55 protein-coding genes (2 of these 55 only partly in view) are annotated in these 55,147 nt (G+C 63.1%); 15 read left to right on the top strand and 40 right to left on the bottom strand.

Annotation, left to right across the window (positions count from 1 at the left end):
• From fliP to fliF, 11 genes are all read right to left on the bottom strand, one after another.
• On the bottom strand, positions 1–600 hold the 5' portion of the coding sequence (gene fliP / locus ACP7B7_RS00545; protein WP_308924914.1) for a flagellar type III secretion system pore protein FliP. Its footprint begins 177 nt before the window's first position; only the first 600 of its 777 coding nucleotides appear in the window; it begins with the start codon at positions 598–600; its stop codon lies off the left edge, out of view.
• The gene (fliO, locus tag ACP7B7_RS00550; protein ID WP_426075422.1) at positions 590–1,201 is read right to left on the bottom strand and encodes a flagellar biosynthetic protein FliO; all 612 of its coding nucleotides are present in this window, start codon (positions 1,199–1,201) and stop codon (positions 590–592) included. The genes fliP and fliO overlap by 11 nt, the downstream gene beginning before the upstream one ends.
• Positions 1,198–1,632, bottom strand: a complete 435-nt coding sequence (gene fliN / locus ACP7B7_RS00555) for a flagellar motor switch protein FliN (protein WP_308924916.1) — start codon at positions 1,630–1,632, stop codon at positions 1,198–1,200. The genes fliO and fliN overlap by 4 nt, the downstream gene beginning before the upstream one ends.
• 62 nt (positions 1,633–1,694) lie before the next feature.
• On the bottom strand, positions 1,695–2,681 hold the full coding sequence (fliM, locus tag ACP7B7_RS00560) for a flagellar motor switch protein FliM (protein ID WP_065306849.1): 987 nt from the start codon (positions 2,679–2,681) through the stop codon (positions 1,695–1,697).
• Positions 2,682–2,687: 6 nt separating this feature from the next.
• Entirely contained in the window at positions 2,688–3,203 is a 516-nt protein-coding gene (fliL, locus tag ACP7B7_RS00565; protein ID WP_426075423.1) for a flagellar basal body-associated protein FliL, read from the bottom strand.
• Between the two features lie 142 nt (positions 3,204–3,345).
• The gene (locus ACP7B7_RS00570; RefSeq protein WP_426075424.1) at positions 3,346–4,554 is read right to left on the bottom strand and encodes a flagellar hook-length control protein FliK; all 1,209 of its coding nucleotides are present in this window, start codon (positions 4,552–4,554) and stop codon (positions 3,346–3,348) included.
• A 42-nt stretch (positions 4,555–4,596) separates the two neighbouring features.
• Complete coding sequence (gene fliJ, locus ACP7B7_RS00575) at positions 4,597–5,037, bottom strand: flagellar export protein FliJ (protein WP_308924919.1); 441 nt, start codon at positions 5,035–5,037, stop codon at positions 4,597–4,599.
• Positions 5,038–5,070: 33 nt separating this feature from the next.
• Positions 5,071–6,387 (bottom strand): flagellar protein export ATPase FliI, encoded by a 1,317-nt coding sequence (fliI, locus tag ACP7B7_RS00580; RefSeq protein ID WP_308925705.1) that lies wholly within the window; start codon positions 6,385–6,387, stop codon positions 5,071–5,073.
• Between the two features lie 92 nt (positions 6,388–6,479).
• The gene (locus ACP7B7_RS00585; protein WP_308925706.1) at positions 6,480–7,181 is read right to left on the bottom strand and encodes a flagellar assembly protein FliH; all 702 of its coding nucleotides are present in this window, start codon (positions 7,179–7,181) and stop codon (positions 6,480–6,482) included.
• 43 nt (positions 7,182–7,224) lie between these two features.
• Positions 7,225–8,223: a flagellar motor switch protein FliG gene (fliG, locus tag ACP7B7_RS00590; protein ID WP_308924920.1), complete on the bottom strand. Its 999-nt coding sequence runs from the start codon at positions 8,221–8,223 to the stop codon at positions 7,225–7,227.
• Entirely contained in the window at positions 8,216–9,934 is a 1,719-nt protein-coding gene (fliF, locus tag ACP7B7_RS00595; protein ID WP_426075425.1) for a flagellar basal-body MS-ring/collar protein FliF, read from the bottom strand. Before fliF ends, fliG begins: the two co-directional genes overlap by 8 nt.
• Positions 9,935–10,216: 282 nt before the next feature.
• Here fliF and fliE point away from each other — a divergent pair, with 282 nt between their 5' ends.
• The 3 genes from fliE to ACP7B7_RS00610 all read left to right on the top strand — a co-directional run bounded on the left by fliE (position 10,217) and on the right by ACP7B7_RS00610 (position 12,383).
• Complete coding sequence (fliE, locus tag ACP7B7_RS00600; protein WP_308924922.1) at positions 10,217–10,552, top strand: flagellar hook-basal body complex protein FliE; 336 nt, start codon at positions 10,217–10,219, stop codon at positions 10,550–10,552.
• 19 nt (positions 10,553–10,571) lie between these two features.
• Positions 10,572–11,477 (top strand): LysR family transcriptional regulator, encoded by a 906-nt coding sequence (locus ACP7B7_RS00605; RefSeq protein WP_308924923.1) that lies wholly within the window; start codon positions 10,572–10,574, stop codon positions 11,475–11,477.
• A gap of 141 nt (positions 11,478–11,618) precedes the next feature.
• Complete coding sequence (locus ACP7B7_RS00610) at positions 11,619–12,383, top strand: SDR family NAD(P)-dependent oxidoreductase (protein WP_374694261.1); 765 nt, start codon at positions 11,619–11,621, stop codon at positions 12,381–12,383.
• A gap of 10 nt (positions 12,384–12,393) precedes the next feature.
• Here ACP7B7_RS00610 and ACP7B7_RS00615 read toward each other — a convergent pair whose 3' ends face one another.
• From ACP7B7_RS00615 to ACP7B7_RS00675, 13 genes are all read right to left on the bottom strand, one after another.
• On the bottom strand, positions 12,394–13,140 hold the full coding sequence (locus tag ACP7B7_RS00615; protein ID WP_308924924.1) for a flagellar brake protein: 747 nt from the start codon (positions 13,138–13,140) through the stop codon (positions 12,394–12,396).
• A gap of 30 nt (positions 13,141–13,170) precedes the next feature.
• Complete coding sequence (locus tag ACP7B7_RS00620) at positions 13,171–13,500, bottom strand: EscU/YscU/HrcU family type III secretion system export apparatus switch protein (protein WP_308924925.1); 330 nt, start codon at positions 13,498–13,500, stop codon at positions 13,171–13,173.
• Positions 13,490–14,638: a flagellar hook-length control protein FliK gene (locus ACP7B7_RS00625; RefSeq protein WP_308924926.1), complete on the bottom strand. Its 1,149-nt coding sequence runs from the start codon at positions 14,636–14,638 to the stop codon at positions 13,490–13,492. The genes ACP7B7_RS00620 and ACP7B7_RS00625 overlap by 11 nt, the downstream gene beginning before the upstream one ends.
• A 17-nt stretch (positions 14,639–14,655) precedes the next feature.
• Complete coding sequence (locus ACP7B7_RS00630) at positions 14,656–14,982, bottom strand: flagellar protein FliT (protein WP_308924927.1); 327 nt, start codon at positions 14,980–14,982, stop codon at positions 14,656–14,658.
• Position 14,983: 1 nt separating this feature from the next.
• Complete coding sequence (gene fliS / locus ACP7B7_RS00635; RefSeq protein ID WP_308924928.1) at positions 14,984–15,439, bottom strand: flagellar export chaperone FliS; 456 nt, start codon at positions 15,437–15,439, stop codon at positions 14,984–14,986.
• A gap of 24 nt (positions 15,440–15,463) precedes the next feature.
• Positions 15,464–17,467 carry a flagellar filament capping protein FliD gene (gene fliD / locus ACP7B7_RS00640; protein ID WP_308924929.1) on the bottom strand — a complete coding sequence of 668 codons (2,004 nt, stop codon included), beginning with the start codon at positions 17,465–17,467 and terminating at the stop codon, positions 15,464–15,466.
• Positions 17,468–17,587: 120 nt separating this feature from the next.
• Entirely contained in the window at positions 17,588–17,956 is a 369-nt protein-coding gene (locus ACP7B7_RS00645; protein WP_426075426.1) for a flagellar protein FlaG, read from the bottom strand.
• Positions 17,957–18,049: 93 nt separating this feature from the next.
• Positions 18,050–19,486, bottom strand: a complete 1,437-nt coding sequence (locus ACP7B7_RS00650; protein ID WP_426075427.1) for a flagellin — start codon at positions 19,484–19,486, stop codon at positions 18,050–18,052.
• Between the two features lie 339 nt (positions 19,487–19,825).
• Positions 19,826–21,283 (bottom strand): flagellin, encoded by a 1,458-nt coding sequence (locus tag ACP7B7_RS00655; RefSeq protein ID WP_308924932.1) that lies wholly within the window; start codon positions 21,281–21,283, stop codon positions 19,826–19,828.
• 319 nt (positions 21,284–21,602) lie between these two features.
• Complete coding sequence (locus ACP7B7_RS00660; RefSeq protein ID WP_426075428.1) at positions 21,603–23,255, bottom strand: GGDEF domain-containing protein; 1,653 nt, start codon at positions 23,253–23,255, stop codon at positions 21,603–21,605.
• 119 nt (positions 23,256–23,374) lie between these two features.
• A complete protein-coding gene (locus ACP7B7_RS00665) occupies positions 23,375–24,022 on the bottom strand; it encodes a response regulator transcription factor (RefSeq protein ID WP_308924934.1) in 648 nt (215 codons plus the stop codon).
• A gap of 28 nt (positions 24,023–24,050) precedes the next feature.
• On the bottom strand, positions 24,051–25,574 hold the full coding sequence (locus ACP7B7_RS00670; protein ID WP_426075429.1) for a histidine kinase: 1,524 nt from the start codon (positions 25,572–25,574) through the stop codon (positions 24,051–24,053).
• Between the two features lie 4 nt (positions 25,575–25,578).
• Positions 25,579–26,172 (bottom strand): hypothetical protein, encoded by a 594-nt coding sequence (locus ACP7B7_RS00675; RefSeq protein WP_426075430.1) that lies wholly within the window; start codon positions 26,170–26,172, stop codon positions 25,579–25,581.
• 87 nt (positions 26,173–26,259) lie between these two features.
• On the opposite strand from ACP7B7_RS00675, the gene greB reads away from it, so the two are divergent.
• On the top strand, positions 26,260–26,826 hold the full coding sequence (gene greB / locus ACP7B7_RS00680; protein ID WP_426075431.1) for a transcription elongation factor GreB: 567 nt from the start codon (positions 26,260–26,262) through the stop codon (positions 26,824–26,826).
• 267 nt (positions 26,827–27,093) lie between these two features.
• Here the strand turns inward: greB and ACP7B7_RS00685 are convergent, their stop codons facing one another.
• The 3 genes from ACP7B7_RS00685 to gmk all read right to left on the bottom strand — a co-directional run bounded on the left by ACP7B7_RS00685 (position 27,094) and on the right by gmk (position 30,363).
• Positions 27,094–29,352, bottom strand: a complete 2,259-nt coding sequence (locus ACP7B7_RS00685) for a RelA/SpoT family protein (protein ID WP_426075432.1) — start codon at positions 29,350–29,352, stop codon at positions 27,094–27,096.
• An 81-nt stretch (positions 29,353–29,433) separates the two neighbouring features.
• Complete coding sequence (rpoZ, locus tag ACP7B7_RS00690; protein WP_010400723.1) at positions 29,434–29,637, bottom strand: DNA-directed RNA polymerase subunit omega; 204 nt, start codon at positions 29,635–29,637, stop codon at positions 29,434–29,436.
• Positions 29,638–29,724: 87 nt separating this feature from the next.
• Positions 29,725–30,363: a guanylate kinase gene (gene gmk, locus ACP7B7_RS00695; RefSeq protein ID WP_312438342.1), complete on the bottom strand. Its 639-nt coding sequence runs from the start codon at positions 30,361–30,363 to the stop codon at positions 29,725–29,727.
• On the opposite strand from gmk, the gene ACP7B7_RS00700 reads away from it, so the two are divergent.
• Entirely contained in the window at positions 30,362–30,604 is a 243-nt protein-coding gene (locus ACP7B7_RS00700; protein ID WP_426075433.1) for a hypothetical protein, read from the top strand. The two genes, gmk and ACP7B7_RS00700, sit on opposite strands and share 2 nt — an antisense overlap.
• A 172-nt stretch (positions 30,605–30,776) precedes the next feature.
• Positions 30,777–31,460, top strand: coding sequence for a tetratricopeptide repeat protein (locus ACP7B7_RS00705; RefSeq protein ID WP_426075434.1), 684 nt, complete (start codon positions 30,777–30,779; stop codon positions 31,458–31,460).
• 129 nt (positions 31,461–31,589) lie between these two features.
• On the opposite strand, the gene ACP7B7_RS00710 is transcribed toward ACP7B7_RS00705, so the two are convergent.
• Positions 31,590–32,480 (bottom strand): YicC/YloC family endoribonuclease, encoded by an 891-nt coding sequence (locus ACP7B7_RS00710; protein ID WP_065306874.1) that lies wholly within the window; start codon positions 32,478–32,480, stop codon positions 31,590–31,592.
• A 326-nt stretch (positions 32,481–32,806) separates the two neighbouring features.
• On the opposite strand from ACP7B7_RS00710, the gene rph reads away from it, so the two are divergent.
• The 3 genes from rph (at position 32,807) to hemW (ending at position 35,481) form a co-directional block, all read left to right on the top strand.
• A complete protein-coding gene (rph, locus tag ACP7B7_RS00715) occupies positions 32,807–33,535 on the top strand; it encodes a ribonuclease PH (RefSeq protein WP_308924941.1) in 729 nt (242 codons plus the stop codon).
• 84 nt (positions 33,536–33,619) lie between these two features.
• Positions 33,620–34,204, top strand: a complete 585-nt coding sequence (gene rdgB / locus ACP7B7_RS00720) for an RdgB/HAM1 family non-canonical purine NTP pyrophosphatase (RefSeq protein ID WP_308924942.1) — start codon at positions 33,620–33,622, stop codon at positions 34,202–34,204.
• Positions 34,201–35,481: a radical SAM family heme chaperone HemW gene (gene hemW, locus ACP7B7_RS00725; RefSeq protein ID WP_426075435.1), complete on the top strand. Its 1,281-nt coding sequence runs from the start codon at positions 34,201–34,203 to the stop codon at positions 35,479–35,481. Before rdgB ends, hemW begins: the two co-directional genes overlap by 4 nt.
• A 1-nt stretch (position 35,482) precedes the next feature.
• Here hemW and ACP7B7_RS00730 read toward each other — a convergent pair whose 3' ends face one another.
• The 3 genes from ACP7B7_RS00730 to ACP7B7_RS00740 form a co-directional block, all read right to left on the bottom strand.
• Positions 35,483–36,637, bottom strand: coding sequence for a tetratricopeptide repeat protein (locus ACP7B7_RS00730; RefSeq protein ID WP_426075436.1), 1,155 nt, complete (start codon positions 36,635–36,637; stop codon positions 35,483–35,485).
• Positions 36,638–36,734: 97 nt separating this feature from the next.
• A complete protein-coding gene (locus ACP7B7_RS00735) occupies positions 36,735–38,444 on the bottom strand; it encodes a methyl-accepting chemotaxis protein (protein WP_426075437.1) in 1,710 nt (569 codons plus the stop codon).
• A 307-nt stretch (positions 38,445–38,751) separates the two neighbouring features.
• Positions 38,752–39,840, bottom strand: coding sequence for a patatin-like phospholipase family protein (locus tag ACP7B7_RS00740; protein WP_426075438.1), 1,089 nt, complete (start codon positions 39,838–39,840; stop codon positions 38,752–38,754).
• A gap of 169 nt (positions 39,841–40,009) precedes the next feature.
• On the opposite strand from ACP7B7_RS00740, the gene ACP7B7_RS00745 reads away from it, so the two are divergent.
• Entirely contained in the window at positions 40,010–40,822 is an 813-nt protein-coding gene (locus ACP7B7_RS00745; protein ID WP_426075439.1) for a hypothetical protein, read from the top strand.
• 70 nt (positions 40,823–40,892) lie between these two features.
• On the opposite strand, the gene tal is transcribed toward ACP7B7_RS00745, so the two are convergent.
• Genes tal through zwf form a run of 3 tightly spaced genes read right to left on the bottom strand, consistent with a single transcriptional unit; the run spans position 40,893 to position 44,254 of the window.
• Positions 40,893–41,828 carry a transaldolase gene (tal, locus tag ACP7B7_RS00750; protein WP_308924948.1) on the bottom strand — a complete coding sequence of 312 codons (936 nt, stop codon included), beginning with the start codon at positions 41,826–41,828 and terminating at the stop codon, positions 40,893–40,895.
• A gap of 46 nt (positions 41,829–41,874) precedes the next feature.
• Positions 41,875–42,729: an SIS domain-containing protein gene (locus ACP7B7_RS00755; RefSeq protein WP_308924949.1), complete on the bottom strand. Its 855-nt coding sequence runs from the start codon at positions 42,727–42,729 to the stop codon at positions 41,875–41,877.
• Positions 42,730–42,781: 52 nt separating this feature from the next.
• Complete coding sequence (gene zwf / locus ACP7B7_RS00760; RefSeq protein ID WP_308924950.1) at positions 42,782–44,254, bottom strand: glucose-6-phosphate dehydrogenase; 1,473 nt, start codon at positions 44,252–44,254, stop codon at positions 42,782–42,784.
• Between the two features lie 548 nt (positions 44,255–44,802).
• Here zwf and ACP7B7_RS00765 point away from each other — a divergent pair.
• Positions 44,803–45,753, top strand: coding sequence for a chemotaxis protein (locus tag ACP7B7_RS00765; RefSeq protein ID WP_308924951.1), 951 nt, complete (start codon positions 44,803–44,805; stop codon positions 45,751–45,753).
• Between the two features lie 65 nt (positions 45,754–45,818).
• Here the strand turns inward: ACP7B7_RS00765 and ACP7B7_RS00770 are convergent, their stop codons facing one another.
• Both ACP7B7_RS00770 and pgi read right to left on the bottom strand, forming a co-directional pair.
• Positions 45,819–46,715 carry an SMP-30/gluconolactonase/LRE family protein gene (locus ACP7B7_RS00770; protein WP_308924952.1) on the bottom strand — a complete coding sequence of 299 codons (897 nt, stop codon included), beginning with the start codon at positions 46,713–46,715 and terminating at the stop codon, positions 45,819–45,821.
• Positions 46,716–46,718: 3 nt separating this feature from the next.
• Positions 46,719–48,371, bottom strand: coding sequence for a glucose-6-phosphate isomerase (gene pgi, locus ACP7B7_RS00775; protein ID WP_308924953.1), 1,653 nt, complete (start codon positions 48,369–48,371; stop codon positions 46,719–46,721).
• Between the two features lie 326 nt (positions 48,372–48,697).
• Here pgi and edd point away from each other — a divergent pair, with 326 nt between their 5' ends.
• The 3 genes from edd (at position 48,698) to ACP7B7_RS00790 (ending at position 51,852) form a co-directional block, all read left to right on the top strand.
• Positions 48,698–50,611 carry a phosphogluconate dehydratase gene (gene edd, locus ACP7B7_RS00780; protein ID WP_308924954.1) on the top strand — a complete coding sequence of 638 codons (1,914 nt, stop codon included), beginning with the start codon at positions 48,698–48,700 and terminating at the stop codon, positions 50,609–50,611.
• 1 nt (position 50,612) lies between these two features.
• Positions 50,613–51,242 carry a bifunctional 4-hydroxy-2-oxoglutarate aldolase/2-dehydro-3-deoxy-phosphogluconate aldolase gene (gene eda / locus ACP7B7_RS00785; protein ID WP_308924955.1) on the top strand — a complete coding sequence of 210 codons (630 nt, stop codon included), beginning with the start codon at positions 50,613–50,615 and terminating at the stop codon, positions 51,240–51,242.
• 70 nt (positions 51,243–51,312) lie between these two features.
• Entirely contained in the window at positions 51,313–51,852 is a 540-nt protein-coding gene (locus ACP7B7_RS00790; RefSeq protein WP_426075440.1) for a Rhs element Vgr protein, read from the top strand.
• Here ACP7B7_RS00790 and ACP7B7_RS00795 read toward each other — a convergent pair.
• The 4 genes from ACP7B7_RS00795 to ACP7B7_RS00810 all read right to left on the bottom strand — a co-directional run bounded on the left by ACP7B7_RS00795 (position 51,842) and on the right by ACP7B7_RS00810 (position 54,379).
• Positions 51,842–52,276, bottom strand: coding sequence for a pyridoxamine 5'-phosphate oxidase family protein (locus ACP7B7_RS00795; RefSeq protein ID WP_308924957.1), 435 nt, complete (start codon positions 52,274–52,276; stop codon positions 51,842–51,844). The two genes, ACP7B7_RS00790 and ACP7B7_RS00795, sit on opposite strands and share 11 nt — an antisense overlap.
• Before the next feature lie 122 nt (positions 52,277–52,398).
• Positions 52,399–53,379 (bottom strand): diguanylate cyclase, encoded by a 981-nt coding sequence (locus ACP7B7_RS00800; protein WP_426075606.1) that lies wholly within the window; start codon positions 53,377–53,379, stop codon positions 52,399–52,401.
• Between the two features lie 5 nt (positions 53,380–53,384).
• The gene (locus ACP7B7_RS00805) at positions 53,385–54,008 is read right to left on the bottom strand and encodes a chemotaxis protein CheC (protein ID WP_308924958.1); all 624 of its coding nucleotides are present in this window, start codon (positions 54,006–54,008) and stop codon (positions 53,385–53,387) included.
• Positions 54,009–54,010: 2 nt separating this feature from the next.
• Positions 54,011–54,379: a response regulator gene (locus ACP7B7_RS00810; RefSeq protein ID WP_426075441.1), complete on the bottom strand. Its 369-nt coding sequence runs from the start codon at positions 54,377–54,379 to the stop codon at positions 54,011–54,013.
• Positions 54,380–54,583: 204 nt separating this feature from the next.
• Between ACP7B7_RS00810 and rpiA the strand changes: the two genes are divergently transcribed.
• On the top strand, positions 54,584–55,147 hold the 5' portion of the coding sequence (gene rpiA / locus ACP7B7_RS00815) for a ribose-5-phosphate isomerase RpiA (RefSeq protein WP_426075442.1). It continues 114 nt past the right edge of the window; the window shows 564 of its 678 coding nt (coding positions 1–564); the start codon lies at positions 54,584–54,586; the stop codon falls past the right edge of the window.

The raw sequence follows: 55,147 nt of genomic DNA on the forward strand, positions 1-55,147 counted from the left end.
GCCGATCTGGAACGCCGTTTTCAGTTCACTGGTGACAAAGGCCGGCACCAGGATGCGCAGCGGCACGTCTTCCGGTCCCTGCAGGGCCGGCGAGCGCGACATCTTGGCGAACAGGGCCAGGTCGGCCTGGCGCGTTTGCTTGAGCATGAAGGTTTTCAGGGGATCGACGCCCTTGTCGAGCGCCTGCTGCATGGTCAGCTTGTTTTCCTGGTAAGGCAAATATGCGTCGGTATAGATCTTGTCGAACACGGGGCCCATCACGAACAGGGTCAGGAACAGCGCCAGGCCCACCATCACCTGGTTCGGCGGCGCCGACTGCGTGCCGATCGCCTGGCGCAGCAGGGACAGCACGATGATAATGCGGGTAAAGCAGGTCATCATCAGCAAGGCCGCCGGCAGGAACGTCAGCGACGTCATCAGGATCAGAGTCTGCAGCGGCAGCGAATAGCTTTGTCCGCCACCGGGCGCCGGCGCGCTGTTGAAGGCGGGAATGCCGGGCTGGGCCAGCGCCCACAGCGGCAAGGCCAGCGCGATGCCGGCCAGCAGCCATTTCAAGATTGTCTTCGGATTGTTCAACGCCATCGCCTGCTTATTTCCCATTGCGTTTTTCGATGGTCTGTTTCAGCCACTCGGAAAAATTGGCGGCGGCCGGGCCGTTCTGCGCGCTGGACAAGGTCGGCAGGTCGCCTTCCTGGCGGGGCAGGGTGGCCAGCGCATTGATGCGGCCGGGCGAGGCGCCCACCACGATCCACTGGTCGGCCACCTCGATCAGCACGATGCGTTCGCGCCCGCCCAGGTTGAGCGAGCTGACCACGCGCATCTTGCTGTTGCCGCCCAGCGCTTTCGGGCCATAGCGTTTCATGGCCCAGGCCAGCGCGATCAGCAGGGCCAGCACGAACATCAGGGCGAAAATGGTTTGCAGCAGGCTGCCGCTCGACGCCGTCGGGGCCATGGTCATCGGCGCGCCGGGCGGCATGGCGGGCAGGGGGGCGGCGGCCGCCGGCACAGTATCAGCTGCGGCTGCGGCTGCGGCTTGCGGCGCAGCCACGGTTGCAGCCGGCGCGGCGGTGTCAACCGCTGGTGCTGCTGCCGGCACGCTGGCCGTGGTCGCCGATGCAGCCGGCATATCGGCCGCCTGCGCAATGCAGCATGCCGCCGCCAGCGGCAGCAGCAGGGTGGAAATCAACAGGCCAGGCTTCATTTATTGAGTTTTCGGATACGCTCGGACGGCGTGATGATATCGGTCAGGCGGATGCCGAACTTGTCGTTCACCACCACCACTTCGCCTTGCGCGATCAGGCAGCCGTTGACCAGCACGTCCATCGGCTCGCCGGCCAGGCCGTCCAGTTCCACCACGGAACCCTGCGCCAGTTGCAGCAGGTTCTTGATGGCGATCTTGGTGCGGCCCAGTTCGACCGTCAGTTGCACCGGGATATCGAGAATGAAATCGATATCGTTATGGGTTTCCGACTTCGACGCCTGTTTCGAAAAATCCTTGAACACGGCGGCGCTGGCCGCGCTGGCGGTATTGGCGGCCTGGTTTTGCAGTGCTTCGGCCTCGGCCTTGGCCTGCTCGGCGATCGCCGCGCCCCAGTCGTCTTCCGCGCTTTGGTCGTCCAGATTGTCAGCCATGTCACTCTCCTGTGGTTCGGTAAAGGCCGCATGGCGGCCTGTATTACTGAATGATGATTTACTTAATGATTGTTGATGTTATCGGCATTGGCGAGCAGTTTCTCGACCTTCAATGCATATTGTCCGTTCAATACGCCGTAAGTGCAATCCATCACGGGCACGCCATCGACGGTGGCGGCGATCAGTTCGGGTATATTCAGTGGAATGATGTCGCCCACCTTCATGTTCAGGATTTCATCGAACGACACGCGCGCTGTGCCCAGCGAGGCCACCAGCTCCACTTCGGCGATCTGGATCTGCTGCGTCATCAGGCGGATCCAGCGCTTGTCCACTTCCAGCGCCTCGCCCTGCAGGCTGGAGGTCAGCGAATCGCGGATCGGCTCGATCATCGAATACGGCATGCAGAAATGGATCTGGCCCGACACGGAGCCGAGCTCCACCGTAAACGTCGAGGCCACCACCACCTCGTTCGGCGTGGCGATATTGGCGAACTGGGTGTTCATTTCCGAGCGGATATATTCAAACTCGACCGGGAACACCGGTTCCCACGATTTCGTATACGCCTCGAAGACGATATCGAGGATGCGCAAAATGATGCGCTGCTCGGTCTGGGTGAAGTCGCGGCCTTCGACGCGCGTATGGAAACGCCCGTCGCCGCCGAATAGATTGTCGACCAGCAAGAACACCAGGCCCGGATCGAACACCATCAGGGCCGTGCCGCGCAGCGGCTTCATGTGCACCAGGTTCAGATTGGTCGGCACCACCAGGTTGCGGATGAATTCGCTGTACTTCGATACCCGCACCGAGCCGACCGACACTTCGGCGCTGCGGCGCAGGAAGTTGAACAGGCCCACGCGCAGCAGGCGCGCGAAGCGCTCGTTGATAATCTCCAGCGTCGGCATGCGGCCGCGCACGATGCGTTCCTGGGTCGCCAGGTTGTAGGTGCGAACGCCCGTGACGTCTTCCGGCGCCTGCGCGTCGTCCTGGTCTCCGTTGACGCCCTTCAGAAGGGCATCGACTTCTTCCTGGGAAAGGAAATTATCGGCCATGGCTGCTTATTGAATGATAAATGCGGTAAATAATACGTCCGTCACGTCTTGTTCCGGCCCTTTTTCGTCGAACGGCTGGTTCACTTGAGCAACGATTTCCGCCGCCAGCTGCTGCTTGCCTTCCACGGTATTGAGCTCCGACGCCTTTTTGCCGGACAGCAGCAGCAACAGACGGCTGCGCACTTTCGGCATATTGAGCTTGATGCTGTCCATTTCCTCGGCGTTCGCCACCTGCAAGGTAAACGCGATCTGCAGGTATTGCTCGCCGTTTTCGGGCTGCAGGTTGACGGTGAAGGAATCGATCGGCACGAACACGGGCGGGCCGGCTTTCGCTGCGGAATGTTTCTTTTTCTTCGACGGCGACGATTCTTCCTGGTCGCCCTTGCCATGCAAGAAATACCAGGCCGCGCCGCCGCCCACGCCGCCGGCCACCAGCACCGAGGCCAGGACGATGATGATCAGCTTCTTTTTGGAAGCTCCCGCAGGTGCCAGGGCCGCGTCGGCTTTCGGATCTGCTTTCATTTTTGGATTTGCTTTCAATGGTACTCGACTGCATGGAAGTGGATCACGACGCCATTATGTCATTATCGGCAAAGGATGCGCAGAACCAACTGTGGAAAAGAGGCCGGAAGCGCGCTCAACTTGCTTTTGGCGGCAGAAACCTTCAGGCAAAGGTATCGACTTCGCCCAGTGTCGGCCTGCCGCGGCTGCCGTTCTGGGCGATGGCGATCTCGCCGCCCTTGACCGTGCCGCTGCCGCCGCGTCCGCCGCCGGAAGCGTCGCGCTGGCCGCTCTGCTGCTGCGCCGCGCCGTCCGACACGGTGGCGTTGCCAAACGCAATGCCGGCCTCGGCCATCATGTCGCGCAGGCGCGGCAGGGCCGCTTCCAGCGCTTGCCGTACTTCCGGCTGGGCCGACATGAAGGCGGCGTCGGCCTGGTCATTGGTGACCGTCAGCACCACCTGCAGCGGGCCGAGGTCCGGCGGGTTCAGGGTCAGGGTGGCGCTCTGGTCGCCGCCGGCCGCCATCCACACCACTTTTTGTCCCAGTTGCTGGTCCCAGGCCGGCGTGCCCACGCGGCCCATCAATTTGTCGGCCGGCACGGCGGCCGCCGCCGCGGCCTGCTGCAGGGCGCCGGGCGCCAGGGGCGCGACCAGGCGGGTCAGGTCGGGTGTCGCTTCCTTGGGCAAGGGTTCCGCCAGCGCGGCGCCGGCTTTGGCGGTGGCCGCCAGTTGCGCGTCGAGCGCCAGCTTGCCCGCGTCAAGCTTGCCGGCCTGCACGCTGGCGCCGGCCTGCGCCTTGCCCAGGCTGGCGGCAAAACCGCCGGCCTTGGCGTCGTCGAGCACAGTTTCGGTCCCGGTATCGGTCCCGGCTGCCTTCTGTCCGGCCAGCAACTGCGCCGCACTGATGCTTTTGCCATCGATCTTGCCGTCAAGCCTGGCCAGCGGGCGTGCGCCCGCGTCGGCTGGCTGTTGCATCGCCAGCTTGATGCTGCCCACCAGGGCCAGCATATCGGCGATCGGGTCGGCTGGCGGCTTCGCTTCCGCCGTCACCGTCTCTTCCGATTCGCTGCTCTCGCTGTCCTTCTCGGCCGGCGCCGCTTCCTTGGCCGTGCTCGCATGGGCCTGCTCGGTGGCCGCCTGTTCGGCCGCCTTGCCGGAGGCCGGCGCGGGTGTGGGCGCAGGCGCAGCAGGCTTGGCCGCCGCCTGGGCCGGCGTTTGCGCCTGGGCGCGGCCATTGGCCTGGCGCTGTTCCAGCTGGCGGTTCAGGGTACGCTGGAAATCACCGTCGGGCGCGCTGCCGGACGGCATCTCGCGTTTGACCGGCGCCGGCGTGGCATTCGGGGAGGAAATCTGGGAAATCGGGGTCTGCATGATGGGCCCTGTGGCGCTGCTGCCAGCGTAAGTCAGCGTAAATTAACGTTTGTAATAAGCTTGCCGTGCCGCGTGTTCGTCCATGGCTTTCTGGTCGCGCTTGTTTTCCAGCTTCAAGGCCTGTTCCTGCGCCCGGTTATTGAGTGTGGTGTACGACATGCGTTTTCGCTCCGCCGTTTGCCAGCTGGCCTTTTCATGCTCGCTGCGCGCCTGCGCGTGATTGACGACCTGCTGCTGGCCCGTGATGGCGCTGTCGAGCTTGAGCATGAACGCCTGGAAGTTGCGGTAAGCCATGGGCGTAATGCCGCTGGCCATGCTCGCTTCGAAGCGTTGCGCATAGTCATCGCGGTAGCCGGCCAGCATCTGCAGCTTTTGCTGGCAATCGTCGAGCGCCTTCAGGGCCGCGCCCAGGCGCTTGGCGCAGTCATCGGTCTCGCGCTGGGCCAGATCGATCAGGGTTGCAAGTTGGGAAGGAGATGCCATGGTTTAATTATATGCCCGGCAGGCAGGCTTCAATCACTCGAACAGAGCGGCAAGTTGCCCCAAGCTCTCGTCCATGCTGACACGCTCGGTAATTTGCTGTTGCAAAAACGCTTCAATCCGTTCATGCAGGGCGATCGCCTGGTCCAGCACCGGGTCGGTGCCGGCGGCGTAGGCGCCCACGCTGATCAGGTCGCGGCTGCGTTCATAGCGCGAATACAATTGTTTCAGCTTGCGGGCTTTTTGCTGGTGTTCATGGCTGGTGATCGAATGGGCGGCGCGCGAAATCGACTGTTCGATATCGATCGCCGGGTAATGGCCCGCTTCGGCCAGGCGGCGGTTGAGCACGATGTGGCCGTCGAGAATCGCGCGCGCCGAGTCGGCGATCGGGTCCTGCTGGTCATCGCCCTCGGTCAGCACGGTATAGAACGCGGTGATCGAGCCGCCGCCTTCCTCGCCATTGCCGGCCCGTTCCACCAGCACCGGCAGCTTGGCGAACACTGACGGCGGATAGCCCTTGGTGGCGGGCGGCTCGCCGATCGCCAGCGCGATCTCGCGCTGCGCCATGGCGTAGCGGGTCAGCGAATCCATGATCAAGAGCACGTTTTGCCCCTGGTCGCGGAAGTGCTCGGCAATCGCCGTCGCATACGCCGCGCCCTGCAAGCGCATCAGCGGCGGCGTGTCTGCCGGCGCCGCCACCACCACCGAGCGCGCCAGGCCTTCCGGCCCCAGTATCTGTTCGATGAATTCCTTGACTTCGCGGCCCCGTTCGCCGATCAGGCCGACCACGATCACGTCCGCCTCGGTATAGCGGGCCATCATGCCCAGCAGCACGCTCTTGCCGACGCCGGAGCCGGCGAACAGGCCCATGCGCTGGCCACGGCCGACCGTCAGCATGGCGTTGATCGAGCGCACGCCAACGTCCAGGGTCGACACGATGGGCGCGCGGCCCAGCGGATTGGCGGGGCGCACATTGATCGGCGCGCTGTCGGTGGTGTGCAGCGGGCCCAGTTGATCGAGCGGCCTGCCTGCGCCGTCGAGCACGCGGCCCAGCAATTGCGGGCCGACCGGCAAATGGCGCGCCCGGTCGCTCGGGCGGCGGCGCGGGTGCGCCACGCTGCCCGGGCGCGGTATCGCCGGTTCGACCGAAAACACGCGGGTGCCCGGCACGATGCCTTCGACATCGCTTTGCGGCATCAGGAACAGCCGGTCGCCTTCGAAGCCGACCACTTCGGCCTCGACCCGGCCGCCATTGGGTAGCGGCACGGTGCAGGCGGCGCCGACGGCCAGGCGCAGGCCGACCGCTTCCATCACCAGGCCGGCCACGCGCGTGACCCGGCCCGAGACCTGCATCGGCTCGACAAAACCGACCACGGCGGAACAGTCGTTCAGGTAGGCGCGCCAGCGCGCCGCATGGGGGTTGACGGCCGGGTCAATCTTGTCGCTCACGGCGCCAGCCAGTCCAGGTCTTTACCCAAGGCATGCGTGAGGCGCTGCCAGCGGGTCGACGCCTGGGCATCGATCTGGTTGCTGGCGGTGTCGATCTTGCAGCCGCCACGCTCCACCGACGGGTCTTCGATCACGCGCCAGCCGCCCTTGTCGAGTTCTTCGCCGATGCCGTCGCGCACCACCTGCGCGTCTTCCGGATTGAGCATCAGCAAGGCCGGCTGTTGCAGCACGGGCAGGTATTCGATGGCTTCGCGCACCATCGGCAACATCAGTTCGGGGCGCACCGGCAGGGCGGCTTTCAGCATGCCCTTGGCCAGCTGCAAGGCCAGTTCCATCACTTCATTGGCGATCAGCTCGTCGGCATGCTGCAGCGCGGTGCCGAAGCCGACGGCGATGGTTTGCAAATGCGCCAGTTCCACGCTGGAGGCCTGCTGGCCTTCGGCATACGATTGCGCGTGGCCGTCGGCGTGGCCGGCCGCATGGCCTTCGGCATAGCCGGCGTTGCGGCCTTCCTCGAAGGCGGTGGCGTGCGCCGCCTCGCGGATGGCATCGACTTCTTCCTGGGTCGGATATTCCAGCGGCGGCGCCAGTTCCTCTTCGATCAGCTCGGCAAAGGGATCGGGTTCCGGTTCCGGCTCGGGTTCGAGCAGCTTGCGCGCCGCCACCACGCTCGGGCGGTCGTCGCCGAACGAGGTCATTTCCCAGCGTTGATACGCGGTTTGTTTCTCTTTGGGAATAAAATTAGACAAACGAATCCTCGCCTTTTCCACCCAGGACTATCTGCCCCTCGTCCGCCAGGCGGCGCACGATCTGCAGGATCTGCTTCTGCTGCGATTCCACTTCCGACAGGCGCACCGGGCCTTTCGAATCGAGGTCTTCGCGCATCATCTCGCCGGCGCGCTGCGACATGTTTCTGAAGATCTTCTCGCGCAGCTCCTGCGAGGCGCCTTTCAGGGCGATGATCAGCATTTCCGACTGCACTTCGCGCAGCAGCAGCTGGATGCCGCGATCCTCGATATCGATCAGGTTGTCGAACACGAACATTTCGTCCATGATCTTCTGCGCCATGTCGTTGTCGTAGTTCTTGATATTGTCCATCACGGAGCCTTCCTGCTCGCCGCTCATGAAGTTCAAAATCTCGGCGGCGGCGCGTACGCCGCCCAGCGACGATTTCTTGATGTTTTCATTGCCCGACAGCAGTTTCGTCAGCACGTCGTTCAGCTCGCGCAGCGCGGCCGGCTGCACCCCGTCCAGGGTGGCGATGCGCAGCACCACGTCGTTGCGCAGGCGGTCGGTGAAGTGGCCGAGGATTTCGCAGGCCTGGTCGCGCTCCAGGTGGACCAGGATGGTGGCGATGATCTGCGGGTGTTCGTTGCGGATCAGCTCGGATACCGACTGCGAATCCATCCATTTCAGCGATTCGATGCCGGACGCGTCCTTGCCGCCCAATATGCGCGACAGCAATACCGAGGCCTTGTCGTCGCCCAGCGCCTTGGTCAGCACCTGACGGATATACTCGTCCGAATCGAGGCCGACGGTGGAGTTGAGCTCGGTCTGCTCGCGGAAGTCGTCGAGCACGTCGACCACCTGTTCGTGGGCGATGCCCTTCATGGTGGCCATCGCCGCGCCCAGTTTCAGCACTTCGCGCGGGCCGAGAAATTTCATCACTTCGGCCGCCTCGCTCTCGCCCAGGGCCAGCATCAGGATGGCCGCTTTTTGCAGTCCGGTCGATTCAGTCATTATTGCCTATCCATGCCTTGATGATGTTGGCGACCACGCGCGGGTCGTCCTGCGCCAGCTTCCTGGCCATCGCCAGGTTCTCGCGGTAGCCGCGCGCGGTGTCTTCTTCCAGTTCTTCCAGCTCGGCTTCGCTGAGCAGGACCTCGTTTTCCGCGTCGGTCTTCGGCAGCTCCGGCTCGATCACGGGCGGTGGCGCGCCGAAATCGTCGATTTTGCGCATCACCGGGCGCAGCATCGGGCGCACGATCTTGATGAAGATATACAGCAGGATCAGGGCCGTGATCAGGAACTTCGCCAGTTCTTTGGCCAGCGGCAGGTTGGCCGGGTCGCGCCACCATTCCAGCTTGCCTTCCGGCGCGCGGTCGATGCCGTCGAACGGCGAATTGGCCACGCTGAAGCTGTCGCCGCGGTCCTTGTTGTAGCCCATCGCCTCCTTGACGAGGTTATTGATCTGCACCATTTCAGCCGGCGAAATCGGCGTCACCGTCACCTTGCCGTCGGCGGCGATATTGCGGCGATAGTTGACCACCACCGCCACCGACAGGCGGCGCAGGCCGCCCATCGACTTCTGTTCGTAGCGCACGGTCTTGTCGACTTCATAATTGGTGGTCGATTCCTTTTGCGACGGCTGGGTCGGCGCCCCCGCGCCAGGCGCGCCCGGCGCCTCGGCCGTCAGCGGCGCGGTGGCCACGCCCGGCGGCTGGTTCGACAGCGCGCCCGGCACGCCGGACGGATTGGCATTGCCGGCGCCGGTCGACTCGCTCGTTTGCTGGCTGCGGATGGTCGACGCTTCCGGCGGCGAGTTCGGCTTGTAGGTTTCGGCCGCCTGTTCGCTTTGCGAGAAATCGACGTCGGCGGTCGCCTCGGCGCGCACATTGCCTTCGCCGACGATCGGCAGCAGGATCGATTCGACCTGCTTGATCACGCTTTGCTGCAACTGCTGCACGTATTTCAGCTGGTTCGGATCGAGGCTCTTGATGCCGTTGGCGCGGTCCTTGTCGCGTTCCTGGTTGGACAGCAAAGAGCCCGCCTGGTCGACCACGGTCACATTGATAGGCAGCAATTCCGGCACGCTGGACGCCACCAGGTGCACGATGGCGCTGACCTGCAGCTGGTCCAGGCCGCGGCCCGGATGCAGGTTCAGCAGCACCGAGGCGGTCGGTTTCTGCTGGTCGCGCACGAACACTTGCGGTTTCGGCAGGGCCAGGTGGACGCGCGCCGTGTCGACCGCCGACACCGATTCGATCGACTTGGCCAGCTCGCCTTCGAGGGCGCGCTGGAAATTGACCTGTTCGAGGAACTGCGACACGCCCAGTTTCTGGTTCTCCATCAACTCGAAACCCACGTTGCCGCCTTTCGGCAAGCCTTGCGCGGCCAGTTTCAGCCGTGCATCGTGGACTTGTTCGGTCGGTACCAGGATCGCGCCGCCGCCTTCGGAAAACTTGTGCTTGATGCCCAGCTGGTCCAGCGAGGCGGTGATGGCGCCGCCGTCGCGGTCCGTGAAATTGGAAAACAGGACTTTGTATTCCGGTGGCTGGTTCCACATGTACAGCGCCACGCCGATGGCGATCAGCGCCGCCACGCCCAGGCCACGCAGGAAATTCTTGCCCATCGGGGTCTTGGCAAACGCCTGCACGGATTCAACCGGCGTGCGCGCGGGGGCGGGCGCCGGTGGGGGTTGGTTCAGTTCAATCTCTTCCGCTACAGCCATGATTGCCTTCCGTGGCGCTGGTATGGTGGGGTTGGTGGGGGCCGCCGCCTGCGAAACGAGGAGCGATAAGAGCAATTATCCGCTCCTGTCATGCGCTTTGATCGTCCAAATAGAAGGTGGTTTTGCCGCCTGCTCGGCCGAGCGGCTGGCTTTCCTGCTGGTATTGTGGAACACTGGCAACGTACGGTAGCACTAATTGTACCCGGCGCTGCCTTGCCTGCCAGGGTTTTGTGCCTTGGAGGCAACAGACAGGAATCGGGAGGCACAGTGAAAACAGGCGGCATGGGTGGTATAGACAGCAGCAGGATCGAGGCGATGATCTCGCAATTGAAGGCCGCGGCCACGCGGCCGGAGGCGAAAGTGCCGGCGATCCAGACCGAGGCGCCGGCCGCCAAGGTCAATTTTGCCGACGCGCTCAAGGGCGCGCTCGACTCGGTCGCCAGCGCGCAGAAGACGTCGGCAGACCTGGGCAAGCGCTTTACCATGGGCGACGATAGCGTCAGCCTGTCGGACGTGATGGTGGCCTCGCAAAAAGCCGGCATCCAGTTCCAGGCGACGGTGCAGGTGCGCAATAAACTGGTGTCGTCCTACCATGAGATCATGAACATGCAGGTGTGACGCTGATGCTGGCGCGCGCATGAACAAGCTGGAGCTGATGAAGACCTTCGTGCGGGTTACCGAGCTGAGCAGCTTTACGCAGGCGGCTGCCAGCCTGGGCCTGCCCAAGGCCAGCGTGTCCGAGCATGTGCGCGACCTGGAGCTGCTGCTGGGCGCGCGCTTGCTCAACCGTACCACGCGCAAGGTCAGCGTCACCCAGGACGGCCTGGCGCTGTACCAGCGCTGCAAGGACATGCTGGCCGACATGGACGACATGGAAAACATGTTCCGTCTTGACGGCACGGTGCTGGCCGGCCGCTTGCGCATCGACATGCCCACCGTGGCGGCCCGCCAGCTGGTGATGCCCTGGCTGGGCGAATTCCTGGCCACCTATCCGAATATCCAGATCGAAGTCAGCAGCACCGACCGGCGCGTCGACCTGGTGCGCGAGGGTTTCGATTGCGTATTGCGCGCCGGCGACGTGCAAGACCCGTCGCTGATCGCCCGTTACCTGGGCACGGTGCCGATGGTCAACTGCGCCAGTCCGGCCTACCTGCGCGCGCATGGCACGCCGCAGAGCGTGGACGAGCTGGCGCGGCACCGCCTGGTGCATTACGTCACCACGCTGGGCGCGCGCTCGTCCGGCTTCGAATACGTGCTGGACGGCCAGTTGCATCAGCTGCCGATGGCCGGCAATGTCACCGTCAACAATACGGAAGCATTCCAGGGCGCTTGCCTGGGCGGCCTCGGGATTGCCCAGATGCCCCTGAGTGGCGCGCGCGCCTATCTTGCCGCCGGCACGCTGGTGGCGGTCTTGCCGCAGCACCTGGCGCCGCCGATGCCGATCGCCCTGATGTATACGCATCGGCGCGACTTGCCGAAGAGAACCCGGGTCTTCATGGATTGGCTGAGCGCGCTGATCGAACGTGAGTGGATGGCAGGATAGACTGGCAAGGATTGTGCGGATAATCCGATCAGTCTTATCGGATACGCGCGGTTTATCAATCGGGGTGGCGACAATATACTGGTTTCATCGATGAGCGATCCGCTACATCGCCTGCCACCCCATCCTTGAAGGAACGCCATCATGAGCAACAACACGCCAATCGCACTGATCACCGGCGCCAACCGCGGCCTGGGCAAGAACGCCGCACTGAAACTGGCCGGGACCGGCGTCGACCTGATCATTACCTACCGCAATAACGCCGACGAAGCGAACGCCGTCGCCGCCGAGATCCGGGCGCTGGGCCGCCATGCGGTGGCGCTGCAGCTGGATGTGGCCGACACGCGCGGCTTTGCCGACTTTGCCAACGCCGTCAGCGCCGTGCTGGCCAGCGACTGGCAGCGCACGCAGTTCGATTATCTGGTCAACAACGCCGGCAGCGGCGTGCATGCATCGATCGCCGAGACCACCGAAGCGCAATTCGACGCGATGGTGAACGTGCACCTGAAGGGGGTATTTTTCCTGACCCAGAAACTGCTGCCGCTGCTGGCCGATGGCGGGCGCATCGTCAACCTGTCGAGCGGGCTGGCGCGTTTCAGCAACCCTGGCTATGCCGCTTACGCGGCGATGAAGGGGGGCGTCGAGGTGCTCAGCCGTTACATGGCGCAAGAGCTGGGCGCACGCGGCATCGCCGTCAATGTGGTGGCACCGGGCGCGATCGAGACCGATTTCGGCGGCGGCGTGGTGCGCGACAATCCTGCCGTCAACGCCCACATTGCCTCGGTCACCGCGCTGGGAAGGGTGGGGCTGCCGGACGATATCGGCGGCGCCATCGCCTCGCTGCTGCAGCCCGGCAACCGCTGGATCACCGGCCAGCGCATCGAAGTGTCGGGCGGCATGAACCTGTAAAGGGAGCTTGTCAGCTCAGGCCGGCAATGCGCGCGTTGCGCTCGCGTTCGAGTCGCGTGATGTAACGCTGCACCTGCGCCAGGGTACCGCGCGACAGGTCGACGAACTGGCAGCCCAGGCGGCGGTTCAGCTTGTTGTTCAGCAGGGTCATGTCCAGCGAATTGCGAATTTGCAACGTCACCGTGATGATGCCGATCTCGGGCAGGTCGATGCGGCAGCCCGGGTAGTTCTTGCCGATGGTGTCGCCCAGCACCAGTTTGTTGTCCATGATGGCGATGCCGCCGCAGCTGATGTCGGCCAGCGGGAACGGCACGTTGGCCGTGCCTTCGTCGGTGACCATGGGAATTGTCGCGCGCACCGGATTGCTGACGGGTGTATTCATGCGGTAATACTCGCGCCGCTGCAAGCGGATCAGGGTCTCGGGCACGGTCATTTTCAAGGCCGGCGTGGTGCCATGCATGCATTCTTCCACCGAATTGCTGGAAAACAGGATACGGATCTTGTCGAGCGAGGTTTCAAACGTGATGCCGCTGGCGGCCACCATGCGCCGGCTCTGGCCGGTATCGACGGGGCGGTCGAGGATGACCATGTCGCGCTCGGCGTCGATATCGAGGATGGAGGTGACGCAAACGTCGGATTCGCCATGCACCTGCATGCGGATCAATTGATTCTTTTCGCCGATGCTGCGCAGCAGCGCGACGATTTCCCGCCGTGATTCCACTTCAAAGTCATGCCAGTTTTCGAGGCCGGAATCCATAATATGTGCTTGCATTGATGCCTGTCGGTTCTATTTGTCGGTGGGAAGTGCCGCGAGCGTATCGGGCGGCGGCGGGAGCGGCCCGCCTTTCGCAGATTCAATATGATATAACCAGGCCAGCAGTTCCGCAATCGCCCGATACAGGCCGGGCGGAATCTGGCTGTCCAGGTCGATATCCATCAACAGCGCCACCAATTCCTTCGATTCATGCACGAACACGCCATGCTCGCGCGCCGTGCTGATGATCTTGTCTGCGATCAGGCCGCTACCCTTGGCCACCACCTTTGGCGCCGCCTCGCCGCTCTGGTAGGCCAGTGCGACCGCCGTCTGCGGCATCTTGCGCTTGCCGTCATCCAGCATTGTCGTCTCCAGCGGGCTTGCCGGCGATCGTCAGCGACGACAGCGGCCAGCCCGACGCGGCCATCGACGCTTCCAGCCGCGCCGCATGCTGACGCAAGGTGTCGGCGCTCGCTTCGCTGCCGGCCTGCATCTGGATCTGGACGTTGCCTCCTTGCAACACTACCTGCGCCGACAGATCGCCCAGCAGCGGAAACTGGAAGCGCACGCTGCTGCGCCAGGCGGTGGCGTCTTCGTCCTGTCCCGGGTGTTGCCCGCCGTCCGGCCCATCCTTGGTGATATCCCACTGCATCTTTTGCCCGGGCCACGCTTCGCCCTGCCATTGCACACGCGCCTGTTCATGCGTGTGCAGCTGCAGGTTGATCAGCTGCGCCGCGGCCAGGTCGGTGCCGTTTTTCATGACCTCGCCCTGCAGGGTTTTCTGCATTTGCGGCTCCAGCAGCAAGGACGCCAGCGGCCGCTTGCCATCGGCCCATTCGGCCACATGTGATTCATAGAACAGGCCGCTGCTGCCGACCGCGTCGCGCAGGTTTTGCGCCACTTGCGACGGGTCGGTGCCCGGCGTGGCCATCAGGCTGGTCTTGCCGATCAGCGACAGCGGTGCGCCGGGCACGCTTTCCGCCTGGCTCAGCACGGTGCTGATGGCGCGCGCGGTACTGCTCAGCTCAGGGGCGGGCGTGTCGGCATTCAGCGAGGGCAGCAAGTTGGCGGGCGTCAAGGGCGCGCGGCCCAGCAGCGCGGCTGCCGCGCCACCGGTCCGCATGCCGGCCTGCGCACCTTGCGCGGCGGCCGCCTCGGGCTCGGCTTGTGCATCGGCATAGGTCAGCATCGCGCCGGCGCGCGGATCGGCGCCGGCGCCGATCTGGAACGAGGGACGGGGATTGATGCCGACCAGCAACAAAGGAATTTCGGCGCCCAGCTGTGCGCCGGCCGGCAGCTGCATGCGCGCCGGCGTGCCGGCCACGCGCACCAGGTAGCTGCCGTCGGTCATGCGGCCCATCACCTGGCCGGTCATCGATTTGCCGACCATGCCTTGCAAGGAGCGCTGGAATTCGGCCTGGCGCGGCTCGGCGACCGTATCGGCCGGGCGCGTGCCCTTGACCGGCGCGACCGGCGCCATGCCGATGGTGTTGGGCAGCATGGCGCCGGGTCCTGCGTTTAGACGCTATAGGCGTTGGCCAGGCGCCGTTCGGTGCCGGTGCTGTTGATCAGCTTGGACAACTGCGCCATCCACGGTATGGTCAGGTCGCGGATCTTGCGGTCGTCTTCCAGCATCTGCTTGATCAGCGCCACCTTGCGCAGGCGGCCGGCGCTTTCCAGCACAACCTTTGCTTCGTTGTCCTTCAGGCGCTGCGCATGCCTGCCGATCTGCTGTTCCAGGGTCGCCAGCTCATCCCATTCGGCATTGCCGGCGGCCACCAGCATGCGCGCCGTCAACGCCTGCATCGCTTCGTAGGTGTCGAGTACTTGCTGATTCGTCATCATGTCAGGCGCTCGCGTAGTTGGCCATGCGTGCAATCGGCGCATCGCCGGCGGCCATGTTGATGCCGCCTGGGGTGCCGATGGCGTTCCAGGTATCGCGCAGATCGGTCAGCAGGCGCTGCACCTCTTCCAGGATGGCCAGGTCGTTTTTCAGGTTGGCCGTCAGCAGGCGCGCGCCCATGTATTCATACAGGGCATCGAGGTTTTCGGCGATTTCGCCGCCCGCATTCTTGTCCAGGCTGGCGCGCAGGCCATGGTCGATCAGCTGCATGGCGCGTGAAATCGACTTGCCCTTTTCCGGGATATTGCCGGCTTTCATGTGCATCTGCGCGCTCAGCACGGCCACCAGCGCGCCGTCATACAGCATGGCGATCAGCTTGTGCGGAGAAGCCGCACCGATGCCTGTTTCCAGGCCGACCTTGGCGTACGATTGCGCGCCCTTGTTTGATGATCCAAACATTCGTATTCCTCTGATAGATGTTCGTTAGTTCGCGGCCAGCGCCGCGAGCTGCTGAGTCAAATAATTGCTGGTGCTGTTCATCGAGCTGAGTGTCACGTCGAGCGAACTGTATTGCTTGCGCAAGCGCGCTTCGGTCAGGGTCAGCCGGGTATTGAGCGCATCGCGCTGCTTGGCGATATCGGCAATACTCTTGTTCAAACCATCATTCTTGTTCTGGATCAGGCCCGAGGTTCCCAGGTAGCTATCTGTAATAGTAGCAAACAAGGCGCTGATACCCTTGGAAATATTCACTGAGCCGCGGTCGCCCAGCTGGCCGCCTTTGATCAGTACGGCAATCCCGGCGCTGCCGGAACCGGCCGAACCGGTCAGGGTCTGGCCGCTACCGACCGCCACCGCACCGTCGATGGTGCCGGCCACGTCCACGCCGGTGGTCATGGTGGGGGTGCCGAACAGGTCGTCGGCGCCATTGCCGGTGATTTCCAGCTTCGACGACGAGCCATATTTGTTCGACACGATGCTGAACACACCATTTTCCTGCGTCACCTTGACACTGGCGGTGGCGTCGGTCACGCCCGAGGCGCCGTTGATCAGCGATTGCAAGTGGCTGACCAGGCTGTCGGCCGTGTAGGTGCCGGGCACCAGGGTGGCCTTGGTGGCAACGCCATTGATGGTCATCGACAGATTATCGTTGACGCCGGCGATGATGTTCAGGTTGGCTGCCGTGCTGCCCACCAGGGTGCCTTGCGTGGCCAGCTTGGAAATCGAGATGCCCTTGGTGCCGACGGACGAATTGCTGGTCGAACTGACAAAGCTGACCAGGCTGTCGGTGGTCGAACCCGAGGTCGCCAGCAGCTTGATGACGTCTTCCGAATTCTTGTCGATCGCCGTCTGCAGCTTGCCCGTATCGAGTTTCAGGGTGCCGTCCTTCTGGAACGCCACACCCAGTTGGCTCAGGCTGGTCACGGTACTGTCGAGGCCGGGCACGCTGGTGCCGAACAGCTTGCGCAAGCCCGTTTTCAGGCTGTTGGTGGTCGAGTCGCCCACCAGTGGACCGCCGGTGCGTGCCGCGCCTTGTTTCAAATCGGGCGTGACGGCCGTCAGGGTATTGATGGATGCATTGAGCTCGTTATAAGCCTTGACGAAATTGGTCAGCGCCGTCTTGATGCCGGACGTATCCATGCTGACGCCGACACTGCTGGTGCCAATTTTCAGCACCGACATCGTTACGCCAGGCACGGCGTTCTCGACATTATTGGTCTGGCTGTCAATGGCCACGCCGTTGACGGTCAGCTTGGCATTTTGACCAGCATTGCTTTGCGTCATGTTCTGCGTGCCATTCGGCGCATACGACAGCAAATCGCTGATGTCCTGGTCGCCGGCCACGGACACGCGCATGCTCGACGTTTCGCCGCTCTTGTCGGAGGTCAGCACCAGGCGGTTGGGCTTGTCGCTACCGTCGGAAATAATGCTGGCGGTCACGCCGATGCCGGCCTTGTTGATGGCGTCGCGGATGCCTTGCAGCGAGTTGTTGCTGCCGTCGATGGTGACGGTGCGTGCCACGCGCGTTGCATCGAGGTCGAAGGTGGAGCCCGTGTATTTTCCGTCGGCAAGAGTGCCACCCTTGACGCTGCCGAAGTCGAACGTCAGCACGGTGCTGGCGCCCGAACCGATCAGGGCGGTGGTGGTTTCCTGGCCGGCGGCGGTGATCGTCTGCGCCTGTGCCAGCTGGGTCACGTTGACGCTGTAATTGCCCTTGACGGTGTCCTTGCCGGCGGTGGCGGTCAGGACCTTGTCGTCCGAGGTGGTGGCATTGGCCACCTTGTATTTGGAGGCGTCGGCCAGCGCGGTGACGGTGGTCTGGAACGCGCCGACGGCGCCGCTCAGGGTGCCATAGGCGGAGATTTGCGAGGTAATCGCCTTTTCCTTGTCCTGCATGGCGACAAAGGGGCGGCTTTCCACGGCCATCAGCTGGCTGACCAGGCCGTTTACGTCGAGAACGCCACCAGTACTGACGGATGAGACAGCCACAATAACCTCCTATGGGAATGCATGAATATACTTGGTTAACGGCATAATCCATCCAGACTTTAGAGGGGTATTCGGCCAGCTGTTCGCCCTATGCCACAAACGACGTGGCACAGGGCAGGTTCACGCCGTTTGCTTGATCAGCAAGCCTTGTGCTTTTTCCAGTGCCTTGCCGATTTCCAGCGCCTCTTTGGTGGGCATCTGGCGGATGACCTCGCGGGTTTGCTGGTCGATCACCTTGACGATGGTGCGCTCGCTGTCGGTATCGACCGAAAACTCCAGCTCGCGCGACATGAATTGCATCGCCTTGTTGATCTCGCTGACGGCCTGCTTGACGTCTTTCAGCTCGGACTGCGCGTCGTCCTTGCTTTTGGCGTTGCCGTCGATCGCCGCCGGCGCCACCGGCCTGGCGGCCGTGGCGTTGCCTGGAGTGACCGCAGTGCGCTGCTGCGGCTGCGGGGCCGGGAGGCCGTTTGTTGCCTGGATATCCATGATGGTGTCCTTTAACGGAAATTCCCCGGCGGATCAAGATGCAATATCTGGACCGGCCGGGGAGGGCTAAGCTACGGTACTACGGGGCGGAAATTAACCGCGCAGCAGCGACAGCACGCCGTTAGGCAGCGAGTTGGCCTGGGCCAGCATGGCGGTACCAGCCTGTTGCAGGATCTGGCCGCGCGTCAGCTTGGCTGTTTCCGATGCGAAGTCGGTGTCCTGGATGCGGCTACGCGATGCCGACAGGTTTTCCGAAGTCGATTCCAGGTTGCTCACCGCCGTTTCAAAGCGCGACTGCAAGGCACCGAAGGTTGCGCGCTGGCTGTTGACACTGGCCAGGGCGGAATCGAGAATCTTCAGCGCATCGTTCGCACCCTTGACGGTCGACACGTCGATGCTGGACACCGAATTGAGCGTTGCCGCGCCAGATTTTACGCCCATGCCGGCTGCCACCGTACCAATCGAAAAACCCTTGTCGGAGTTCATCGAGACAGTGCCCATTGTGATGGAGGTGCCGTTACTGGCCACAGTTTGCGGAGTGCCCACGCCGCCAGCGGAATCGATGGAGGCGGCGGTAAAGGTATCGGCCGCGCTTTTATTCACCAGTTTGATGTTGTTGCCGGAAACATTTGTCAGTATCAGGCCATCTTTGGCGTCATTCAGCTTGGCAGTCACGCCGGTGGTCGATGACAGGTCATTGAAGGCACTGACTGCCGAGGCCAGGCCCGATGCGTTATTTGCGCCCACCGTGAAGGTAACGTTGGCTGCCGTGCTGTTATCGGAGGTGACTTGCATGGAGTACACGCCACCGGCAGAAAATCCGACCGCTTCTTCGGTTTTGGCCGTGGCCGTCACGCCCGTATCGGCGGTTTTGCCATTGATGGTGGCCGCCAGCGTTTGCGCCGTGTCAGTGGTTGATACCGCAACCGGAGCTGTTTTCAGACCCTGGATATCGAAGGTACCCGATGTATAAGCGGCAGTTGTCGAGGTGGCTGGTGCCGAAGCGCTGGACTGGTTGTTGCCGTAGTTATTGGTACGGAAGTTGGCGGTCGTGGCCTGGATGGTCTGGCCAGCGTTGGCGCCCACCTGGAACGATGCCGAGCCGAACGAGCCGTCGAGCAGTTTCAGGCCGTTGAATTCCGAGGTTTGCGAGATGCGGTCGGCTTCCGACAGCAGCTGGCCAACCTCGGCCTGGATCGCCTTGCGGTCGCCGGCCGAGTTGGTGGCGTTCGCCGACTGGACTGACAGTTCACGTACACGTTGCAGAATGTCGCCCGTCGATTGCAGCGAACCCTCGGCCGTTTGCAGCAGCGAGACGCCGTCGTTGGCATTGCGCTTGGCTTGATCGAGGCCGCGGATTTGCGACGTGAAGCGCTCGGAAATCGCCAGGCCCGCAGCATCGTCTTTTGCGCTATTGATGCGCAAACCCGAGGACAGGCGTTGCAATGAGGTGGACAGGGCGGACTGCGACGTGCTCAGGTTGCGTTGTGCATTCAGTGACGCGGTATTGGTATTGATTACTGAGGCCATTTTGAAGCTCCTTGCTATATGTTTTGGCTAGATGCCTGGTACCTTGGTCTGCCCCTCCATTCCGGGACACTCACACCGCAGTTATATTCATTAACGGAATGCCCTATGGAAAGTTTAGGAAAGGAAAGCGACTATATTTTTGTTTCTCACTCTCAAGTTGCCATGGCTGAGGGCGTTTAAGCGGCTTGATTTCCATAAACTTTAGGGTCGAAAAAAAATTAAATAGAAGAAATATTCTTTATTATTTTTTTATTAAAAAAAATCCCCGGCGCGGAAATATTCCGGCCGGGGATGGGTGTTGTTGGCAAACGCGCCATGGCGGCGCGCGCGTCAGGTGGCTTAACGTCCTTGCAGCAGCGACAGCACGCCGTTTGGCAGCGAGTTGGCCTGGGCCAGCATGGCCGTGCCTGCCTGTTGCAGGATCTGGCCGCGCGTCAGCTTGGCCGTTTCCGCCGCAAAGTCGGTGTCCTGGATGCGCGAGCGTGAAGCCGACAGGTTTTCCGACGTCGATTGCAAGCTGGTGACAGCCGTTTCAAAACGCGACTGCAAGGCGCCGAACGTGGCGCGCTGGCTGTTGACGCTGGCCAGGGCCGAATCGAGCACCTTGAGCGCATCGGAGGCGCCTTTGACGCTCGATACGTCGATGCCGGATACCGAGTTCAGCTTGGAGTCGGCGCCAGCGAGTGGCACGGCATTGGTGCCCGTGACGCCGCCGATCGAGAAGCCCTTGTCGGAGTTGAGCGAAATATGGCCCATGGTGGTACCCGTGCCGCCGCTGCCCGCAATAGCGAACGGTGTGCCTACGTTGCCGGCGCCATCGATGGCTGCCGCCGACACGGTATGCGCCACATCGGTGCTGCCGTTGACCAGCGTGATATTGTTGCCGGCTGCATTGGTCAGTATCAGGCCATTGTTGGTACTGTTGAGCTTGGCGGTGACGCCGGTCGAGGCTGAAACATCGTTGAACGCGCTGACCGATGCGGCCAAGGTCGTTGCATTGAGCGGATTGCCCACGGTGAAGGCGACGTTGGCAGCGGTGGAGTTATCGGAGGTGACGGCCAGCGAGTACACGCCGCCGGCAATGAAAGTGGCCGATTCTTCGGTTTTCGCTGTGGCGGTCACGCCGGTTTTTTCGCTGGCGCCATTGATATTGGTGGCCAGTATTTGTGCGGTATCGCCGCTGCTAACGGCGACGGTGGCCGATTGCAAGCCCTGGATACTGAACGATCCAGGGGTGTATTGCAGGCCCGCGGCGGTGGTGGGCACGCTGGTACCCACTTCATTGTTGCCGTAGTTATTGGTGCGGAAATTGGCGGTCGTGGCCTGGATGGTCTGGCCGGCGTTGGCGCCCACCTGGAAGGTGGCCGAGCCGAAAGAGCCATCGAGCAATTTCAAGCCATTGAATTCCGAGGTTTGCGAAATACGGTCCGCTTCCGACAGCAGTTGGCCCACTTCCTGTTGAATTGCCTTGCGGTCGCCGGCCGAGTTGGTGGCATTGGCCGATTGCACCGACAACTCACGGATGCGTTGCAGGATATCGCCGGTCGATTGCAGCGAGCCTTCTGCTGTTTGCAGCAGCGAGATGCCATCGTTGGCATTGCGGCGAGCCTGATCGAGACCGCGGATCTGCGAGGTGAAACGCTCGGAAATCGCCAGCCCTGCGGCGTCGTCTTTCGCGCTGTTGATGCGCAGACCGGACGACAGGCGTTGCAGGGAGGTGGACAGTGCGGCTTGGGATGCGCCCAGATTACGTTGCGAATTGAGCGATGCGATATTGGTGTTGATAACTGCGGCCATTTTGATGCTCCCGATGTGCGGGTTTTGGCTCTGTGCCTGCTCACCTTGGTCTGCCCCCGCGCTCTGGGGCACTCAAACCGTAGTTGTAAAGATTAACGGACGCTGCTCAAAAAAGTTTAGGGTCGGAAATGCGCTTTTTCCGACTTTCCCCCTATGAGGCGCTGCCGTCGCCGCTTCTATACGGCAGCGTTTTTTGATACTTTATGGCAAAAATAAAAAAAATAAATGCCAAATCGCGGCCTGAAAACAGCGCTTTTCCGGGCTGGCAGGCAAAAAAAAGCCCGCCGGAAGGCGGGCATGGCGTGTGACGGGGCGCCGCTCAATCGGCCACCACCACGCGGTTCTTGCCGGTCTGCTTGGCCTGGTACATGGCGCGGTCGGCGCGCTTCACCAGTTCGGCCTGGTCTTCATTGGGCAGGCGCAGGGCGACGCCGGCGGAAAAGGTGATCAAGACCTTTTCATTGTCGTGCAGGAAGAAGTGGCGGGTCAGTTCACGCTGCAGCCGCGTCATGGTCGAGGACGCCGCTTCGACCGTGGTTTCCGGCAGCAGGATCAGGAATTCCTCGCCGCCGAAGCGGGCGATCACGTCCATCGAGCGCAAGGTGTCCTTGACGATTTTTACGAGATGTTTCAGCGCGGCATCGCCAGCCAGGTGGCCATAGGTGTCGTTCAGGCGCTTGAAGTCGTCCAGGTCGAGCATGGCGATGCACAGCGGCGTGCCGCGCCGGTCCGAACGCGCCGTTTCACGTTCGAACACATCGTCCAGGCCGCGCCGGTTCAGGCTGCCCGTCAGCTGGTCTTCTCGCACCAGTTCGCTCATATGCTGGAGCTTGGCTTCCAGGGTATGGATGCGCTGTTCCGCATCCTGCACTTCCTGGCGCGCCAGCACCATCTTGTCACGCGCGCGCAGCGCCTCGCTCTGCACCAGCCGGGTTTCGTGCAGCACGTCGTCGAGTACCTGGTTCAGGTCGGTAATATTTTCCGCCTGGCTGATCTTGTCGGAATAGCCGCCGATCTTTTCATGGAAGTCGCCGGTGCTGGCCGCCACCTGGCCCAGGCGGTCGATAAAGGTCATCATCATGTTCTTGACGGTCAGCTTGACGTCCGACAGGCTGTGCTTGAGCTGGCTTTGCTTGTAGATGACTTCCTTCAGGCTGCGCGTGGCGTCTTCCAGCGCGCGCTGGTCGAGCGGGCCGGCGATCAGGTTCTGCACCGCCTCGACCTGGCCGCGCAGCCAGCTGTCGTCGTCCAGCAACTGGCTGACATTGTCCAGCAGCAGCTTGAACAGGCGCAGCAGCAACTCCTGCTGTTCGGCCGTATCGCCGCTTTTCAGCTCGATCTGGTAGCACAGCTGTTTCAGGCGCACGGCCGCTTCGTTGAGTGCGTCTTCCGTGTGCGCCTGTTTGATGGCCGCGCCCAGCGATTCGGCTTCCTCCACCAGTGCCGGCGTGCCGGTCAGCAAGGTCGCCACGGCAAAACCCAGGGTGCGGCTCAGCAGTTCTCGCAGCGTGCGCGTCTGTTCGCCGTCCGGCAGCGGCGGTAATTCGATGCCGCCGCCTTTCCTGGCCTGCTTTTCCGACAGCTGCGCCAGGGTGCGCACATAGCTGTCCCAGTCGCGCGCTTTCAGGGCGCGCTGGAAGCGGCGGCCAAAGTTGCCCAGCTCGCCGCCGGACTCGCTCATTTTCGCGGCAAACTGGCTCAGCACGTTTTCGGCGCCATTGTCGGCGCTTTTTTCACTGCTGGTGCTGGCGGCCAGCACGGCGGCGGGGGCGGCGATGTCAGCCGGCTCGCTGATGCCGGCGATTTCATTGTAGATGTCGCGGTAGGCGTTCGGCGTGGGCGCGATGCGGCGCGTCGCCAGGCGGCGAAACGCTTCGCGCGCAATCTCGGCGGGATTGGTGGCCGGATTCACGGCCGGGTTCACGGCGGCCGCAGGCGCGCTGGCCGGCGGGGAGGGCAATTTACTGGACATTGAGGCACGGCCTTTTTAGATATTTGCTAATTATCCCCATGATATGCGAGTTGGCAAAGCACTTATTGTGCGAGAAGCAAGGCGAAGGGCCGCCAATTCGCGCGATACGCCGCTTGCCGCTACTCCACCAGCTGGTTGCGGATCGCATAATGGGTCAGCTCGGCACTGTTTTTCAGCTTCATTTTCAGCAGCAGCCGCGCGCGGTATTCGCTGACGGTCTTGGCCGACAGCTTCAGTTCTTCGGCGATCGCGCCCACCGTCTTGCCCGAGGCGATCAGCACCAGGGTCTGGTATTCGCGGTCCGACAAGGTTTCGTGCAGCGCCGTTTCATGGTCTTCGCCGACCGTGTTGGCCAGTTCCTGCGCCAGCGCGGCGCTGATGTATTTCAAGCCTTCGGCCACCTGGCGGATGGCCGTGACCAGTTCGCGCGGCGCGCTCTGCTTGGTCAGATACCCGGCCGCGCCTGCTTTGAGCGAGCGGATCGCATACTGGTCTTCGCGGTGCATCGACAGCATCAGCACCGCCAGTTCCGGCTTTTCCTTCTTGATCTGCTTGAGCACGTCGATGCCGCTGCGGTCGGGCAGCGAGATGTCGAGCAGCATCACCTGGCACTTGGAGGCGCGGAAGCGCTTGATCGCATCGTGGCCGTTTTCGGCCTCGCCGGCGACGATGATGTCCTTGGTGTCGGCCAGGATCTGTTTCAGGCCCTCGCGCACGATCGCATGGTCGTCGGCGATGAATACCCGGATAATGGCTTTTTCTTTCATGACTGCGTTCGTTTCTGCATGTGTTGCTTTATGGTTCCCTGACGTCTGGCTGCCGCAGGCCATGTTGCGTGGGCGTATTGGCAGCAGCCGCTATTATCGCCTCTCGGGGCGTGGCGAGCCTGATTTTTATGGTCAGCACCGTACCGCCGCCCGCCGCGTCGGCCAGCTGCAAGGTGCCGCCAAGCGCACTGGCGCGTTCGCTCATGCCGCGGATGCCGAACGACTGCGGCTTGGCGCGATCCAGCGGGCGCATGCCGACGCCGTTGTCGCTGATGCACAGGCGTATATGCTGGCGCTGCTTGTCCAGCCGCACCGCTACCTTGCTGGCGCGCGCATGCTTGGCGATATTGGTCAGCGCCTCCTGGGCGATGCGAAACAGGGTGGTGGCCTGGTCCAGGCTCAGTTCGATGTCCTTGCGGTTCGAGGCAAACGCGCAGTCGATGCCGGCCTGGCGGGCGAATTCCCTGACTTGCCAGTCGAGCGCGGCGACTAGCCCCAGGTCCAGCATCGACGGGCGCAGGTCGAGCGAAATGCGGTGCACGGCGTCGATGCTGCGGTCGACCAGGTCGTCGACATAACCGGCCTTTTCCTGCAGCAGCGCGTCGCCTGCGGGCAGGCGGCGCGTCAGCATGGCCAGCGCCATCTTGATCGCCGTCAGGTTGCCGCCCAGGTCGTCGTGCAGTTCGCGCGCCAGGCGCGTGCGTTCCTGCTCCTTGACCTTGTCGATATGCGCCGTCAGTTCGGCCAGGCGCGCGCGCGACTGGCGCACCTCGATCTGTTCCAGCCGGCTTTCGGTGATATTCGTCATGATGCCTTCCCACTGCACCGTGCCGTGTTCCAGTGCGCGCGGGGTCGAACGCAGGTTGATCCATTTGACGTCTTTCCACGCATCGACCCAGATGCGGCCTTCCCAGTTCCAGCTCCACAGCGCCTGCTTCGACGCCTGCATCGAGTCGCGGTACGAGGCGCGGTCCTCCGGCAGGATCAGCTGGTAGAACAGTTCCGGCTGCGCATGCAGCTGCGTTGGTGCCAGGCCCAGCAAGGCCTGGCAGCCATCGCTCAGGTAGGGAAAGCCGGCGCGCCCGTCGGCGGTCACGCTGAACTGGTACACCAGGCCCGGTGTATTGGAGACGATGGCGTTGAAGCGCGACTGCACCTGCGCCAGGGCGGCGGCGGTCTCCTGCGGCGTGCGCAGGTCCTCGCCCAGCGCCAGGATCAGCGTGCGTCCCTGGTGTTCGGTGCGCGTCAGGCGCAGGCGCACGGCGTGCATGCCGGTATCGCGGCGTTGCAGCCGGGCCTGTACGATGGCGTGCGCGCCGATGCCCTCGTCGAGCGCCGGCTGGCCGGCTGGCCATTGCGGCGCCAGCTGGGGCAAGGTCATCGCTTGCAGCTCGTGCAGGCTGTAGTGCAGATGGCCGCAGGCGGCGCGATTGGCGTCGAGCACTTGCCAGCTGGCCGCGTCGAACAGATAGGCGTCGCTGGCGGCGGCGTGCAGGGCTGGCGCCAGGTGGGGCATGTGGGGGGTGTCAAGCATGGTGATGGATTTTTTCATGGTGTCAGCGGCGGGCGCGCCAGAAAGCGGCGAAACGGCGCAGCACGCGGGCCGGGCGTGAATTGTGGCGGCCGCGCTTGCCGGCGCCCATGCGCAGCCGGCGCCACCAGGCGCGGCGCGCGCGGCCCAGCGAGTTCGACAGTCGGCTGACGCGGCGCCAGGCGCGCGTCGCTTGCAGGCGGGCGATCCAGCGGTCCTTGATCGCCATGAAGCGGCCATGCCAGCGGGCAAACCACGGCAGGCTCAACAGGGTGGGGCGCGTCAGGGTGTACAGACGCGCCACCGCCGCCGCGCCGCCCAGCTTGGCCGCGACGATCACGCCGATACCGGAAAAGGCATGGCCGCGCGCGATCGCCAGCAGGGCCAGCAGCTTGACGGGAAACAGCAGCACGGCGGGCAGCACGAATACCGCCAGCGCCCAGTACGGCGGCAGGCGCTGTATCCGCGCTTCGAGCGCATGCAGCGGCGGAAACCGCGCCACCACCTGTATCGCGCGCGCACCGGTGGCCCACAGCCATTCCTCGATCAGCAGGAAAATGGCGGCCAGGTAGACCAGCGGCGCGAACAGCCAGCGCCTGAAACGGTAGTGTTTTCTCATCCGGCTCCAAACATAGTCTCCCGATGATACGTCAAAAAAGCCCGCGCACACGGGGTGCGGGCCTGCTGGCGGGGCTACAATAGGCAGATGAATAAAGCATTTGTAAAAGAGTCTGACAACGACGACGATGAAGAAGCCGCCGCGCTGGCGCTGGCGATTCCCGCCGGCGCCAAGAATTACATCACGCCGGCCGGCTACCAGCGCATCCGCAGCGAGCTGCTGCAGCTGATCGACGTCGACCGCCCGGAAGTGGTGCGCATCGTGCACTGGGCGGCCTCGAACGGCGACCGCTCGGAAAACGGCGATTATATCTACGGCAAGCGCCGCCTGCGCGAAATCGACCGCCGCATCCGCTTTCTCACCAAACGCATGGACCTGGCCGCCATCGTCGACCCCAGCGTGCACCATGGCAACGACCAGGTCTTCTTCGGCGCAACCGTCACCTATCTGACCAGCGACGGCGAAAGCCACACCATCACCATCGTCGGCATCGACGAATTCGACCCGCTGAACGGCAAGATCAGCTGGGTCTCGCCGATGGCGCGCGCGATCACCAAGGCGCGCGAAGGCGACGTGATCGTGCTGAACACGCCGCTGGGGGCGCAGGAGCTGGAGTTGCTGGAGGTGACGTATCCGGCGCCGGGGGAAGGGTAGTATTGAAAGGCACAAGGCCTAAAACCCTAAAAATGGCGTGCCGGAGACGCGCGCCTGAGAAAATGCCGATGGCGGCGTTGCAGCTCCTCGCCGTACATGCGTACTGTCTTCGTCGCTGCGCCTTGCCCTCGACATTTTTCAGGCCCGCTTGGCCCGGGGTGTCTGTGCGGGCGACTGGGGTTTAATCCTTTTTGGCGGTGTGCATGTTGCGCAGGGGCGCCAACTTAACCGTTCATGAACGGCTGCCCCCAGTCCTTGCCCTTGGGGTCAATTCCGTTCGCGCAGAATCCGGTTGACCCCGGCCACCCTGCGCACATTGCGCAGCAGCGCCGCCAGGTGCACGCGGTCCTTGACCTGTACCGTGAAGCGCAGCTGGTCGAGGACGTTGTCCTTGTCTTCGTCCATGCCGACATAGATGATGTTGGCGTCCGATTCGCCGATCTCGGCGGCCACGCGCGCCAGGATGCCGCGCTCGCTGTTGATCAGGACCTTGATGCGGCAGTCGAAACGGCGGTTCAGCTCGGTTCCCCAGCGCACGGCGATCCAGCGGTCCGGTTCCTTGACGCGCTGGCGCTTGGCCTGGGTGCAGTCGCTGGTGTGCACCAGCAGCCCCTGGTCGCGGCGCAGCTGGCCGATGATCTGGTCGCCCGGAATCGGCAGACAGCACGGCGCCAGTTGTACCGACACGCCTTCGCTGCCGCAGATGGTGACAGGGTCGAGCTCGCTGCCGCTGTTGTGCTCGACCGGCATGCTGGCCGCTTCGCCGCCGATCAGACCGAAGATATGGCGCGCCACCAGGGTGGCCATGCGCTTGCCGATGCCGATGTCGGCATACAGTTCGTCGAGCGAATTGGCGCTCGATTCGTTGAGCAGGCGTTCGACCAGCGGCGCCGGCAGGTCGGCGTCGATGTTCAAGGTTTGCAGTGCCTGCGACATCAGTTGCTGGCCCAGCGAAATCGACTCGGGCAGGTTGATGGTGCGCAGGTGGTGGCGGATCGCCGACCGGGCCTTGCCGGTACGCACGAACGACAGCCAGGTGGGGCTGGGGCGCGAGGCGGAATCGGTGATGATCTCGATGATGTCGCCATTGTGCAGCTCGGTGCGCAGCGGTGCCGTTTCGTTGTTGATCTTCACGGCCACGGTCTGGTCGCCGATGCCGGTGTGGATCGAATAGGCAAAGTCGATGGCGGTGGCGCCGCGCGGCAGGGCGATGATCTTCGATTTCGGCGTAAACACATACACCGAATCGGGGAACAGGTCGACCTTGACGTGTTCCAGGAACTCGGCCGAGTCGCCCGTCTGCTGCTGGATGTCGAGCAAGGACTGCAGCCACGCATGGGTGCGCTGCTGCAGGTCGGACGGGTTCGATTCGCCGCTCTTGTACAGCCAGTGCGCCGCCACGCCGGATTCGGCCGTGCGGTGCATTTCCTGGGTGCGGATCTGGAATTCCACCGGCGTGCCGTAGGGGCCGATGACGGTGGTGTGCAGCGACTGGTAGCCGTTCAGCTTGCGGATCGCGATATAGTCCTTGAACTTGCCCGGCATCGGCTTGTACAGGCTGTGCAGGGTGCCCAAGGTGACATAGCAGTCGGCAAAGCTGTTGACCACCACGCGGAAGCCATACACATCGAGCACCTGCGAGAACGACAGATGCTTGCTGCGCATCTTTTTATAGATGTCGTGCAGCGACTTTTCGCGGCCCGTCACTTCGGAGTCGATCTCGGCCATGGAGAGCGTGCTTTTCACCGCTTCCATGATCTTGTTGACCACTTCGCGCCGGTTGCCGCGCGCCGCCTTGACGGCCTTGGCCAGGGTGCGGTAGCGCATCGGGTGCAGGTGCGAGAACGACAGGTCCTGCAGTTCGCGGAAGATATTGTTCAGGCCGAGGCGGTGCGCGATCGGCACATACACTTCCATGGTCTCGCTGGCGATCCGGGCTTTTTTCGCCGCCGTCATGAAATCCAGGGTGCGCATATTGTGCAGGCGGTCGGCCAGCTTGATCAAAATCACGCGCACGTCGGACGCCATCGCCAGCAGCATCTTGCGGAAGTTTTCCGCCTGCGCTTCGATCTGGCTCTGGAATTCGATTTTTTCCAGCTTCGACAGGCCGTCGACCAGGTGCGCGACGGGGGCGCCGAAGCGCTCGATCAGTTCGTCTTTCTTGACGTCCTGGTCTTCCATCACGTCATGCAGCAGGGCGGCCATGATGGCTTGCGCGTCGAGCTTCCAGTCGGCGCAGATTTCGGCCACGGCAATCGGGTGCGAGATATACGGCTCGCCCGAGCGGCGCATCTGGCCCAAGTGCATTTCGTCGGAGAAGCGGTAGGCTTCCTTGACTTTTTTCAGGTCGGAGGGGGAAAGATATTCGGCCAGCTTGTCGGCCAGGTGGCTGACCGAGGCCACGCCGGGTACCGGTGCGGGAGGCGTGACAGTGCCTGGCGCATGCGCGCCCTGCGCTTTTGCCGCCTGGCGCGGGGCCAGGGTCGGCGGTGCTGCTGAAGTCGTGTCGGCTGGGGTCAGACTCATAAAACGTCGCGTTACTTCGCAGTGTGAATAAAGGGTAAAGTAGAACCAGGGATCAGCACTGTTCCGGCACGCGGGCTCCTGTTACATCGGAACCTTTTTCAGCATCTCGATGCCGACTTTGCCGGCAGCGATTTCGCGCAGTGCGACCACGGTAGGCTTGTCCTTGGCTTCGACTTTAGGCGTGTGGCCTTGCAGCAACTGACGTGCGCGGTAGGTTGCTGCCAGGGTAAGCTGGAAACGGTTAGGGATCTGCTTCAAGCAATCTTCAATGGTGATACGGGCCATGGTAACTCCTAATATATAGTATTGGTGCGATTAACGATGCTTTGGTGCGCTGGTGCGTGGCACTGTGCGAGCTGTCGTGCAGGGCTGTTATTCCGCGTGCAGACCCAGTTGGGCGAAAAGCGAGGCGTTGCGGGCCGCTTGTTGCGCAAACCGGCAACGGGCCGCTCTCACGATCGCGCTCAGTTCGGACAAAGCGACCGTAAACTCTTCATTGATAATAACATATTCGAACTCTGGCGCGTGGGCGATTTCGCCGCCGGCCGCCAGCAGGCGCCGCGTGATCACGTGCGGCTCGTCCTGGCCGCGCTTGTTCAAGCGCTCTTCCAGTGCATCGATCGACGGCGGCAGGATGAAAATGCCGGCCGCGCGCGGAAACTGTTTACGCACCTGGCGCGCGCCCTGCCAGTCGATTTCCAGCAAGATATCGGTGCCGGCCGCCATCTGCTGCTCGACCATGATGCGCGAGGTGCCGTAGTAATTGCCGTGCACTTCGGCCCATTCCAGGAACTCGCCCTTGTCGGCGCGCGCGATAAAGTCTTCCGCGCTGGTGAAATAGTATTCACGGCCGTGCTCTTCGCCCGGGCGCGGCGCGCGCGTGGTGGTCGAGATCGACAGCTTGATGGCCGGTTCCTGCGCCAGCAGCGCGTTGACCAGGGTCGATTTGCCGGCGCCCGATGGCGCGGCGACCACGAACAGGCTGCCGGAGAAGGCGGTAGGGTGACTCATGCGTATTTTTCCATATTCTGTGGCGGGCGGCCGCGCTGTTGCAGGCAAAGGCAGCGCCCAAAGGCGTATTTTACCAAGGCGGCGCTTTCCGGTCATCAATTTAAACTGCGACTTCTGTCTTCCTGAATGGCAGTCATTGATCCTGCGCCATCTGGCCCCCCTCGTGGCTGCCGGACACCACCTCCCACAGCATCATGCCTTTGCTTCCCAGCAGGTAAAAACAATCCTGTTTTTCGCCTGATACTTGCGCCAAAGCAGCTCGGCTGTCTTTGCATAGCAGTAAATTTCACAAGCCTTGTAGCGTTGCTTCAGACTATTTCTACTGCGCTTGGCGTGCTTGCTGCCTGGGCATGCCAATGTTTGCGCGTCGAATAAGCGTTCTTGTTCTTGACGGTCACAACAAAGGAAATCCAATGAAAATGCACAAAAGTATGTTGATTGTGTTGTCACAACTGGCTTTGCTATCGGCGTGCAGTAGTACCGCGAGCCGTTCTGGAGCAGCCGATAAGGTAGTGGCTGCGAGTCAGGTCACTGCAGTCGTGCTTCCGCAAGACTGCAATGCTGAATCTCACATGTTGGTCAAAAGGCGTGCAGATGGTGGCGATATGCATGCGCAGCATCTGATGGGCATCAAGGCGCTTTATGGGGTTTGTGACGATCCCAACTTGGACGTGGCGATTTTTTATTTGTCCAAATCGGCAAAGCAATTTTTTCCACCTTCCATGTTTCATCTCGCTACCGCTTTGCAGTTAGGCGGCATTACAAGTGATGGCGAGTTGCTCGATTTATTCCGTGGAGCTGCCGAACGCGGCTTTTCCAAGGCAGAATACAACGTAGTTGCCTATTATTTGGATATACATTCCCCGGTTTACGATATTGCGCAAGGCTATGCTTGGCATGCGTTTTGCGCGCCCCATGACTTTTTTTGCGGTATGGATGAATTTGGCACGCGCTTGTCGCGCATGAGCAAACGCGAGCTTGCAAGAGGGGAAGTACTGAAAGCCAGGCTTTTTGAAAAAATGAAAACTGTTGAAAAAATGAGTGACGTCTTTTGTTGCCGTGGCACGTCTTTTGGTGCGGGGATGGGCAGGCATTAAATGAGGAAATGTATCACTGCGGCAACCATGTGACCTTAATGAAAGCGATAGCTGTCGTGCGTGGCATTCGAGGCCTGCACTTGCCGGGCGGCGCGTCACTACCGCCCGATGTTGCGACGATAGCGGCACTTACTCCAGGTTCTGCACCTGTTCGCGCATCTGCTCGATCAGCAGTTTCAAGTCCATCGAGGCGTCGGCCAGTTCCTTGACGGAGGCCTTGGCGCCCAGGGTGTTCGCTTCGCGGTTCAGTTCCTGCATCATGAAGTCCAGGCGCTTGCCGACCTGGCCGCCCTTGGTCAGGATATGGCGCGTTTCGCCCAAGTGGGCCGACAGGCGCGCCAGCTCTTCCGAGACGTCGATGCGGATGCCGTACAAAATCACTTCCTGGCGGATACGTTCCATCGCATCCTGGCGCGACAGGGCCGAATTCGAGCCCTGGCTGGCCAGGCCCAGCGCGTCCTGCATGCGCTCGATGGCTTTTTGCTGGAAGGCGGCGACCACTTGCGGGATCAGGGGCGTGATGCGCTTGACGATGGCTTCCATCGCCTCGATGCGCGCGATCAGCACCGCCTCCAGCGCCGCGCCTTCGCGCTTGCGGCTGTCGACAAAGGCGGCAATCGTGCGTTTGGTCAGGGCGCCGACGTCGGCCTGCAGGGATTCCTGGCCCACTTGCGCTTCTTCGATGACGCCAGGCCAGCGCAGCAGTTCAGCCACCGACATGACGGGCGCCGACACGAAATGCTGGCCCACTTCCGACTGCAGGCGCGCCAGTTCGGCCAGCAGCGGCAGGTTCAGCGCCTGCGTGCCGGCGGTGGCGGCCTTGCGGCCAAAGCTCAGGCGTACCTCGACCTTGCCGCGCGTGATGGCCGACATGACGGCGGCGCGCAGGTCCGGTTCGAGCGTGCGCAAATCATCGTTGATGCGGAATTGCAGGTCGAGAAAGCGTGAATTGACGCTCTTGATTTCAATTGTCAGTGTGCCTGCAGCCCCTTCGCTGGTGGCAACCGCGTAGCCTGTCATGCTTGAAATGCTCAAAGGATTCCCCGATTTGGTCTTGTATACAGTCACTTATACACTTAATCAGCCAGCGCAGGCAAGACCGCCCGCGCCCTGAAAACAGGGCCGCCGTCATGTGGCGGCCTGTTTTTTGCGCATGAAATGGCGCATGCTGCTGAATAGTGTGCGTTTTACGGCATTGTAAAGAAAATTGTGTAGGGCGGGGCAGGATTGTCGGGATCGTGTGCGTGTTGTTTTTTCACTGGCCCGGCCATGCCGCCATGGCCGGCTGGCCGGCCGGCGCGCGGTGTTAAAATCGCTGCCGCATTCCAACCTTACAGGACACCCACATGACATTTGACACCCGCCCGAGCGGCCGCGCCGTCGACGCGCTGCGCGCCATCCGCATCACCCGCCAGTACACCAAGCATGCCGAAGGCTCGGTGCTGATCGAGTGCGGCGATACCAAGGTCATCTGCACCGCCAGCATCGAAGACAAGGTGCCCGGTTTCCTGAAGGGCAAGGGACAAGGCTGGTTGACGGCCGAGTACGGCATGCTGCCCCGTTCGACGCACACGCGCATGGACCGCGAGGCGGCGCGCGGCAAGCAGTCGGGCCGCACCCAGGAAATCCAGCGCCTGATCGGCCGCTCGCTGCGCGCCGCATTCGATTTGCAGGCTTTCGGCGAGCGTACCTTGCATCTCGATTGCGACGTGATCCAGGCCGACGGCGGCACGCGCACGGCCTCGATCACCGGCGCCATGGTGGCGGCCTACGATGCGTTTGCACAGCTGCAGGCACGCGGCGCGATTACGGCCATTCCCGTGAAAAGCTTTGTCGCCGCCATCTCGGTCGGCGTCTACCAGGGCATGCCGGTGCTGGACCTCGATTACGTCGAAGACTCCAACTGCGATACCGACATGAACGTGGTGATGACGGAAGCGGGCCACTTCATCGAAGTGCAGGGCACGGCCGAAGGCGCGGCGTTCGACCGCGCCGGCATGAATCGCCTGCTGGACCTGGCGCAGGGCGGCATCGCCGACCTGGTCAGGCTGCAAAAGCAGGCGCTGGGGCTGTAAGCTTGTGCTTGCCGGCGAGGTGAGGGCGGCGCAAACGGTTTACAATGTCGGCACTTAACACGGACCACCGCACGGACCACTGACATGACCCAACGCCTCATCCTCGCCTCCAATAACGCCGGCAAGCTCAAGGAATTCAATGAGCTGCTCTCGACCATCGGCTTTGCCGTGCACGCCCAGGGCGAATACGACGTCCCCGAAGCCGACGAGCCGTTTCATACCTTTGTCGAGAACGCGCTGCAAAAGGCGCGTCATGCGGCGCGCCTGACGGGCTTGCCCGCGCTGGCCGACGATTCCGGCGTGTGCGTCAACGCACTCGGCGGCGCACCCGGTGTGTATTCGGCGCGCTATGCGGGCGAGCCGAAGTCGGACGCCGCCAATAGCGCCAGACTGATCGCCGACCTCGAGCCGCACGCCGACAAATCGGCTTATTATTACTGCGTTCTGGTGTATGTGCGCCACGCCGACGACCCGCAGCCGGTGATCGCCGACGCGCGCTGGCACGGCGAGATGATCGCCACGCCACGCGGCGCGGGCGGTTTCGGCTACGATCCGCATTTTTATATCCCTGCCTTGGGCAAGTGCGCGGCCGAGCTGACGGCCGACGAAAAGAACGCGCTGTCGCACCGCGGCCAGGCGCTGCGCGTGCTGGTGGATAAACTGCGATGATACCGATCAAAGTCGCCGGCAGCATCGCCCGGCCGGGCAGCAAGCCTGCCAACACCCCAGTGCCGCAGGACGGCATATCCGGCGCCGCCGGCGCGGCCCTGCGCTATCTGCAGCCGGGCGCCCTGAACCTGACGGCCTTGCCGCCGCTGTCGCTGTACATCCATTTTCCGTGGTGCGTCAAGAAATGCCCGTACTGCGACTTCAATTCGCACGAGGTACGCCAGGAGCAGGGCTTTCCGGAAGAGGAATACCTGGCGGCGCTGCGGCTGGACCTGGAAATGGCGCTGCCGCTGATCTGGGGCCGCAGGATCCACACCATTTTTATCGGCGGCGGCACGCCCAGCCTGATGTCGGCGGCCGGGCTGGACCGGCTGATGTCCGACGTGCGCACCTTGCTGCCCTTGGAGCCGGACTGCGAAATCACCATGGAGGCCAATCCCGGTACCTTCGAGACGGAAAAATTCAAGTCGTACCGGGCCAGCGGCATCAACCGCCTGTCGGTCGGCATCCAGAGTTTCAACGGTCGCCACCTGCAGGCGCTGGGCCGCATCCATGACGACAACGAGGCGCGCCGCGCGGTAGAGATCGCGCATGCGCATTTCAACAATTTCAACCTCGACCTGATGTACGCGCTGCCGTCGCAGACCCTGGCCGAAGCGCAGGCGGACCTGGAGACGGCGCTGTCGTTCGCGCCGCCGCACCTGTCGCTGTATCATCTGACACTGGAACCGAACACCCTGTTTGCAAAGTATCCGCCGGTGCTGCCCGACGATGACGAGAGCGCCGATATCGCCGACATGGTGGCCGCGCGCGCCGCGCAGGCCGGTTATGGCCGCTACGAAGTGTCGGCCTATGCCCAGCCGGGCCGCCAGGCGCGCCACAACCGCAATTACTGGGAGTTCGGCGACTATCTCGGCATCGGCGCCGGTGCGCATACCAAGATCTCGTTCCCGCACCGCGTGCTGCGCCAGGCCCGCTACAAGCAGCCGCGCGCCTATATGGACGCCGTGCGTGCGGGCAATCCGGTGCAGGACGAGCGCGAACTGGCGCGCGAGGAAATGGGTTTCGAGTTCATGCTCAACACCCTGCGCCTGACCGGCGGATTTTCACCGAATCTGTTTGCCGAGCGCACGGGACTGGCGCTGAACGCCATCGAACAGCCGCTCAACGCGGCCGAAGCGAAGGGCCTGCTGTACCGCGATCACCAGGTGATACGGCCGACCGAACTGGGCCTCTGTTTCCTCAACGACCTGCAGCAGATGTTCCTGGAAGAGTAATTCACTGCAGCCCAGCCGCGCGCAGCCGCTGCAATTTGGCGGCATACAGCGCGTGGTCGCCGCGGGTCAGGCTTTGCGCCATCGCCAGTTCCAACTGCTGGCCGGCTTGCGGCCACTGCCCCAGCCGCGCGTGGGCCTGGGCCAGCCAGAAATGGAATTCGTGATAATACGGGTCGCGCGCGATCTCGCGCGAGAACAGGGCGATGGCCCCCGCGTAATCTTGCCGCGCCATCGCGGCCTTGCCCAAATTGAAATAATGGAACGGTGGCTGCGGCTGCAGGGCCAGCAGGCGCTGCCGCAATGGCTGTGCCTGTTCCGCCATGCCGGACGCTTCCAGCGCCTGCGCCAGGTTTGCCAGCAGCACCGTATTGTCCGGCGTGCGCGCCAGCGCGTGGGCCAGGGTGCGGCGCGCCGCTGCGGTATCGCCATGGCGCAGCTGGATCACGCCCAGCGTATTGTAGGCGCCGCTGAACGACGGGTCTTGCACGATGGCGCTCCTGGCCCACCAGTAGGCCGCGTGCAGCTGGCCCTGGCGCATGGTTTCGGCGGCGCGGTTATTCATGTACATCGCCAGGATGGTCGCCTCGCTCAGCTCGCGCGTGCGGTAGCCGGCCACGTCTTTCGAGGGCAGGAAATCGATCACCATCATGCCGTTGACGTCGTAGTTGCCGGGATTGTCATTGCGCTGGCGGCCCAGCACCAGGTTGACATGGCCGGCGACAAAATACATGTCGCCGCTGCGGCTCCAGCTTTCTTCGCCGAGCACTTCCTGGTAGCGCACGGACAGGCCCAGTTCCTGCGCCAGTGCGGCCGTCATGATCACCAGCGACAGGCAGTTGCCGCTGCGCGCGGCAAAGGTTTCGCTGGCGTTGCGCGTCATTTCGGCATCGTATTCGAGCTTGAGGCGGGCCTCGTCATACAGTGCGCCATGCAGCGCGGCGCGCGGATTCTTCAGGCGCGCTTCGCGCCGCACGTCGGTGCGCAAATACTGGCGCATGGCGTCATCGAGGGCGAACACCTGGCCCGCATCGACCGCGATGGCCGGCGCAAAGGCGCTGTCGGTGAAGATCGGGGGGATGCTGGCCGGCGGCGCGGCGCAGGCGGCCAGCAGCGCGCATGACAGCGCAGTGATCAAGGTACTGAAATGGCGGCGCATGGTCTCTCCCGCACAGGCGCTGGTCGAACTGCCGCAGGTGGCGCGCCTGGCCCACCTGCCACCAGTATTGACACGGGAAATGCCGCTGTCAATGTCTTTAGAACTCTTCCCAGTCCTGCTCTCCGGCGGGCATGGCGGGCGCCTTGCGCGGCGCAGGGTGGGCTGCCAGGGCCGGTTTCGCAATGGTTTTGCGCGCGGCCGGCGCGGCATGCACGGCGGGACGCGGCTTCACGGAGGCCGGCGCGCTCACCGCCAGCGACTGCTCCAGCTTGAAGCCGCCGGCCACCTGCGCCAGGCGCGCCGCCTGGTCCTGCATGCTTTCGGCGGCCGCCGCCGCTTCCTCCACCAGCGCGGCGTTCTGCTGCGTCACCTGGTCCATCTGCGCGATGGCCTGGTTGACCTGGTCGATGCCCATGCTCTGCTCGGCGCTGGCCGAGGTGATTTCGGCCATGATATCGGTTACGCGGCGCACGCTGTCGACCACCTCGTTCATGGTGCTGCCGGCCTGCTGCACCAGCCGGCTGCCGCCGTTGACCTGCGCCACCGAGTCGTCGATCAGGCTCTTGATTTCCTTGGCCGCACTGGCGGAGCGCTGCGCCAGGTTGCGCACTTCGGTCGCCACCACGGCAAAGCCGCGCCCCTGTTCGCCGGCGCGCGCCGCCTCCACGGCCGCGTTCAGCGCCAGGATATTGGTCTGGAAGGCGATGCCGTCGATGACGCCGATAATGTCGACGATTTTCTTGGACGACGCATCGATGGCGCCCATGGTGTCGACCACCTGGCCGACGATGCCGCCGCCCCGTTCCGCCACTTCCGAGGCGGACAGGGCCAGCTGGTTGGCCTGGCGCGCATTGTCGGCGTTCTGCCGCACGGTGGACGTGAGCTCTTCCATCGACGAGGCGGTTTCTTCCAGCGAACTGGCCTGCTGTTCCGTGCGCGACGACAGATCCTGGTTGCCGGCCGCAATTTCACTCGATGCCGTGGCGATCGCGTGGGTGCCCGTCTGCACCTGCGAGACCACATTGGTCAGCGCATCGTTCATGCCCTTCAGGGCGCGCATCAGGTCGCCGACCTCATCGCGCGTGGCGTGGCCGAATGTGGTGCGCAGGTCGCCCTCGGCGACGGTGGTGGCCACCGCGATGGCCGCCTGCAGCGGCTGCGTGATCGAGCGCGTGATCAGCCACGCGCACAGGCTGCCGAAGACGATCATCAGGCCGGCCAGGATGGCGGTCAGGGTCAGGCTGCGGGTATTGGCCTGCTCGATCGCCAGGGCGGTGTCGTCGATGGCCTGGCGCTGCTGGGCCAGGAAACCCTGGACCTTGGCCTGGTAGGCTTCGGCGGCCGGCATGTACTGCTGGGTGTAGGCGCGCTCGGCGTCCGCGGCCTGGCCGGTTTTCTTGGCCGCCATCACCGCCTGCTTGGCCTCCTGGTACACGCCGCGCACCTGCATCACCGAGGCAAAAGTGGCTTTTTCCTGCTCGGTCGACAGCATGCCCTCCACCTGTTTCAGCAGTCCGCCACCCTTCTTGGTGCCGGCCGCGATGGCGTCGGCAAACGTCACCGACAAGCTCTCGTCCGAGCTTTTGGCGATCAGCGAAGTGCGCTCCACCGCCGAATAGATCAGCAGGTACAGGTCGGACGCCAGGCGCTCCTTGGCCAGCGGCTTTTCCATCATGGCGCGCGTCGCCTGGGCGTTGCTCCAGGCGCTGATCACGGAAAACGAGGTGCACACGATGGCCAGCAGCAGCACCACGGCAAAGCCGATCGCCAGGCGGGCGCCGATGCGAATGTTCGAGAGTGTTTTCATGGTGTCTTTTGGTTACAGTGATCAATAAAGCATTCTCTATTGGAAATGCTACATGGGCATGACGATGGCGAATGGCTGGCGCCATGTTCGAAGCTGCTGCGGCTGCGGGGCCGGAGGGTATCCGGCCGAAAGATTCGGAAGGCGGGGTAGAGCCTAAAAGCTGGAAAAAATGAAAATAAGCAAAAAAGCCATGCCTTGGATCAAGAAAACAAAGGGTGGCAATGTGCGAATCCTACCATGGAGATTTGACTGCCGGTATGAAAAACGCCCCGCCCTGGTGCGTCCGGGAGCGGCTGTTGTTTTTCGCTCAGGCGTGCAGGTCGAGCGCCTGACGCAGGTCCGGCTGCTCGGCCCAGTGCGCAAAGGCGGCGGCCATGCGTTCGCTTTCGGCGATGGCGCGGCGCCAGTCGCGCATGCGCGCCGCGTGATCCTGGCCGTAATGGGGAAAGTCGCGCCGGTCGGGCAGCTTGCCGTTCGGCAGGCTGGCGACAAAGGCGGGCGAGGGCGAGACCAGGATCATGTTGTCCAGCGCCGCATCCTGGCCGCGCACGCGGCGCCAGGGCATGGCCTTGTCCAGCCAGCCCGGCACGAGATGGTCGGCAAAATGCGGATACAGCACCAGATCCGGCTCGCGCTGGTAGGGCAGGTGCAGGTGGTAATCGACCAGGCCGCCGTCCCAGTAGCGCCCGGGCGGCGCGCCGGCGATATCCTGCACGGCGTCGAGCACCAGCGGAATCGAACCCGAGGCCAGCAGTGCGTCGCGCAGATTGTCCTGCGCCAGCGGCACGAAGTGGGCATTGAAGGCGTCGAAGCGCGAACGCAGCCAGCCGGCGCCGTCCGGCCCCGCATGGAACACCACCCTTTCCAGCGAGGCGGCCAGGCGCTCGCGCGCCAGCGCATTGCCGGCCGCGGCCAGCAGAAAGCCGCGCTTGTCGCGCCATGGCCCGGGGCTGGCCAGGCCCCCGATGCCGCGCACGGCCAGCACGGCCAGGCTGTGCTGCGCGTGCTGCAGCAGCTGCGCATCCTGGCCGTCGAGCATGGCGTCGAGCAGGGCGCGGCAGGTGCGGCTGACGTGGGCCGGCGTCGGCTTGTCGGGATAGCGCTGGCCCACGTAATCGCGCACCAGGCGGCGCTGGGCCGCGACCGGGTCGGGAAAGGTGGCCGCCGCCATGCGCCAGGCGCCGATCGAGGCGCCGATGAACTGGCGCCGGCGCGGCGCGCGCGGCAGGAAATCGCCGAACAGCCAGCAGTCCAGCTGGTGCAGGATCAAGCCCTTCGGCCCGCCGGCGGCGGCCGGCACGATGGCGATGTCAAGCGCGCGCAAGCCATGCTCGGCGATGCGGGCGCGGGCCCGGCGGCCCAGGCGGATGGTGATGGCGGACGTGCTTGGCGACATGGGTGCGGCTCGCGGCTGGTAAACAGTTTTCCATTGTAGCGCCAGTGGACGGATCAGGCGTGCGACAAATCTTGCCGGTTTTTACTATTATCCGAAGATCAAACATGGTGGAAAGATCAATGCATCCGCCATGCCTGCCACGGACTTTCAGAAAGACAAAAACGGATACATGAGCAAAGCCTACCTGTTATCAAGCACACTGTTCTTCACCACCTTGCTGACCGCTTGCGGTGGCGGTTCCTCCTCTTCCGGCAGCAGCGGCGCTGTCAATCCGGTCACGCCGCCCGTTGCCAGCGGCGACACAGGCAGCATCAGCGCACCTTTTGCCAACAATGCCAACGGCCGTTACCTGCTGCTGGCCGTCGCCAGCCAGAGCACCGGTCCGCTCACCACCGTCACGCAAGGCGGCACTGGCGCGCTGAGCGCGATTGCCGGCACCACCTTCACTGGCACCCCGGCCATCACGCGCGAGATCAGCGGCGACGCCAGCTTTGCGCAAGGGCGCTGGTTTACCGGCACGCTTACCAGCAGCGGCGGCGCCACCATCATGACGGGCAATAACGCCAGCGCGCACTACACGGTCTACAAGACGCCCGCCAGCCTGCCCGCCAGCGGCAGCCTGGCCTGCGACGCCGGCAGCTTCACCGCGCCGAGCTATGTGGGCGGCAGCGCGATTGGCCAAAACGCCTATTTCGGCACGGCCGCTGGCCGCGCCACGCTGTCGTTCAGCGCCGCCGGCGCCGCCTTGTCCATGACGGTCGATGCCAGCGCTGGCGGCAGCACGGGAAGCATCAGCGGCGCGGGCCTGGCAGGCACGCCCGCATCGACGGCGATTACCGGTGCCTTCCTCGGCGGCAGCACCGGCACCCTGCTGGCGCTGGGAGACGCCGGCGCCGGACGCTACCTGCTGATCGGCGGCTACAAGGTCACGCTGGCCAATGGCGCCAACTACCAGGGCGTGGCGACGTTCCGCTGTTCCTGACCCGGCCGGACATGAAAAAAGCGGCGCCGTGCAGACCGCACGGACGCCGCTTTTTTATCGGGTGCGCAGCTTAGCGCAACGCCGAGATCAGCTGTTTCAGCTTGCCCGTATCGACGCAGAAGGCGCGGATGCCTTCGGCCAGTTTTTCGGTCGCCATCGCGTCTTCATTCATCATGAAGCGGAACGATTTCTCATCGAGCGACATCTTGACGATGCTGGCGCCCGGCGCCGCTTCGGCGCTCAGCTTGCGCGCCACCGGCGCATCGCTGTCGGCCAGCTTTTGCAGCAGGTCGGGGCTGATGGTCAGCAGGTCGCAGCCGGCCAGTTCCAGGATTTGCGAGGTATTGCGGAAGCTCGCGCCCATCACTTCGGTGGTGTAGCCAAACTTGCGGTAGTAATTGTAGATGCGCTTGACCGACTGCACGCCCGGGTCTTCCGCGCCCAGGTAGTCGATGCCGGTCGATTTCTTGTACCAGTCATAGATGCGGCCGACGAACGGCGAAATCAGCTGAGCGCCCGCTTCGGCGCAGGCGATCGCCTGCGCCAGCGAGAACAGCAGGGTCATGTTGCAGCGGATGCCTTCCTTTTCCAGGATCTCGGCGGCGCGGATGCCTTCCCAGGTCGAGGCCATCTTGATCAGCACGCGTTCGCGCGGGATGCCGGCGTTCGAATACAGGGCGACCAGGTCGCGGCCCTTGGCCACCGTGCCGTCGATGTCGAACGACAGGCGCGCATCGACTTCGGTCGAGACACGGCCCGGGATGGTTTGCAGGATCTCGACGCCAAACGCGATCAGCAGGCGGTCGATGATTTCGCCGGTCGAAGCGTTCGGATGGTCGCGCACGGCCTTTTCCAGCAGCGGCTTGTATTCATCCTTTTGCACGGCCTTCAGGATCAGCGAAGGATTGGTGGTCGCATCGCGCGGCGTGTACGCCTGGATCGACTGGAAGTCGCCGGTATCGGCCACCACGGTGGTGTACTGTTTGAGTTGTTCTAATTGGTTCATGGCTGCGCTAGAAAGAAGGGAGGGGCTTGCCGGGCTATTGTACCGACTAGCCGATAAACGAATCAAACTGCATGTCAAATTCCTGCAGCGCCTTCTGCGCATTCTGCATCTTCTTGCGGAACTCCGGCCCGCGCTGCAGGGCCAGGCCCACGGCCAGCACGTCGATCACCACCAGGTAGGCCAGGCGCGCCGAGATTGGCGTGTAGGGGTCGGTGTTGAAGATCAGGTCGATCGGGATCAGCACGGTGGCCAGGTCCGCCAGCGGCGTGCCCGACGGCGCCAGCACGATCACGTCGGCGCCGCCGCGGCGCGCCAGTTTCACCGAGCGCACCAGGGCCGGGCTGTTGCCGCGCTGCGAGATGGCGACCAGCGCATCGCCGCCGCGCAGCAGGGCCGCCGCGATGCTGTGGATGTTCGGATCGCTGTAGGCCACCGTCGGCACGCCCGAGCGGAAGAACTTGTGCTGGGCGTCGGCCGCCACGATGCCCGAGGTACCCTGGCCATAGAATTCGATCTTGCTGGCGCGCGACAGAATGTCGAGCGCGCGCTGTATCGCTTCCGGGTTCAGGTTGTTGCGCAGGTCGAGCAGGGTATTGATCGAGCGGCTGCAGATTTTATTGACCAGGTCGGCCGCCAGGTCATCCTGCGCCGGCTGCTCGTTGGCGCCGGGCATGGCCAGCGCCAGCCCCTGCGCCAGGCGCAGCTTGAATTCATGCCAGCCGTCATAGCCCAGGGTGCGGCAAAAGCGCACCACGGTCGGCTCGGACACCTGCGCGTGTTTCGCCAACGCCGTGATGTTCTGGCTGACCGTCTGGTTCGGCTGTTCCAGCACCGCCAGCGCGACCTTTTTCTCCGATTTGGAGAGCGAGTCGAGCTGGGTGCGGATGGAGTCGAGCAGCATCAGGAAACCTTTCTTTCACTGTGCTGCACGTGGACATTAAATAAGGCGTCCATCAATCTTCCGGTAAAGCTTCTTCACGCCACTGCAAGCCATCGCGCCCGATCAGCGCGCTGGCTGCGGCCGGGCCCCAGGTGCCAGCCGTGTACGGGATCGGCGCGCTGTCGTTCTGTTCCCAGTTGTCGAGAATCGGTTCGACCCATTCCCAGGCCGCTTCCAGTTCGTCGCCGCGCATGAACAGGGTCAGCTGGCCGCGCAGGACGTCCAGCAGCAGGCGCTCGTAGGCGTCCATGCGCGGGGTCTTGAACGATTCGCGGAAATCGAGTTCCAGTTCGGCCGGTTTCAGACGCATGCCGTCGCCCGGGGTTTTTGCCATCAGGTTCATGCGCAGGCCTTCGTCGGGCTGCAGGCGGATCACCAGGCAGTTCGGCTGGAAGCTGGAGGTCGGCTGGTTGAAGATCGAGTGCGGGATCTGCTTGAAGCGCACGACGATTTCGGCCAGGCTGTCGGCCATGCGTTTTCCCGTGCGCAGGTAGAACGGCACGCCGGCCCAGCGCCAGGTGTCGATTTCCGCTTTCAGCGCGACAAAGGTTTCGGTGCGCGAGTGTTGCGGCGCATCCGGCTCGTCGCGGTAGCTCGGCACGGTGGTGCCGTCGACATGGCCGGCGCGGTACTGGCCGCGCACGATGTTTTGCGCCAGGGTGGTCGGCGTGAATTTTTTCAGCGAGCGCAGCACTTGCAGCTTTTCATCGCGCACGGCGTCCGGCGCGATCGAGGTCGGCGGTTCCATGGCGACGATGCACAGCAGTTGCAGCAGGTGATTCTGCAGCATGTCGCGCAGCGCGCCCGAGGTGTCGTAGTAGCCCATGCGGTTGCCCACGCCCAGTTTCTCGGCGATGGTGATCTGCACGTCGGAAATCCACTCGCGGCGCCACAGCGGCTCGAACAGGATATTGCCGAAGCGCAGGGCCAGCAAGTTCTGCACGGTTTCCTTGCCCAGGTAGTGGTCGATGCGGTAGATCTGCGATTCCTGGAACACCTTGCCCACTTCGGCATTGATCTGCTTGGCGCTTGCCAGGTCGCGGCCCAGCGGTTTTTCCAGCACCACGCGCGAATTCGGCGTCACCAGGCCATTTTCTTCCAGGTTGTCGCAGATCAGCGCGAACAGGTGCGGCGGCGTCGCCAGGTAGTACACGCGCGTCAGGTTGGCATCGCCGCGCAGCGCTTCGACCAGCGGTGCATAGGTCGAGGCGTCGCTGGCGTTGAGCGATACATACACGATGCGCGCGCAGAACTTGCTCCACGTGGCGGCATTCAGGGTGCTGGCCTTGATGTGCGGGCGGGAATTGGTTTCCACCATTTTCAGGAAAGCGTCCTGGCCGCTGTCCTGGCGGCCCACGCAGATGATGCGCGCCGTCGGCGGCAGGTCGTTCGCGACATCGCGCGCATACATTGCAGGCAGTAATTTACGCATGGCTAAATCGCCGCTGCCGCCAAACAGGACCAGGTCAAAATCGGTAAGAGCCATAATATGATGTCGTCGCAAAAGTAAAGGAGCCGGAGCCGGGAGGGTGCTGATCGCTGACAGCGCTGTGGCGCGCCGCCGCGTTGGTATCGCCGCGTGGTGCCGCAGTCTATGCTACTGTAAATTCATGGTGTAAATTTACTACGTAGAACTGGCAATTGCAAGAAATTTTACTACATTGTGACGGGTCTAGCCAGTCCTGCATTATATGCCTGCCCGCCGGACTTGCCACGTCATCATGCATTCCAGTAAAGCCATGGTTGCAGCGGAAATTTTCACCGGCGGCCGCATGGATTTGCGCTGTAGCAACAGGGACGTCAAGAAAAGCACACGCAAGGCCTTTCCGCCGATTTAAGTAACTTTGGGGAAATAAATTGACCGTATAATCGGCGTAAAACGCTGACAACCATGTTGGCGATAATATACTGCGCTGTAGCGTCGGCCATGCCCCGAATCCGCCTTCCGACCCTACCGTACCATGCATTCAGCCATGAACGCGCGCGGCAAGGCGGACTTCAATCACGCAATACAAGACGGCTCAAGGGGAAATAATGAATTCAATGCAAGAGATCGATGAGCGCACCAGCCTGACAGGCAATAACAAATTCGAACTGTTCCTGTTCAAGCTCGGCACCAGCGACCATTCGACCAGCCGCGAACTGTTCGGCATCAATGTGTTCAAGGTACGCGAGATCATGGAAATGCCGGCCATCACGGCTGTTGCCGGTTCCCATCCGCACATGCTGGGCGTGGTCAATATCCGTGGCCAGATCGTGCCGGTGATCGACTTGCCGATGGCCGTCGGCTGCAAGAGCAATGGCTTGCGTATCCTGATGGTGACCGAATTCGCCCGCTCGACGCAGGCCTTCGCCGTGGAAGAGGTCGATGAAATCGTGCGCCTGGAGTGGAATCAGGTGCTGTCGGCCGAATCGAGCGTCGGTGGCGGCCTGGTCACCAGCATCGCCCGCCTTGATGGCGATACCGACAAGACGCGCCTGGCGCAAGTGCTGGACGTCGAGCAGATCCTGCGCAATGTGCTGCCGTCCGGCGATCCGGACGTCGACAAGACCAGCATCGGCCCGCAGGTGCACCTGCCGCCCGGTTCCGTGATCCTGGCCGCCGACGATTCCTCGCTGGCCAGGTCCCTGATCGAAAAGGGCCTGGAAGCGATGGGCGTGCCCTACATCATGACCAAGACCGGCAAGGAGGCGTGGGAGCGGCTGCAAGCGATCTCGACCCAGGCCGCCGCCGAAGGCAAGACCGCGAAAGACAAGGTGGCGCTGGTGCTGACCGACCTGGAAATGCCGGAAATGGACGGTTTCACCCTGACGCGCAATATCAAGAATGACGGCCGTTTTTCGTCGATCCCGGTGGTCATCCACTCGTCGCTGACGGGCTCGACCAACGAAGACCACGTCAAGGGCGTGGGCGCCGATGGCTATGTGGCCAAGTTCGTGGCGGCGGAACTGGCCGAGACGATACGCAAGGTATTGGCGCGCTGATCACGTTTCACCATGAAAAACGCCGGCACACTCGCATGTGCCGGCGTTTTTTTGCATTTGCACCGTTATGCCTGGTAGGCCGTTTCCACCTGCCCCGCCACATCCACCCTGACCGACAGCACATGCCCCGTCAGCGGATAGTTGGCGATTTCCTCGGCCGAGCGGTTATGGCTGGCAGTGGTGATATACAGGGTGCGCAGGTCGGCGCCGCCGAAGGTGACCATGGTCGGGCAACGGGCCGGCACCGTGATTTCACCGAGCAGCTGGCCATCGGGCGCGAAGCGCAAGATCTTGCCGCCTTCAAACATGGCTGACCAGTAATTGCCCTGGCTGTCGACGGCCGCGCCATCGGGACGGCCGCCATAATCCGCCGCCTTTTTGTCGGTCGAAAAGCGCTGGAACGGCTGTGGTGCGGAAATGGCGCCGGTGGCCGCATCGAAGTCGAAGCGGTCGATGCGGTGGGTGGTGGTGTCCGAGTGGTACATGGTGTGCCGGTCGGGAGAAAAGCCCAGGCCATTCGAGACCGTCATGCCGCCCGACCATACCTTGCGCACTTGCCCCTTTTCCAGCACGAACATTTCCGCCGCATCCGCATTGCGCGGCTCGAAGATCGTGCCGACCCAGAAACGGCCTTTTGGATCGACCTTGCCATCGTTGAAGCGGGTGGTGGCCATGTCGAACGGCGCCGGCGCGATGTCGGCCAGGCTGCCGGTCTTGGTGTCCAGGTGCACGAAGCCGCTGCGCAGCGCCACGATCAGGCCGCCGCCGGCATTGATCGCCAGCGCCGACGGTTCGGTCGGCATGTTCCATTGCGTATGCTTGCCGCTGTCCGGATGGAGGCGGTGCACGGCGCGGCCGTCGATATCGACCCAGTACAGGGCTTGCTCTTTTTCATGCCACAGCGGGCATTCGCCCACCTGCATCGGTTTGTCGCTGACGACCTTGATTTCGTAGATATTCATGTTTTAGTAGGCTGCCTTGGCGGCACGTGCGAGTGAAATAAGGCCATTGGTCGAGCTGTCGTGCAGTTCCGGCTGCGCCTCGCCCGTCAGTTCGGACTGGATTTTCTTGGCCAGTACCTTGCCCAGTTCCACGCCCCACTGGTCAAAACTGTTGACGTTCCACAGCACGCCTTGCACGAACGTCTTGTGTTCATACAGGGCGATCAGCGCGCCCAGGGTCGACGGCGTCAATTGATCCATCAGGATGGTGTTGCTGGGGCGGTTGCCGGGGAAGGTTTTGTGCGGCACCAGCGCCGCGATGTCGTTTTCCGGCAAACCTTGCGCCTGCAGGTCAAGGCGTACTTCCTCGCCCGTCTTGCCGGTCATGAAGGCTTCCGACTGGGCGAAGCAGTTGGCCAGCAGGGCGTCGTGGTGGCCCGGCAGGTCGTGGGTGGCGCGCAGCGCGGCGATAAAGTCGATCGGCGTGATGTCGGTGCCCTGGTGCAGCAGCTGGAAATAGGCGTGCTGGGCATTGGTGCCGCAATCGCCCCAGATCACGGGGCCGGTCGGCACGCCGACGGGCTCGCCGTCCTTGGTGACGCGCTTGCCGTTGCTTTCCATGTCCAGCTGTTGCAAATAGGCCGCAAAGCGGCTCAGGTCCTGGTGATACGGTGCGATCGAGACGGAGCCGCAATCGAGGAACTGGCGGTTCCAGAAGCCCACCATGGCCAGCACCACCGGCATGTTCTGTTCGAGGGGCGCTTCACGGAAATGCCGGTCCATCGCATGCGCGCCGGCCAGGAAGTCGCTGAAGTATTCGAAGCCCACGGCCAGCGCCACTGCCAGGCCGATCGACGACCAGACCGAATAGCGTCCGCCGACCCAGTCCCAGAACGGGAACATATTGGCCGGATCGATGCCGAACTCGACGATGGCTGCCGCATTGGTCGAGACGGCGACGAAATGTTTCGCCAGGTCTTTTTCTTCCGCTTCGAGCAGGAACCAGGCGCGCGCCGTATTGGCGTTCAGCATGGTTTCGGCCGTGACAAACGTTTTCGAGGCCACGATGAACAAGGTCGTTTCCGGATCGACTTTCGACAGGGTCGCCTCCATGTCGTGGCCGTCGACGTTCGACACGAAATGCATTTCCAGGCCCGGGTTGGCATACGAGCGCAGCGCCAGGCAGGCCATTTTCGGGCCCAGGTCGGAGCCGCCGATGCCGATATTGACGACGTCGGAAATCGGCTTGCCGCTGTAGCCGAGCCAGCTGCCGTTGCGGACCTTGTCGGTAAATACCTTCACGCGCTGCAAGACATCCTGCACGTCGGCGTCGATATCCTGGCCGTCGACCACCAGCTTGCTGCCGCGCGGCGCGCGCAATGCGGTGTGCAGAACCGCCCGATGTTCGGTAAGATTGATTTTCTCGCCAGTAAACATCGCTTCGCGCTGCGCTTCCACGCCGCGTTCGCGCGCCAGGTCCATCAGCAGCGCCATGCTGGTCGCATCAACCCGGTTCTTCGAGTAGTCGAGCAGCAGGCCGGCGGCATCGATGGTCATCTGCGCAAAGCGCTGCGGGTTGCCGGCAAACAGCTGGCGCAGGTGCACATCGCGCACGCTGGCGCTGTGGGCCTGCAATTGTTGGAAACTGTTCAAGGCGGTGAGGGCGGGAGTGGACATGGCGGTCGGCTGGGGTACGGGTCTCGGTTATAAGGAATGCGGCGCGCCTAAAATGCGCTGCCGACGGTGATATGAGAATAATACATCAGAAAAAAGTAAATTCACTACAGTTTGAAGGGGAGAGCCGGCACCATCCTGTTTTTTTCACGGCGATTGGCCACTGAATCGGGCGATGCTGGTCCCGTTTCGGCCAAATTGTTGCGTGGCGTACAGGCATTGAAAAGCGGCAAAAAAATGGCATATTTATGGAGTTGGCCCAAGCAAGAGTGCTTCTGCTCACCCATTTTGTAGTAAAATTTCACAAAATACTTTTTAAGGAATCCATCATGGCGCTGCATCCAGTAGTCGAATCCGTAACAGCGCGCATCATCGCGCGCAGCCGGCCCTCGCGCGGCGCCTATCTGACGCACCTCGATGCCGCCCGCATCCAGGGCGTGCAGCGCGGCGCGCTGTCGTGTACCAACCTGGCGCACGGCTTTGCCGCCTTCCCGGCCAACGACAAGCTGTCGCTGAAGGAATACAAGAAGCCGTCGGTGGCCATCGTCTCGTCGTACAACGACATGCTGTCGGCGCACCAGCCATTCGAAGGTTTTCCGCAGATTATCAAGCAGGCCGTGCGCGAAGTGGGCGCCGTGGCGCAGTTCGCCGGCGGCGTGCCGGCCATGTGTGATGGCGTGACGCAAGGCCAGCCGGGCATGGAATTGTCGCTGTTTTCGCGCGACACCATCGCCATGTCGACCGCCGTGGCGCTGTCGCACAATATGTTCGACTCGGCCCTGTACCTGGGCGTGTGCGACAAGATCGTGCCGGGCCTCTTGATCGGCGCGCTGCACTTCGGCCACTTGCCGGCCGTGTTCGTGCCGGCCGGCCCGATGACCTCGGGCCTGTCGAACAAGGAAAAAGCCCAGGTGCGCCAGTTGTATGCGCAGGGCAAGGCGACGCGTGAAGACTTGCTCGAAGGCGAGTCGAAGGCCTACCATGGCGCCGGCACCTGTACTTTTTACGGTACCGCCAACAGCAACCAGATGCTGATGGAAGTGATGGGCCTGCACCTGCCGGGTGCCGCCTTCATCACCCCGAACACGCCGCTGCGCGATGCGCTGACGGCCGCCGCCGCCCAGCGCGCCGCCGTGATCACGGCGCAAAGCGGCAGCTACCTGCCGGTTGGCCATATCGTCGACGAGAAATGTATCGTCAATGCCGTGGTGGGCCTGCTGGCCACCGGCGGCTCGACCAATCACACCCTGCACCTGGTGGCGATCGCCAAGGCGGCCGGCATCGTGATCGACTGGAACGACTTCAATGAGCTGTCGGCCATCGTGCCTATGCTGACGCGCATCTATCCGAATGGCGACGCCGACGTCAACCATTTCCACGCCGCCGGCGGCACCGGTTATCTGATCCGCGAACTGCTGGACGCGGGCCTGCTGCACGAAGACGTCAACACCATCCTGGGCCACGGCTTGCGCGCGCACTGCATGGAACCGTTCCTGGGCGAAGACGGCAAGGTCTTCTGGAAAGATGCACCATTGACCAGCGCCGACGAAAGCGTGCTGCGACCGGCCTCGAACCCGTTCGCGCCGGACGGCGGCATGGTGCTGGTGGCGGGTAACCTGGGCCGCGCGGTGATGAAAGTGTCGGCCGTCAAGCCGGAGCATCGCACCGTCGAAGCGCCTGCCATCGTCTTCAATTCGCAGGAAGAGTTCATGGCCGCCTACAAGGCCGGGACGCTGGACCGCGATTTCGTTGCCGTGCTGCGCTTCCAGGGTCCGCGCGCCAACGGCATGCCTGAATTGCATGCGCTGACGCCGGCGCTGGCCAACCTGCAGGATGCCGGCCGCCATGTGGCGCTGGTCACCGACGGCCGCATGTCGGGCGCGTCGGGCAAGGTGCCGGCCGCGATCCACGTCTCGCCTGAAATCCTGGCCGGAGGTCCGCTGGGCCTGGTGCGCGACGGCGACGTCATCCGCCTTGACGCCTTCACCGGCGTGCTCGAAGCGCTGGTGCCGGCCGACGTATGGCATGCGCGTGCGCTGGTCACCGCTGATTTGTCGTCCAGCCATATCGGCATGGGCCGCGAGTTGTTTTCGATGTTCCGCTCCACCGTCAGCGCGGCGGAAGAGGGCGCCACCACGTTCGGCCTGCCATCGCCGATTCCCACCACCGTGCCCTTGCACGAAGGCGAGAATGTCGGCGATACTGTGCCGGGCTCCGATGAAGACTTTTTGGCAAGGAAATAAAATGACAATGACACTCCTGGAAATTATGCGTACCTCGAGCGTGATCCCCGTGATTGCGATCGACGATCCTGAACACGCCGTACCGCTGGCGCGCGCGCTGGTGGCGGGCGGCATCCGCGTGCTGGAAGTAACCTTGCGCACCAAGCACGGCCTGGACGCGATCCGCGCCATGTCCGAAGTGCCGGGCGCCATCGTCGGCGTGGGCACCTTGACCCGTCCTGAAGAATTCGCCGCCGCGCGCGATGCCGGCGCCGTGTTCGGCGTTTCGCCGGGCCTGACCAGCGCCTTGGTGGCCGCCGCGAAAAGCAGCGGCCTGCCGCTGTTGCCTGGCGTAATGACCCCGGGTGAAGTGATGGCGGCGCGTGAAAACGGCTTCCAGCAACTGAAGTTGTTCCCGGCCGTGCCAGCCGGCGGCATCGGCATGCTCAACGCCATCTACGGCCCGCTGCCGGACGTGACGTTCTGCCCGACCGGCGGCATTTCGCAGGAAACGGCGTCGCAGTTCCTGGCGCTGAAAAACGTCGCCTGCGTGGGCGGTTCGTGGCTGACACCGAAGGACGCGATCGCGGCCGGTAACTGGGATCGCATCACGGAAATCGCCAAGGCGGCCAGCGGTTTGCGCTCCGCTTAGGCGTTACGCCTGAGTTCCAATCAAACGGCAAGCTTGCAACGCTTGCCGTTTCTTTTTCTTCCGGATTCCCATGCCAGACTTGCGCCGTCGATTGACCGCTGGTGAAACCGCCATGGCGCGCAGCGTCTTTCATGACGGCATCGACTACGCGCGCGTGCGCGTGGTGCGAGGCTCTTTTCTTCCCTTCAATTTGCAGGACCAGAACACGGCCATGACGCCGCGCGGCAGCCTGTATTTCATGCCGCCCCAGTACCGCATTGACTTTTCACGCGAGGATGCGGGCGGCAAGCTGTTCTTCATCCATGAGATGGTGCATGTGTGGCAGTGGCAGCTGGGCTACAACTGCATCTGGCACGGCTTGCTGCTGGCGCTGTTCGGCGGCTACTTTCGCCAGCGCGCCTACCGCTATGACAGCAGCATCGCGGGCACGGCGTTTGCCGGCTACAACATGGAGCAGCAGGCCGAACTGGTCTCCCACTATTTTGGCGCCACGCAACTGGGACTGGCCTCGATGACGGCCAGGCTGCCTTTTTTGCGCGAGGTGCTGGGCGGCTTCTTGCAGTCGCCCGGCAATGCAAGCTTGCTGCCGCGGCGCTGGTTTACAAGGTGAGCTCGCCCTCGTCCTCGCCATCCCAGTAGTGGATGCGCTTGGCTTGCACCTTGATCAGGATGATGCCTGGCGTGGCCGGGCCCTGCTTGAACCAGCGGTCCATGCTGTCGTCCCAGTGTGCTTCGAAGGCTTGCCGTTCGGTGATCAGCTCGGCCTGGCCTTCGACCGCGATAAACAGCGGCGGCGCGCCGAACAGATGGGCCTTGCCCTGGTAGGCCAGGCCGACGGACGGATCGCGGCGGATATCGTCGACCATGCGCGCGTCGGCCCAGGTGAAGTACCAGGAAGTGCCGTCGTAATCGACGTCCTCGTTATTGCTCATCGGCCGGGCCGCCAGCTGCCCGTTGTCGGTACGTGTCGACAACATCAGGTAGTCGATGTCGGCCATCTTTTTTGCCAGTTCCGGCAAGGTCATTGTGCTCATGTGATGCTCCCGTGGTGGTGTGTGACGCCACGACGGCGCGGTGCGCGCCGCCTCCATGGAGGGAGTTGACCACAGGATGGCGCCGGTCCTGCGTGCGGCAGTTCACGCTGGACCGCAGATAGTCAGGCCGGCGGTGTTGCCTGGGTGTTGCTGATGACCCGGTTACGTCCGCCATCCTTGGCCTGGTACAGCGCGCGGTCGGCGGCGCCGATCAGCTGGTCCATGTCGAGCGGCGCGGCGCCACTCTGGGTCGCCACGCCGATGCTGACGGTAATATGGCGCGCCGCGCCATCTTCGTGTCCATTCTCGATCGCCAGCGCGCGCACGCCCTTGCGGATGGACTCGGCCAGGCCCAGCGCCTTGGCCGGTTCGGTGTCAGGCAGGATGGCGGCGAACTCTTCGCCGCCATAGCGGGCCAGCACATCGCCGGAACGGTTGAGCATGGTCGCCAGTGCCCCGGCCACCTGTTTCAGGCAAGTGTCGCCCTGCTGGTGGCCATACTGGTCGTTATAGTCCTTGAAATGGTCGATATCGATCATCAGCAGCGACAGCGGGCTGCCGCTGCGCTTGGCGCGCCGCATTTCCTTGTCGATCGCGACGTCGAAATGGCGGCGGTTGGCCACGCCCGTCAGGCCGTCCGAAAAGGTTTGCGAGCGCAGCACCATGGTCTGGTCGCGCAGCAGTTTTTCACGGCCCACGGCGATGGTGACGTCGGTGATCTGGATCAGGCAGTGGCGTGGCGCGCCCGGCAGGCTGATGGGCGTCACGGCCACCGCCTGCTGCATGCGCTCGCGGCCGTCGCTGGTCACCGCCGCCTGCGGGTACAGCGGGAACGGCGACTTGTGCAGCGATTGCGACAGCAGCGACTGGAAATTGTCGCGCAGGGCCTGGGTGATGGCCGATTCGATGCGCTTGTGCTGCAGTTCCGGGAACACGTCGAAAAAATCGCGGCCCAGCACGGTATCGGCTTTCCATCCGGAATGGCGCTCCAGCCAGCGGTTCCACAGCACGATGCTGCGGTGCTGGTCCAGCACGATGGCGCCCAGGTTGACGGCGCCAATAATGCTTTCGAGCAGGGTCAAGCGCTGCAAGGTGTCGGGCATGGTGCTCACGCCGGTCCAAAGACCTTGGCCAGGTAGCGGTTGACCTGTTCTTTCAGGTCGTGCAAGGCGGACAGGTCCAGTACAAACGCCACATAGCCGTGGATCTGGTGCTTGGCCAGCACGAAGTCGATATGCAGCATCAGCACCACGTCGTCGCCCTGGTCGCCGAAGACGGACAGGATTTCCGTGCTGGTGCCCACATGGTAGACGGGCAGGGAGCCGTGCAGTTCGCTGTCGAACAGGTTGGCCAACGTGCCCACGCAGGAATTGAGGATGATGTTGCCGATTTCGCTCATCGCCTCCTGTTCCATTTCCGTCAGTTCCTGCAGCGGCACACTGTCGCCCACCATCAGGCGCACGATCTCCAGGCTTTTATCCTCGGGGAACATCAGGATGGCTTCAGTGGCGAACGCGCCATCGTAATGCTGGCTGACGCCGCAGATGCGGTCGCCGTCGCGCTTGCTGCCGAGCAGGGCCGCCGCATCGGCGCGGTTCAAAAAGGTAATCGAGGGCACCGACATGGTGACTTCCTCGTTGACGATTTCGCTCATGGCGGCCGCCGCGTGGCCCACGCCGATATTGAAGATTTCGACCAGCGCGTCGTTTTCCAGCTCGGACAGGTTGACCATGTTCACGCTTCCAGCGTATCGATCAGCTGGTGGATGCGCACTTCCGTGATGGGTTTTTCCATGAAGCCCACTTTCAGTTCGCTGGCGCGGTTGCGGATGGCGTTTTGCACATTCGCCGTCACCAGGAAGATATGGGTCTGCGGATACAGGGCGCGCAGCTGCTCGGCGGCGGCCACGCCGCCCATGCCCGGCATATTAACGTCAAGCAATATCAGGTAAGGGTCGAGCGCCTTGACTTTCTCCAGCGCTTCTTCGCCCGTCGACGCTTCGGTGATCTGCCAGCCGGCATGTTTGCTGAGAATGAACTGATGCGCCATCAAACGTGAAACCCGGCTGTCATCGACAACAAGTACCTGTTTACTGTGATCCATTTGCTATTCCTGAAACGTCATTTCTGTCAATGTGACATTTTCGCATAGATTGCCTGGACAACCGATAATTCGCTATCCGAATTGCTTTAGGGCAAAAATTTTCATCTTTGCCCGCCTGCCGGTTGTTGCGCCGCCGCCCATTGCCCTGCTTGCCGGCCTGGCTATCCAGTAAAATAGCGCCATTCCCACTTCACCCTCCCTGCCATGACCCAAGACGAATTGAAGCAAGCCGTAGCCCGCACCGCGATTGATTATGTAGTAAAAGGCGAAATCATCGGCGTCGGTACCGGCTCGACCGCCAACTTTTTCATCGATGAACTGGCCAAGATCAAGGACAGCATCAAGGGCGCGGTTGCCTCGTCCGAAGCGACCGCCGCCCGCCTGGCCGGCCACGGCATCGCCGTGTTCGACCTGAACGACGTCAGCGAGATCGCCGTGTATATCGACGGCGCCGACGAAATCACGGCCGGCGGCGCCATGATCAAGGGCGGCGGCGCGGCCCTGACGCGCGAAAAGATCGTTGCCTCCGTGGCGAAACAGTTCGTCTGCATCGCCGACGGCTCCAAGCTGGTCGAGACCCTGGGTGCGTTTCCGCTGCCGGTGGAAGTGGTGCCGATGGCGCGCGCCAGCGTTTCGCGCCAGCTGGCCGCGCTGGGCGGCACGCCGCGCCTGCGCCTGAAGCCCGGCAGCGACGAAGCCTTTATTACCGACAACGGCGGCGAGATCATCGACGTGCTGGGCTTGCAGATTCTTGACCCGGTGGCGCTG

Origin of the sequence: Janthinobacterium sp. PSPC3-1 (assembly GCF_049896105.1) — a bacterium.
Taxonomy (GTDB): domain Bacteria; phylum Pseudomonadota; class Gammaproteobacteria; order Burkholderiales; family Burkholderiaceae_D; genus Janthinobacterium.

Coding starts and splice junctions, on each gene's coding strand:
- fliO (WP_426075422.1), bottom strand. CDS start 1,201: ATGAAGCCTGGCCTGTTGATTTCCACCCTGCTGCTGCCGCTGGCGGCG.
- fliN (WP_308924916.1), bottom strand. CDS start 1,632: ATGGCTGACAATCTGGACGACCAAAGCGCGGAAGACGACTGGGGCGCG.
- fliM (WP_065306849.1), bottom strand. CDS start 2,681: ATGGCCGATAATTTCCTTTCCCAGGAAGAAGTCGATGCCCTTCTGAAG.
- fliL (WP_426075423.1), bottom strand. CDS start 3,203: ATGAAAGCAGATCCGAAAGCCGACGCGGCCCTGGCACCTGCGGGAGCT.
- ACP7B7_RS00570 (WP_426075424.1), bottom strand. CDS start 4,554: ATGCAGACCCCGATTTCCCAGATTTCCTCCCCGAATGCCACGCCGGCG.
- fliJ (WP_308924919.1), bottom strand. CDS start 5,037: ATGGCATCTCCTTCCCAACTTGCAACCCTGATCGATCTGGCCCAGCGC.
- fliI (WP_308925705.1), bottom strand. CDS start 6,387: ATGCAGGTCTCGGGCCGGGTCACGCGCGTGGCCGGCCTGGTGATGGAA.
- ACP7B7_RS00585 (WP_308925706.1), bottom strand. CDS start 7,181: ATGACCTCGTTCGGCGACGACCGCCCGAGCGTGGTGGCGGCGCGCAAG.
- fliG (WP_308924920.1), bottom strand. CDS start 8,223: ATGACTGAATCGACCGGACTGCAAAAAGCGGCCATCCTGATGCTGGCC.
- fliF (WP_426075425.1), bottom strand. CDS start 9,934: ATGGCTGTAGCGGAAGAGATTGAACTGAACCAACCCCCACCGGCGCCC.
- fliE (WP_308924922.1), top strand. CDS start 10,217: ATGGGTGGTATAGACAGCAGCAGGATCGAGGCGATGATCTCGCAATTG.
- ACP7B7_RS00605 (WP_308924923.1), top strand. CDS start 10,572: ATGAACAAGCTGGAGCTGATGAAGACCTTCGTGCGGGTTACCGAGCTG.
- ACP7B7_RS00610 (WP_374694261.1), top strand. CDS start 11,619: ATGAGCAACAACACGCCAATCGCACTGATCACCGGCGCCAACCGCGGC.
- ACP7B7_RS00615 (WP_308924924.1), bottom strand. CDS start 13,140: ATGGATTCCGGCCTCGAAAACTGGCATGACTTTGAAGTGGAATCACGG.
- ACP7B7_RS00620 (WP_308924925.1), bottom strand. CDS start 13,500: ATGCTGGATGACGGCAAGCGCAAGATGCCGCAGACGGCGGTCGCACTG.
- ACP7B7_RS00625 (WP_308924926.1), bottom strand. CDS start 14,638: ATGCTGCCCAACACCATCGGCATGGCGCCGGTCGCGCCGGTCAAGGGC.
- ACP7B7_RS00630 (WP_308924927.1), bottom strand. CDS start 14,982: ATGATGACGAATCAGCAAGTACTCGACACCTACGAAGCGATGCAGGCG.
- fliS (WP_308924928.1), bottom strand. CDS start 15,439: ATGTTTGGATCATCAAACAAGGGCGCGCAATCGTACGCCAAGGTCGGC.
- ACP7B7_RS00645 (WP_426075426.1), bottom strand. CDS start 17,956: ATGGATATCCAGGCAACAAACGGCCTCCCGGCCCCGCAGCCGCAGCAG.
- ACP7B7_RS00650 (WP_426075427.1), bottom strand. CDS start 19,486: ATGGCCTCAGTAATCAATACCAATACCGCGTCACTGAATGCACAACGC.
- ACP7B7_RS00655 (WP_308924932.1), bottom strand. CDS start 21,283: ATGGCCGCAGTTATCAACACCAATATCGCATCGCTCAATTCGCAACGT.
- ACP7B7_RS00660 (WP_426075428.1), bottom strand. CDS start 23,255: ATGTCCAGTAAATTGCCCTCCCCGCCGGCCAGCGCGCCTGCGGCCGCC.
- ACP7B7_RS00665 (WP_308924934.1), bottom strand. CDS start 24,022: ATGAAAGAAAAAGCCATTATCCGGGTATTCATCGCCGACGACCATGCG.
- ACP7B7_RS00670 (WP_426075429.1), bottom strand. CDS start 25,574: ATGAAAAAATCCATCACCATGCTTGACACCCCCCACATGCCCCACCTG.
- ACP7B7_RS00675 (WP_426075430.1), bottom strand. CDS start 26,172: ATGAGAAAACACTACCGTTTCAGGCGCTGGCTGTTCGCGCCGCTGGTC.
- greB (WP_426075431.1), top strand. CDS start 26,260: ATGAATAAAGCATTTGTAAAAGAGTCTGACAACGACGACGATGAAGAA.
- ACP7B7_RS00685 (WP_426075432.1), bottom strand. CDS start 29,352: ATGAGTCTGACCCCAGCCGACACGACTTCAGCAGCACCGCCGACCCTG.
- rpoZ (WP_010400723.1), bottom strand. CDS start 29,637: ATGGCCCGTATCACCATTGAAGATTGCTTGAAGCAGATCCCTAACCGT.
- ACP7B7_RS00700 (WP_426075433.1), top strand. CDS start 30,362: ATGCGTATTTTTCCATATTCTGTGGCGGGCGGCCGCGCTGTTGCAGGC.
- gmk (WP_312438342.1), bottom strand. CDS start 30,363: ATGAGTCACCCTACCGCCTTCTCCGGCAGCCTGTTCGTGGTCGCCGCG.
- ACP7B7_RS00705 (WP_426075434.1), top strand. CDS start 30,777: ATGAAAATGCACAAAAGTATGTTGATTGTGTTGTCACAACTGGCTTTG.
- ACP7B7_RS00710 (WP_065306874.1), bottom strand. CDS start 32,480: ATGACAGGCTACGCGGTTGCCACCAGCGAAGGGGCTGCAGGCACACTG.
- rph (WP_308924941.1), top strand. CDS start 32,807: ATGACATTTGACACCCGCCCGAGCGGCCGCGCCGTCGACGCGCTGCGC.
- rdgB (WP_308924942.1), top strand. CDS start 33,620: ATGACCCAACGCCTCATCCTCGCCTCCAATAACGCCGGCAAGCTCAAG.
- hemW (WP_426075435.1), top strand. CDS start 34,201: ATGATACCGATCAAAGTCGCCGGCAGCATCGCCCGGCCGGGCAGCAAG.
- ACP7B7_RS00730 (WP_426075436.1), bottom strand. CDS start 36,637: ATGCGCCGCCATTTCAGTACCTTGATCACTGCGCTGTCATGCGCGCTG.
- ACP7B7_RS00735 (WP_426075437.1), bottom strand. CDS start 38,444: ATGAAAACACTCTCGAACATTCGCATCGGCGCCCGCCTGGCGATCGGC.
- ACP7B7_RS00740 (WP_426075438.1), bottom strand. CDS start 39,840: ATGTCGCCAAGCACGTCCGCCATCACCATCCGCCTGGGCCGCCGGGCC.
- ACP7B7_RS00745 (WP_426075439.1), top strand. CDS start 40,010: ATGAGCAAAGCCTACCTGTTATCAAGCACACTGTTCTTCACCACCTTG.
- tal (WP_308924948.1), bottom strand. CDS start 41,828: ATGAACCAATTAGAACAACTCAAACAGTACACCACCGTGGTGGCCGAT.
- ACP7B7_RS00755 (WP_308924949.1), bottom strand. CDS start 42,729: ATGCTGCTCGACTCCATCCGCACCCAGCTCGACTCGCTCTCCAAATCG.
- zwf (WP_308924950.1), bottom strand. CDS start 44,254: ATGGCTCTTACCGATTTTGACCTGGTCCTGTTTGGCGGCAGCGGCGAT.
- ACP7B7_RS00765 (WP_308924951.1), top strand. CDS start 44,803: ATGAATTCAATGCAAGAGATCGATGAGCGCACCAGCCTGACAGGCAAT.
- ACP7B7_RS00770 (WP_308924952.1), bottom strand. CDS start 46,715: ATGAATATCTACGAAATCAAGGTCGTCAGCGACAAACCGATGCAGGTG.
- pgi (WP_308924953.1), bottom strand. CDS start 48,371: ATGTCCACTCCCGCCCTCACCGCCTTGAACAGTTTCCAACAATTGCAG.
- edd (WP_308924954.1), top strand. CDS start 48,698: ATGGCGCTGCATCCAGTAGTCGAATCCGTAACAGCGCGCATCATCGCG.
- eda (WP_308924955.1), top strand. CDS start 50,613: ATGACAATGACACTCCTGGAAATTATGCGTACCTCGAGCGTGATCCCC.
- ACP7B7_RS00790 (WP_426075440.1), top strand. CDS start 51,313: ATGCCAGACTTGCGCCGTCGATTGACCGCTGGTGAAACCGCCATGGCG.
- ACP7B7_RS00795 (WP_308924957.1), bottom strand. CDS start 52,276: ATGAGCACAATGACCTTGCCGGAACTGGCAAAAAAGATGGCCGACATC.
- ACP7B7_RS00800 (WP_426075606.1), bottom strand. CDS start 53,379: ATGCCCGACACCTTGCAGCGCTTGACCCTGCTCGAAAGCATTATTGGC.
- ACP7B7_RS00805 (WP_308924958.1), bottom strand. CDS start 54,008: ATGGTCAACCTGTCCGAGCTGGAAAACGACGCGCTGGTCGAAATCTTC.
- ACP7B7_RS00810 (WP_426075441.1), bottom strand. CDS start 54,379: ATGGATCACAGTAAACAGGTACTTGTTGTCGATGACAGCCGGGTTTCA.